The organism is Leptospira perolatii, assembly GCF_002811875.1.
GTDB lineage: Bacteria > Spirochaetota > Leptospiria > Leptospirales > Leptospiraceae > Leptospira_B > Leptospira_B perolatii.
The window spans coordinates 283,977-341,294 of record NZ_NPDZ01000003.1; the positions used below are offsets into that span (position 1 = coordinate 283,977).

At 42.4% G+C, this 57,318-nt stretch carries 59 protein-coding genes and 1 pseudogene (2 of these 60 running past the window's edge); 33 read left to right on the forward strand and 27 right to left on the reverse strand.

The window, feature by feature from the left end:
- The 3 genes from CH373_RS07460 to CH373_RS07475 form a co-directional block, all read right to left on the reverse strand.
- Positions 1-195 carry the 5' end (the start) of a hydroxymethylbilane synthase gene (locus CH373_RS07460; protein WP_100712757.1) on the reverse strand. 1,371 nt of this gene lie to the left of the window's left edge, so only the first 195 of its 1,566 coding nucleotides appear in the window; its start codon is at positions 193-195; its stop codon lies off the left edge, out of view.
- Positions 180-1,073, reverse strand: coding sequence for a glutamyl-tRNA reductase (locus tag CH373_RS07465; RefSeq protein ID WP_100712758.1), 894 nt, complete (start codon positions 1,071-1,073; stop codon positions 180-182). Before CH373_RS07465 ends, CH373_RS07460 begins: the two co-directional genes overlap by 16 nt.
- Positions 1,074-1,401: 328 nt before the next feature.
- The gene (locus CH373_RS07475) at positions 1,402-2,286 is read right to left on the reverse strand and encodes an HAD hydrolase family protein (protein WP_100712759.1); all 885 of its coding nucleotides are present in this window, start codon (positions 2,284-2,286) and stop codon (positions 1,402-1,404) included.
- Between the two features lie 63 nt (positions 2,287-2,349).
- Here CH373_RS07475 and CH373_RS07480 point away from each other — a divergent pair, with 63 nt between their 5' ends.
- On the forward strand, positions 2,350-3,171 hold the full coding sequence (locus tag CH373_RS07480) for a menaquinone biosynthesis family protein (protein ID WP_100712947.1): 822 nt from the start codon (positions 2,350-2,352) through the stop codon (positions 3,169-3,171).
- Between the two features lie 44 nt (positions 3,172-3,215).
- Here the strand turns inward: CH373_RS07480 and metF are convergent, their stop codons facing one another.
- The 5 genes from metF to CH373_RS07510 all read right to left on the reverse strand — a co-directional run bounded on the left by metF (position 3,216) and on the right by CH373_RS07510 (position 9,628).
- Positions 3,216-4,097, reverse strand: coding sequence for a methylenetetrahydrofolate reductase [NAD(P)H] (gene metF / locus CH373_RS07485; RefSeq protein WP_100712760.1), 882 nt, complete (start codon positions 4,095-4,097; stop codon positions 3,216-3,218).
- A 37-nt stretch (positions 4,098-4,134) separates the two neighbouring features.
- On the reverse strand, positions 4,135-6,642 hold the full coding sequence (locus tag CH373_RS07490; RefSeq protein ID WP_100712948.1) for a discoidin domain-containing protein: 2,508 nt from the start codon (positions 6,640-6,642) through the stop codon (positions 4,135-4,137).
- Positions 6,643-6,673: 31 nt separating this feature from the next.
- A complete protein-coding gene (locus tag CH373_RS07495) occupies positions 6,674-7,573 on the reverse strand; it encodes a helix-turn-helix domain-containing protein (protein ID WP_100712761.1) in 900 nt (299 codons plus the stop codon).
- A 470-nt stretch (positions 7,574-8,043) separates the two neighbouring features.
- Positions 8,044-8,892: a ParB/RepB/Spo0J family partition protein gene (locus CH373_RS07505; RefSeq protein ID WP_100712762.1), complete on the reverse strand. Its 849-nt coding sequence runs from the start codon at positions 8,890-8,892 to the stop codon at positions 8,044-8,046.
- On the reverse strand, positions 8,876-9,628 hold the full coding sequence (locus CH373_RS07510; protein WP_100712763.1) for a ParA family protein: 753 nt from the start codon (positions 9,626-9,628) through the stop codon (positions 8,876-8,878). Before CH373_RS07510 ends, CH373_RS07505 begins: the two co-directional genes overlap by 17 nt.
- A gap of 354 nt (positions 9,629-9,982) precedes the next feature.
- On the opposite strand from CH373_RS07510, the gene CH373_RS07515 reads away from it, so the two are divergent.
- The 7 genes and pseudogenes from CH373_RS07515 (at position 9,983) to CH373_RS07545 (ending at position 16,721) form a co-directional block, all read left to right on the forward strand.
- Positions 9,983-11,362 carry a helix-turn-helix domain-containing protein gene (locus tag CH373_RS07515; protein ID WP_100712949.1) on the forward strand — a complete coding sequence of 460 codons (1,380 nt, stop codon included), beginning with the start codon at positions 9,983-9,985 and terminating at the stop codon, positions 11,360-11,362.
- Positions 11,363-11,367: 5 nt separating this feature from the next.
- Positions 11,368-12,399: a hypothetical protein gene (locus tag CH373_RS07520; protein ID WP_100712764.1), complete on the forward strand. Its 1,032-nt coding sequence runs from the start codon at positions 11,368-11,370 to the stop codon at positions 12,397-12,399.
- Positions 12,400-12,493: 94 nt separating this feature from the next.
- On the forward strand, positions 12,494-13,483 hold the full coding sequence (locus CH373_RS07525; protein ID WP_125169895.1) for a hypothetical protein: 990 nt from the start codon (positions 12,494-12,496) through the stop codon (positions 13,481-13,483).
- Between the two features lie 12 nt (positions 13,484-13,495).
- Positions 13,496-13,780, forward strand: a pseudogene (locus CH373_RS07530) (hypothetical protein); the annotation flags it as partial.
- 719 nt (positions 13,781-14,499) lie between these two features.
- Complete coding sequence (locus tag CH373_RS18875) at positions 14,500-14,628, forward strand: hypothetical protein (protein WP_279305862.1); 129 nt, start codon at positions 14,500-14,502, stop codon at positions 14,626-14,628.
- 127 nt (positions 14,629-14,755) lie between these two features.
- Positions 14,756-14,971, forward strand: coding sequence for a hypothetical protein (locus tag CH373_RS07540; protein ID WP_100712767.1), 216 nt, complete (start codon positions 14,756-14,758; stop codon positions 14,969-14,971).
- Between the two features lie 298 nt (positions 14,972-15,269).
- Positions 15,270-16,721 carry an MBOAT family O-acyltransferase gene (locus CH373_RS07545; protein ID WP_100712768.1) on the forward strand — a complete coding sequence of 484 codons (1,452 nt, stop codon included), beginning with the start codon at positions 15,270-15,272 and terminating at the stop codon, positions 16,719-16,721.
- Here CH373_RS07545 and CH373_RS07550 read toward each other — a convergent pair.
- Positions 16,706-18,190, reverse strand: coding sequence for a hypothetical protein (locus CH373_RS07550; protein ID WP_100712950.1), 1,485 nt, complete (start codon positions 18,188-18,190; stop codon positions 16,706-16,708). The two genes, CH373_RS07545 and CH373_RS07550, sit on opposite strands and share 16 nt — an antisense overlap.
- Before the next feature lie 105 nt (positions 18,191-18,295).
- On the opposite strand from CH373_RS07550, the gene CH373_RS07555 reads away from it, so the two are divergent.
- The 4 genes from CH373_RS07555 (at position 18,296) to pyk (ending at position 24,511) form a co-directional block, all read left to right on the forward strand.
- Positions 18,296-19,897 (forward strand): hypothetical protein, encoded by a 1,602-nt coding sequence (locus tag CH373_RS07555; protein ID WP_100712769.1) that lies wholly within the window; start codon positions 18,296-18,298, stop codon positions 19,895-19,897.
- Between the two features lie 105 nt (positions 19,898-20,002).
- The gene (asd, locus tag CH373_RS07560; protein WP_100712770.1) at positions 20,003-21,049 is read left to right on the forward strand and encodes an aspartate-semialdehyde dehydrogenase; all 1,047 of its coding nucleotides are present in this window, start codon (positions 20,003-20,005) and stop codon (positions 21,047-21,049) included.
- Positions 21,050-21,064: 15 nt separating this feature from the next.
- On the forward strand, positions 21,065-23,026 hold the full coding sequence (locus CH373_RS07565; protein ID WP_100712771.1) for a cell envelope integrity TolA family protein: 1,962 nt from the start codon (positions 21,065-21,067) through the stop codon (positions 23,024-23,026).
- 39 nt (positions 23,027-23,065) lie between these two features.
- Positions 23,066-24,511, forward strand: a complete 1,446-nt coding sequence (gene pyk / locus CH373_RS07570; RefSeq protein ID WP_423789754.1) for a pyruvate kinase — start codon at positions 23,066-23,068, stop codon at positions 24,509-24,511.
- A 27-nt stretch (positions 24,512-24,538) separates the two neighbouring features.
- Here pyk and CH373_RS07575 read toward each other — a convergent pair whose 3' ends face one another.
- From CH373_RS07575 to CH373_RS07585, 3 genes are read right to left on the reverse strand one after another with little or no spacing between them, the layout of a single operon-like run.
- Positions 24,539-24,817, reverse strand: a complete 279-nt coding sequence (locus CH373_RS07575) for a hypothetical protein (RefSeq protein WP_100712772.1) — start codon at positions 24,815-24,817, stop codon at positions 24,539-24,541.
- An 11-nt stretch (positions 24,818-24,828) separates the two neighbouring features.
- Entirely contained in the window at positions 24,829-25,203 is a 375-nt protein-coding gene (locus CH373_RS18955; protein ID WP_100712773.1) for an LBF_4227 family protein, read from the reverse strand.
- 17 nt (positions 25,204-25,220) lie between these two features.
- Positions 25,221-25,496 (reverse strand): DUF883 family protein, encoded by a 276-nt coding sequence (locus CH373_RS07585; RefSeq protein WP_100712774.1) that lies wholly within the window; start codon positions 25,494-25,496, stop codon positions 25,221-25,223.
- A 226-nt stretch (positions 25,497-25,722) separates the two neighbouring features.
- Between CH373_RS07585 and CH373_RS07590 the strand changes: the two genes are divergently transcribed.
- Entirely contained in the window at positions 25,723-26,136 is a 414-nt protein-coding gene (locus tag CH373_RS07590; protein WP_100712775.1) for a TraB/GumN family protein, read from the forward strand.
- 28 nt (positions 26,137-26,164) lie between these two features.
- The gene (locus CH373_RS18960; protein ID WP_165778794.1) at positions 26,165-26,485 is read left to right on the forward strand and encodes a 4a-hydroxytetrahydrobiopterin dehydratase; all 321 of its coding nucleotides are present in this window, start codon (positions 26,165-26,167) and stop codon (positions 26,483-26,485) included.
- Positions 26,486-26,492: 7 nt separating this feature from the next.
- Here CH373_RS18960 and CH373_RS18965 read toward each other — a convergent pair whose 3' ends face one another.
- A complete protein-coding gene (locus tag CH373_RS18965) occupies positions 26,493-27,023 on the reverse strand; it encodes a DUF1564 family protein (RefSeq protein ID WP_100712777.1) in 531 nt (176 codons plus the stop codon).
- 83 nt (positions 27,024-27,106) lie between these two features.
- Positions 27,107-27,832, reverse strand: coding sequence for a response regulator transcription factor (locus CH373_RS07605; RefSeq protein ID WP_100712778.1), 726 nt, complete (start codon positions 27,830-27,832; stop codon positions 27,107-27,109).
- A 230-nt stretch (positions 27,833-28,062) separates the two neighbouring features.
- Here CH373_RS07605 and CH373_RS07610 point away from each other — a divergent pair, with 230 nt between their 5' ends.
- The gene (locus tag CH373_RS07610) at positions 28,063-28,500 is read left to right on the forward strand and encodes a DUF4279 domain-containing protein (RefSeq protein WP_100712779.1); all 438 of its coding nucleotides are present in this window, start codon (positions 28,063-28,065) and stop codon (positions 28,498-28,500) included.
- Here CH373_RS07610 and CH373_RS07615 read toward each other — a convergent pair.
- Positions 28,483-28,809, reverse strand: coding sequence for an STAS domain protein (locus tag CH373_RS07615; RefSeq protein ID WP_100712780.1), 327 nt, complete (start codon positions 28,807-28,809; stop codon positions 28,483-28,485). The two genes, CH373_RS07610 and CH373_RS07615, sit on opposite strands and share 18 nt — an antisense overlap.
- Before the next feature lie 72 nt (positions 28,810-28,881).
- Between CH373_RS07615 and epmA the strand changes: the two genes are divergently transcribed.
- The 3 genes from epmA (at position 28,882) to CH373_RS07630 (ending at position 33,446) form a co-directional block, all read left to right on the forward strand.
- Positions 28,882-29,826 (forward strand): EF-P lysine aminoacylase EpmA, encoded by a 945-nt coding sequence (gene epmA, locus CH373_RS07620; protein ID WP_100712781.1) that lies wholly within the window; start codon positions 28,882-28,884, stop codon positions 29,824-29,826.
- Between the two features lie 186 nt (positions 29,827-30,012).
- Complete coding sequence (locus CH373_RS07625) at positions 30,013-31,044, forward strand: OmpA family protein (RefSeq protein ID WP_100712782.1); 1,032 nt, start codon at positions 30,013-30,015, stop codon at positions 31,042-31,044.
- A 140-nt stretch (positions 31,045-31,184) separates the two neighbouring features.
- Positions 31,185-33,446 carry an aconitate hydratase gene (locus CH373_RS07630; protein ID WP_100712783.1) on the forward strand — a complete coding sequence of 754 codons (2,262 nt, stop codon included), beginning with the start codon at positions 31,185-31,187 and terminating at the stop codon, positions 33,444-33,446.
- Between the two features lie 53 nt (positions 33,447-33,499).
- On the opposite strand, the gene CH373_RS07635 is transcribed toward CH373_RS07630, so the two are convergent.
- The gene (locus CH373_RS07635) at positions 33,500-34,066 is read right to left on the reverse strand and encodes a lytic transglycosylase domain-containing protein (protein WP_100712784.1); all 567 of its coding nucleotides are present in this window, start codon (positions 34,064-34,066) and stop codon (positions 33,500-33,502) included.
- Positions 34,067-34,225: 159 nt separating this feature from the next.
- On the opposite strand from CH373_RS07635, the gene CH373_RS07640 reads away from it, so the two are divergent.
- The gene (locus tag CH373_RS07640; RefSeq protein ID WP_100712952.1) at positions 34,226-36,538 is read left to right on the forward strand and encodes a sensor histidine kinase; all 2,313 of its coding nucleotides are present in this window, start codon (positions 34,226-34,228) and stop codon (positions 36,536-36,538) included.
- On the forward strand, positions 36,535-37,200 hold the full coding sequence (locus CH373_RS07645; RefSeq protein WP_100712785.1) for an LIC_20245 family lipoprotein: 666 nt from the start codon (positions 36,535-36,537) through the stop codon (positions 37,198-37,200). The genes CH373_RS07640 and CH373_RS07645 overlap by 4 nt, the downstream gene beginning before the upstream one ends.
- Before the next feature lie 32 nt (positions 37,201-37,232).
- Here the strand turns inward: CH373_RS07645 and CH373_RS07650 are convergent, their stop codons facing one another.
- The 4 genes from CH373_RS07650 to alr are packed head-to-tail and all read right to left on the reverse strand — an operon-like array spanning position 37,233 to position 41,185.
- Positions 37,233-37,991 carry a hypothetical protein gene (locus CH373_RS07650; protein ID WP_100712786.1) on the reverse strand — a complete coding sequence of 253 codons (759 nt, stop codon included), beginning with the start codon at positions 37,989-37,991 and terminating at the stop codon, positions 37,233-37,235.
- The gene (locus CH373_RS07655; RefSeq protein WP_100712787.1) at positions 37,988-38,881 is read right to left on the reverse strand and encodes a hypothetical protein; all 894 of its coding nucleotides are present in this window, start codon (positions 38,879-38,881) and stop codon (positions 37,988-37,990) included. Before CH373_RS07655 ends, CH373_RS07650 begins: the two co-directional genes overlap by 4 nt.
- A 10-nt stretch (positions 38,882-38,891) precedes the next feature.
- Complete coding sequence (locus tag CH373_RS07660; RefSeq protein WP_100712788.1) at positions 38,892-40,031, reverse strand: 1-acyl-sn-glycerol-3-phosphate acyltransferase; 1,140 nt, start codon at positions 40,029-40,031, stop codon at positions 38,892-38,894.
- Positions 40,032-40,045: 14 nt separating this feature from the next.
- The gene (gene alr, locus CH373_RS07665; protein WP_165778799.1) at positions 40,046-41,185 is read right to left on the reverse strand and encodes an alanine racemase; all 1,140 of its coding nucleotides are present in this window, start codon (positions 41,183-41,185) and stop codon (positions 40,046-40,048) included.
- A 175-nt stretch (positions 41,186-41,360) separates the two neighbouring features.
- Between alr and CH373_RS07670 the strand changes: the two genes are divergently transcribed.
- Positions 41,361-41,855 (forward strand): DUF2505 family protein, encoded by a 495-nt coding sequence (locus CH373_RS07670; protein WP_100712790.1) that lies wholly within the window; start codon positions 41,361-41,363, stop codon positions 41,853-41,855.
- A gap of 9 nt (positions 41,856-41,864) precedes the next feature.
- On the opposite strand, the gene CH373_RS07675 is transcribed toward CH373_RS07670, so the two are convergent.
- Positions 41,865-42,365, reverse strand: coding sequence for a hypothetical protein (locus tag CH373_RS07675; RefSeq protein ID WP_100712791.1), 501 nt, complete (start codon positions 42,363-42,365; stop codon positions 41,865-41,867).
- Between the two features lie 185 nt (positions 42,366-42,550).
- Between CH373_RS07675 and speD the strand changes: the two genes are divergently transcribed.
- From speD to pyrF, 4 genes are all read left to right on the forward strand, one after another.
- Complete coding sequence (speD, locus tag CH373_RS07680) at positions 42,551-42,937, forward strand: adenosylmethionine decarboxylase (protein ID WP_165778795.1); 387 nt, start codon at positions 42,551-42,553, stop codon at positions 42,935-42,937.
- 114 nt (positions 42,938-43,051) lie between these two features.
- Positions 43,052-43,918 carry an S-adenosylmethionine decarboxylase gene (locus tag CH373_RS07685; protein WP_100712792.1) on the forward strand — a complete coding sequence of 289 codons (867 nt, stop codon included), beginning with the start codon at positions 43,052-43,054 and terminating at the stop codon, positions 43,916-43,918.
- 9 nt (positions 43,919-43,927) lie between these two features.
- On the forward strand, positions 43,928-44,770 hold the full coding sequence (speE, locus tag CH373_RS07690) for a polyamine aminopropyltransferase (protein ID WP_100712793.1): 843 nt from the start codon (positions 43,928-43,930) through the stop codon (positions 44,768-44,770).
- A 3-nt stretch (positions 44,771-44,773) separates the two neighbouring features.
- Positions 44,774-45,586 carry an orotidine-5'-phosphate decarboxylase gene (gene pyrF / locus CH373_RS07695; RefSeq protein ID WP_100712794.1) on the forward strand — a complete coding sequence of 271 codons (813 nt, stop codon included), beginning with the start codon at positions 44,774-44,776 and terminating at the stop codon, positions 45,584-45,586.
- Between the two features lie 177 nt (positions 45,587-45,763).
- Here the strand turns inward: pyrF and CH373_RS07700 are convergent, their stop codons facing one another.
- The gene (locus tag CH373_RS07700; RefSeq protein WP_100712795.1) at positions 45,764-46,534 is read right to left on the reverse strand and encodes a hypothetical protein; all 771 of its coding nucleotides are present in this window, start codon (positions 46,532-46,534) and stop codon (positions 45,764-45,766) included.
- 146 nt (positions 46,535-46,680) lie between these two features.
- On the opposite strand from CH373_RS07700, the gene CH373_RS07705 reads away from it, so the two are divergent.
- From CH373_RS07705 to CH373_RS07735, 7 genes are all read left to right on the forward strand, one after another.
- Positions 46,681-47,139, forward strand: coding sequence for a YqaA family protein (locus CH373_RS07705; RefSeq protein ID WP_207761442.1), 459 nt, complete (start codon positions 46,681-46,683; stop codon positions 47,137-47,139).
- A gap of 272 nt (positions 47,140-47,411) precedes the next feature.
- A complete protein-coding gene (locus CH373_RS07710) occupies positions 47,412-48,638 on the forward strand; it encodes an NAD(P)/FAD-dependent oxidoreductase (protein WP_243393306.1) in 1,227 nt (408 codons plus the stop codon).
- Complete coding sequence (locus tag CH373_RS07715; RefSeq protein ID WP_100712797.1) at positions 48,629-49,417, forward strand: DUF1365 domain-containing protein; 789 nt, start codon at positions 48,629-48,631, stop codon at positions 49,415-49,417. Before CH373_RS07710 ends, CH373_RS07715 begins: the two co-directional genes overlap by 10 nt.
- A 4-nt stretch (positions 49,418-49,421) precedes the next feature.
- Complete coding sequence (locus CH373_RS07720) at positions 49,422-50,708, forward strand: SAM-dependent methyltransferase (protein WP_100712798.1); 1,287 nt, start codon at positions 49,422-49,424, stop codon at positions 50,706-50,708.
- Between the two features lie 30 nt (positions 50,709-50,738).
- Positions 50,739-51,233, forward strand: a complete 495-nt coding sequence (locus CH373_RS07725) for a DUF2062 domain-containing protein (RefSeq protein WP_100712799.1) — start codon at positions 50,739-50,741, stop codon at positions 51,231-51,233.
- A gap of 29 nt (positions 51,234-51,262) precedes the next feature.
- Positions 51,263-52,057 carry a DUF1295 domain-containing protein gene (locus tag CH373_RS07730; protein ID WP_100712800.1) on the forward strand — a complete coding sequence of 265 codons (795 nt, stop codon included), beginning with the start codon at positions 51,263-51,265 and terminating at the stop codon, positions 52,055-52,057.
- A gap of 12 nt (positions 52,058-52,069) precedes the next feature.
- Entirely contained in the window at positions 52,070-53,107 is a 1,038-nt protein-coding gene (locus CH373_RS07735) for an SAM-dependent methyltransferase (RefSeq protein WP_100712801.1), read from the forward strand.
- 113 nt (positions 53,108-53,220) lie between these two features.
- Here CH373_RS07735 and CH373_RS07740 read toward each other — a convergent pair whose 3' ends face one another.
- On the reverse strand, positions 53,221-53,841 hold the full coding sequence (locus CH373_RS07740) for a TetR/AcrR family transcriptional regulator (protein ID WP_100712802.1): 621 nt from the start codon (positions 53,839-53,841) through the stop codon (positions 53,221-53,223).
- 90 nt (positions 53,842-53,931) lie between these two features.
- Here CH373_RS07740 and CH373_RS07745 point away from each other — a divergent pair, with 90 nt between their 5' ends.
- Positions 53,932-55,515, forward strand: coding sequence for a phytoene desaturase family protein (locus CH373_RS07745; RefSeq protein ID WP_100712803.1), 1,584 nt, complete (start codon positions 53,932-53,934; stop codon positions 55,513-55,515).
- Positions 55,516-55,535: 20 nt separating this feature from the next.
- Here CH373_RS07745 and CH373_RS07750 read toward each other — a convergent pair whose 3' ends face one another.
- From CH373_RS07750 to CH373_RS07765, 4 genes are all read right to left on the reverse strand, one after another.
- Positions 55,536-56,291 (reverse strand): hypothetical protein, encoded by a 756-nt coding sequence (locus CH373_RS07750; protein ID WP_100712804.1) that lies wholly within the window; start codon positions 56,289-56,291, stop codon positions 55,536-55,538.
- Positions 56,292-56,300: 9 nt separating this feature from the next.
- Complete coding sequence (locus tag CH373_RS07755) at positions 56,301-56,507, reverse strand: hypothetical protein (protein WP_100712805.1); 207 nt, start codon at positions 56,505-56,507, stop codon at positions 56,301-56,303.
- Between the two features lie 123 nt (positions 56,508-56,630).
- Entirely contained in the window at positions 56,631-57,161 is a 531-nt protein-coding gene (locus tag CH373_RS07760; RefSeq protein WP_100712806.1) for a hypothetical protein, read from the reverse strand.
- Positions 57,145-57,318, reverse strand: the final stretch of a protein-coding gene (locus CH373_RS07765; protein WP_100712807.1) for a KamA family radical SAM protein. 945 nt of this gene lie beyond the right edge of the window; the window shows 174 of its 1,119 coding nt (coding positions 946-1,119); the start codon falls outside the window, past its right edge; its stop codon occupies positions 57,145-57,147. The genes CH373_RS07760 and CH373_RS07765 overlap by 17 nt, the downstream gene beginning before the upstream one ends.

The following is a 57,318-nucleotide window of genomic DNA, read 5'->3' on the forward strand; positions in this document are numbered from 1 at the left end:
AAGGTCCTGAGTAAAAACTCCTCGAGTGCCCATTTTCCAAAGAGGAGTACTGAGATCTTGGTCTCCGCTGGCTTCTTTGAAAAAAAGGTCGATTTTCAAATCCGGGTGCGCCTTTAACAGCGCGTCTCGGACCAGAAGAGATTGCAGTTTTGCTAAAGTACTTTTTCTAGATCCAATTCTTAGAACGAAGGACAAGGTAGGTCTTCCCAACCGAATACAAATTGCCGCGGTTCATACTCGCGGTCTTCCAGTAATCTTTCTATCACGGAATTTAATTCCAGTTTTGTTTTATGAGTTCTTGCTTCGGTCTCTTTTAAAGAAGAAAGCATTTCCGCAAAGGAAATATATCGGACTCCCTCCGGCCAGGATTTCTCCAGGACCTCTTCTCTAAAATCCAAGACTAGACTACCGGGCTCTAAATATTTCATCCAATCCTCAAGATCGATCGGTGCTGCAATTACCCAAGCTTCCTGGGCAGGTTGCCAATCTGATAATAAAACTGCCTTGCAAGGATGAGCGTTTGAAAGTGAAAGCAATCGATTCGGATTTCTACCGACTAAATTCACGGTACGATCTGACTTTCTCAGCCAGGGTAGCATTTTCTCGGCGAGTTGACCTGTTCCAATCATGGAAACGGAGTGAGATTTTGGAAGGAACTCAGACAAATATTTGTGAGCCAGACCACCATAGGACTGCTCTCCTAAATTTTGCAAATACCCAGATCTCAATTCGCGTGAATCTTCGATCAGATTATCTCTTAACTTTGCGAGATATTCTCCAAATGCGGAGGAGGGGAGTTCTCCGTTCTTAAATCTTTCTTTGAACTGAGCTAAAACTTCCGTTTCTCCAAAAAGTTTAGAACGCAACCCGGAGACAATTTCCAAAAGAAGTCGATACGCTTCGAAACCAGTTCTTACTTCCCAAGAAGACGAGACAGAAATAAATTCTGGATGCAAACGAGAATCTGTCACCCAAATGGTCCGCATGCAAGTTTTCCATAAAAAAGCATCCGAGGAAAACAAGGCTTCTTTCTGGTTCGTTTCAGAATGATAGACTTTTAGCGTGGACCACATCTCTACCAAAGATCATACAGAAATCCCGGCTCGATTTGTCAAAATACTGTCAGAGCCTCTGGAAAATATTACTGTTGCCCTAACTGAGATCCAATTTCAAAATGGAAATATGACCTGGGACACGAACACACAAGATACCGTTGTATATTTGATCGTTGGAATTACGTGCCTCAGGCTTCTTTTCCCACTTGTGTCGAGCTTCTCGGATCTCTTCCGAAAAAATAGCGAGGAAGAAACCAAGTTTGGCTGTTACGACTCGGCTTGCGCCTCTTGCCAGACGGTTCCCCCCGTATCCAAAGAACGCCGCTCCGATGACCCTCGCAAGTTATTAAGGAAAACCTAATACCCCAAGTTCGAGCAGAGTCATCGCGATTCCGTCTTCGTCATTAGAGTAACGCGTATGATACTTGGAGTTTTCTTTTAACGATAAAATCGCATTTTTCATCGCAAACCCGAGTCCGCAGCCGGACAACATCTCCAAGTCGTTCTTCTCGTCTCCAAAAGATATCACACCTTCCGAATGGAGCATTTCGGATTCCAAGAAAGAGCAGATAGCAGACCACTTGGAAGCTCCTTTTTCCAAGACTTCCAAACAATACGAAACTCCCGGAATCATAGTAATCACGGTTCTGTATTCAATTGCCTCGGGTAACGCCAAAAGCGAAATTTCCAAATTCATTAATTCTTCTTTATCCAAGGACAGAAAACAAACTACCAAGGCCCGATCTGCACCGTGATCGTTACAGTCTCTCACCACTCTAGACCTGACCAAATCTCCGTTCGCATAATTATGAAACCTAGGATCGGTAATCGGAATCTCAGAAACAAAATCGATCCCTTCTTCAAAATAGTCCACATGCAGAATCGGAGTAAATCCGGCCCTCTTTGCTACTTCGGTCACTGCCGAAACCGCAGAGGAAGAAATATATACTTCTGAAATTCTAGCAGCATCCGGAGCAGACCGTAGAACCTGCCCGTTGTTTGAAACTACCAAAACTCTCCCCTTAAACTCAAGGGCGTAAGGAAGAGCACTGGAAAATCTCCTCCCAGTTGCAATGATCACATTTTTTCCCTGATCCATCGCTGATTGCAAGATGTAGTGATTTAAGGTCGAGATGGAAGCACGGGAATTCAAAAGCGTGCCGTCCAAATCTACAGCTATCGTATGTATTTTCTCTAAAAACCCGAACTCTTTTTCTGATGGGAATTTCATGTGCGACTACCCTACGATTATTTTTTTCGTTTCCAAGAACTTCCAGAAAGTTTTGCTGTAAGTATGGAATTAAGTTTAGCATATTCCCCCTGCCCAAACGACACTTTCATCTTCTACCATCTCATTTCGGGGAAAACAAATTCTGCCCTCAAGATTCGGGAAGAATTGTTTGATGTGGAAAACTTAAATCAATTTGCAAAAGAGGGGAGGTTCCATTCCACCAAGCTCTCCTTTGCGGCTTACTTCCACGTTGCAGATCGATACGCATTGTTGGACAGCGGCTCCGCCTTAGGCAGAAACTGTGGCCCACTAATTGTAAAACGAAAGGGAAATAAAGCGAATGCCCCAAAAGGGAAAAAAATTCTCGTACCTGGACTATGGACTACTGCAAACCTACTGTTGCATCTTTATCTTCAGGGAGACTATGAGCCAGTACCGATGCGATACGATTTAATTTTGGACCATGTCAAAAACGGTGAAGCAGATTTCGGGGTATTGATTCATGAAGAAAGATTTACCTACGAAAAAAGAGACATGGAAAAAGTAAGAGATCTAGGAGAATGGTGGGAAGAATACAGCGGAGCACCCATCCCCTTAGGATGCATAGCAGTGCGGAGAGATATAGAAGAATCTGTGCGCCAAGAATTGGATAGAGCTTTGAAGGAGAGTATTGACCTCGCCTTTAAAAACAGAGAGAGCACTTATCAATACATTTTCCAACATTCTCAAGATACTACAAAAGAAGTCGTTGATTCCCATATCAATCTCTATGTAAATCAATACACCAAATCCTTGGGCGAAGAGGGGAGAAAGGCAATTTCTCTGCTGTACAAAGAATCACTCCGAACAGGATTGGTTCCCCAAGGTAGAGAGCTATTCGTTTAACAAAAGCACTCCAAGCTTAGCGCGAAAGCACAATCAATTTGTAATCAACTATAGATCGACTGCAGCTGCTTTACAATATCGTAACTCGCGTGCGACTGATTCAAAGTATACAAGTGTATTCCCTGAGCTCCGTTGTCCAAAAGCTCTCTACATTGCCGCACACTAAACCGAACGCTTCTTTTATAAAATTCTGCAGGATTTTCCTTCACTTGTTCCAAGTCGACCAAAAACTCAGGCGGAAACTCGCAAGCCGCCATACTTCTAAATCTCTCGATCTGGCTAAAAGAGGTGATCGGCATGATTCCTGGAATCACAGGCACAGAGATTCCTTTTTGCCGAACCAAAGAAAGAAACGATTCAAACTTTTCATTCATAAAGAAAAGCTGTGTGACAAGGTAATCCGCACCGGAATCCACCTTTTTCTTTAGCATATCTACGTCTTCATCAAGGTCCGGAGCCTCCGGATGTTTTTCCGGATAACAGGCGCCTCCAATACAAAAATCGAAACCCTCTTTTTTGATAAACGAAATCAACTCGCTCGCATTTCCAAAACCGCCAGGAGTTTTTTGAAAAACACCTTCTCCTTTTGGAGGATCGCCGCGTAGCGCCATTAAATTCCGTATTCCGACAGATTCTATTTCCTGCAAAATTTCACGGATTTGGTCCTTATCCCCGCCAACGCAAGTGAAATGGGCAGCCGCAGAAAGTTTAAATTTGTTCGCAAGATCAGAAGTTAACCTGATCGTTTTATCTCTCGTAGAGCCCCCAGCGCCGTAAGTAACTGTAATATACCCCGGGCTAACAGCAGAAAGCTCCTCTACGGTTTCATAAAGTTTTTGCTCACCTTCCTCCGTTTTAGGAGGAAAGAACTCGAAAGAAAATACCGGCCCTTTCGCTTCGTTATATATATCTAGGATCTTTTTCATTTTTTCCTTATATTCAGAATTCCTACTTTTCTTTCGATCAATTGCAAGTCAGCAGCACTTGGATTTGTCCGCGACCATTTTTTTGCGTCCCCAAAGACTTGGCTACAAGTGCGCCAGGCTTCAGATTTTCTGCTGCCACTTTCACGGCGTGGCCGCTAGTCAGCCCGGAGATCAAGAGGTCTCCAGGTTGCACTGGATACGATTGCGCTTCTACATTTGCAGAAACTACCCCGGAGATCGCAACGAGCCAGAATCCATCCATTTGGCCTCTTTCTCCTAGTACCATTGCCGCCGATTTTACGGCAACGCCGATAATGTTTGTAGCTCCTGCTTGTTTTGACTTCCTGAGCTTTCCATCTTCGCTCATAGACAACCAGTCTCCTTCCGAAATCACATCAGAAGTATGTACCGGAAAAAACTTTGCGATGCAATCCTCTCCATTTCCAGAATGGAGATACACTGTGCCTATAAAATCGGAATCTCCTTCCGCAAGCAACGCCTTGCCAGAGCCGGTTTCATTTAAGGAAGGAATTCCTTTCCCGCTCGCGTATATTGCGTATCCGGATCTAGAATGGAACCACCCTCCGAATCCTCTTTTCGCTAAGCCAAGAACTCCGGCAGAATCGCGATCACCAGAAGAACTGTCTCCTCTTGCACCGAACTTTTCTCCGTAAGCTAGAACACCTACAAACTTTCCTGTTCCTACAATCCCGGAACCCTTATCGCTTTCGTTCTTGGCGTACACGATTCCGAAACTTTCTGGAGGAGGGGAAATATTCATGTAAGGAGCTTCAACTGATCCTTTCAAACGCAGGAACCCAGAATGGGAACTGAAATCATGATGCAAAGGCGCGTAATCGTGATTATGCGGCTTCGGATCTCTCGAATCCGAAAGTCTAGGGTCGTCAGAGGAAACTGCATGATTTGGAATAGATTTACCTTTTGGTGCCAAGGCCAAAATTCCAGGATACTCTGTTGTTCCGGCACGCAGTCTTTCATCGCTCCCTTGGACAACTACTCCTTCTTTAGATTCTCCTGATCTAGCCAATTGCACGATCCCGTAGCTCTGCGCAGTGGCGACTTTTAGTCGTTTATCATTTCCTTGCACTGCGCATTCCGCAGATTCTTCTCCATTAGAAGCAAAACGTAAGATTCCGGGAGCTTCTGTAGTTGCCCGTCTCAGCCTTGGATCATCCGAGGTAACCACTTTTCCAGGATTCGCCTCTCCAGGTGAAGCTAGCTGAACCAATCCGAATTTATGGGGGGAAGCATGTTTTAATCGGTCGTCGTTTCCCTGGACCGCAACTCCTTCTTTTGTTTCGCCGTTCTCTGCTAACTCCACAATCCCGGGGGAAGAAGTGCTGGCGTTTTTCAATCGGTCATCATTCCCCTGGACAACTCTATCTGCCCGATTTTCGCCATTCATCGCGAGCCTTGTCAGGCCATACGTAGTTTCGGTTGCATGCTTCAATCTACGATCGTTGGATTGAACGACTGCACCTTCTTTCTCCTCGCCATCCGATGCGAGTTCTACGATTCCTTTATATTCCGTACTGGAATCTCTCAGCCTTCTATCATTTGCCTGAACCGCGGCACCTTCAGAAGTTTCTCCGTCCACTGCTAATCGAACCAAGCCAGAACGTAGAACTGTAGCATATGGGAGAGGTGCGGCAGTAGGCTTGTGGGTCAAATCGCTCAGATACGGAGCTGCATATAGCTCGACCTCTGCGATTCTCGTGGAGTATTTTTCTTTTCCCTGGATTTTCCTAGGTCTAGCTACTAATTTTAAAAATCGAATATTTGCGGGCAAGAACCTCCACTGATACCAAACCCCGAGTTCAGATAAGAACTGATTCTCCTCGAGTAGTTGGTTCCAAGTCAGATCATCTTCGCTGTAGTAAACAGTAAACGTTTCCGGAAAATTTGCCGGTGAATCCTTAGGCGTTAAAAGTCTCAATTCGTTCACCCTGCCTATCGAGCCCAAGTCGACCAAAAAAAATTCTTCTTTCGGCTGCGAAGATTCTTGCGATGCCCAACCATAATCTGGGCGTTCATCTATCAAATTTTCTTTAACCCAAAAACGATCCCTTTCCGAGCTAACATCAATCTTTACGATCCCAGAAACACCAACTTCTAGAGCGCCGATGGCCACTTTGAATTTTGATCCATCCTTGACCGAGACCTTACTCACAAGCTTGAGAAATCTTGCTTGGACCAAAGAAAAATTCCATTGTCCGATTTTTCGATTCAATCGACTAAAGCCGGCCTCTTGCAAAATCGGCTCCCAAATTTTCCCGTCCAAAGAAATCTCGAATCGAAATGTATCTGGAAAAAATGAAGCAATGGATTCAGAAGAATGCAATCTGATCTGATTGAAACAAGAATCTTCTCCAAGAGAAAGAGTGAGAACCGAGACACCTGGTGCATCCAAGCTCTCCGAAAAACCAAGTAACTTTCCTTCCTTAAGGTCATACGTTCCCTTAGTCCGCACTTCTTTGATTTTAACCGGTTGTGGGTGGCTAATCCGAATGGATTCTTTATTCATAGAGTAGGTTAGTTCCTTCATTTCTCCGAAATTAGGCCTTGATTCGATTTTCCTCTGGCTTGGCAGAAAATATAACCAGTATCGATGGATAGATTTTGTCTGTGAAGTACTTTGTTACGATCATTCGAAGAGACTCTGGTAGGGGATCCAGCACAAACAAAGTGCGCCCATCCGGCTGCACTTGCAGTCTTTCCAAAATATCGACACTAGATTTAGATAATGACTCTCTGCACCACTCCAGGAACCCAAACCAAGAAGCGTCTTTTCCTCCCAAAGTACCAGTAGCCCTTTCGGCTCCCGGGTGCTCAAAATTGGGCCTGTCTGTCTTCGCCGCAGTCAAATTTCTGCAAATCCCTCGTATATAAAATAAATTTGCCTCTTGTCTTTGGGCTTTTGCGATCTCAATCGCCTCTGTCAAAATAGAAGTCCCAAATTCCTGGGACAGTAGGTCCAAAGATAACTTATTCTCTTTTGGCTTCTGAATAGGTTTTTGGTTCTGGGTATTATGGATAGTTATATTAATGTTGTTTGGGGCTCCTAATTGTCCCCCCTCGGGTGTCGCCTTTCCTACCTCTGGATGTTCCGTCGATCCACCCCTATGGTATCCAGCGGTATACCCCTGAGGTGGAATTTTGGAACCGGGGTAGTTGAAGCAAAAATAATACATAGAATTCTTGTGCCCGGTCCCTGGCACGACTTGAAGAAGACCTGCTTTGACTAGGTCTCTCTTTCCTTCTATGATCGATTTCTTTGTTTTAAATCCGGTTAGGCGGAGCAGCATTTCCGTGCTTGGCCAGACTGGCTTAAAGTTCTGGTCGCTAAATTTAAGCAGGACTAGATAAAGAGTCTTCGCGGCCGCAGATAACTGGGCCCAGAGCCCGGATTCTATAATGTCCGATACGAATTTTATGTATGGATAATGGTCGCCCATAGCTCGGATCCTTTTGCTTCCCGGATAGCAAACCAATTAATTTTAAGCAAAAAATCCGAAGGTAGTTGACATTATCTGACATAAGGTTACTTATGTCTCATCCAACAACATTCCTTCGGGAAGGTCCGGCCCCTGGAATCACCAGGGGAGTTTTTTTCTTTGCCGGACTTACGCATGGAGAACCCTTTTCTCGCCGGGAAGAGAAAATAAGTACTACATTTCCGTTTAGAATATTATGTCACATCGTAGCCAAGTTTCCGTGGCTGTCAATCTCATTGGTCTCTTTCTCGCCCGTCCCAGTAAAAATCTTTTACTAAGTACCCGCTAGTCATGTTTCTCGGGGCTGTTATAAATAAAAATTGATGATTCTCTTAATGTTCATTGTTAAACGAATTAAGAAAATATAAATTATCTCTTAAGAGCGATGGGTAGCGCTGAGGTCTCCCCGCTCATCTCGAGATGTATGCTGCCTATTTACCGAATTTCTTCCCGATTTCTTTTCGGACTAATTTATATATTTCTTGGAGAAGGTCCTCGTTGTCTGAATGGATCTGGATGATAGATCCTTTTTTCGAAATTTTATAGCCTAGGTTGGGGGAGGTCGCATTCGCACTCTTGGGATTTGACTTTAAAGGGAGACCAGGATTTACGAAAGGAAGTTCCTCCGTCTTGTTGAAGGACTTGGCATCTTTTACGGTTTTTAGCTCGCCTGAAAGAAATCTGTCTAAGAATTCTTTGAATGTTCCTTTTTTGGAAGCAGAAGCAGCTTGGACCAGTAGATTTTTCGAGTCCATGCCTGCGTCTCTACAGGACCGGATCTCGTCTTTTGGCATCGCCGCGATTCCTAAAATTTCGGTCATATAGCTTCTGCTTTTTCCAAACAAGTTTCCTAGCTCTTGGTCGGTATAAGAAAACGTCGTTTTCAAATGAGACATCGCTTCGACCTCTTCGTAGGGAGAAAGGTTTTCCCTCTGCAGGTTTTCAATGATTGCCAAGCGGAACGTTTCTTTCTCGTCCTTATCCAGGATTTTGCATTCGATTTCTTGCCACTTCAGGGAAGTTGCTGCGTGAAATCTTCTTTCTCCTGCGATGATTGTATAGTGTTCGTCTTCGGTTTGTTTGGTGACTAAAATCGGCTGAAGGAGTCCGTCTTTCTCCAGGCTTTGTGCGAGCTCTTCTATTCCTTTCTTTCTTTCTTGTCTGGGTTGATTTTCCGAAGGACGGATTTTCTCCATCCGTATCTTCCTAACGGTGCCTTCTAATCGTTCTGCTTGAAAGACATCTGCAAGTGTTCCTAAGCGTTTACTTTTGGAGCTCATGTAAAAATTCCTCTATAAAGCCTTCGTATTCTTGGGCCTGCCTACTAGATTTGTTGTAATCGTAAACAGACTTCTTAGCCAAGTGGGATTCTCCTACGGCAACGCCATCTGAGATGCTATTTTCAAAAATCCTAAAGTACTTTGTCAGCACGGGTACGATTGTTTTTGTAAGGAGGGTTTGTGGCTTGAGCTGGGTTACCAATGCTCCTAGTATTTCTAGGGATGGGTTGATTCTCTTTTTGATGCTGCTTATCGTTTGTTGCAATCCCAGAATTCCATCCACTGAGAATTTCTCAGCTTGCAAAGGAATGATTACATAATTAGAGGCTACTAAGGCATTGATTGTAAATATCGAAAGACTTGGTGGGCAATCGATCACACAAAAATCAAAATCCTTTTCGAGGTCCATAATCGCATCACGTAAAATATAAGGCGCCTCTACATTTGCTGCAGCAGTCTCTGCTTCTGCCAAAGTCAATCGAGAAGGAGCAATAATTAGATTGTTCACATGGGTAGGGACCATGATGTCTTTTACTTTTGCTTTCGTTTGAAAGATATTGTACATCGATTTTTCGATAGCTTCGGGGTTCAGAAAAATTCCGGTAGAATTTGCCTGTGGATCTATGTCGATGAGCAGAGTTCTTTTTCCTCTGCGGGCAAGACCCCAAGCCAGATTTAATGAGGTGGTAGTCTTTCCTTCGCCACCTTTTTGGTTTGCAATGGATACAATAATCATGCTAATCCCTTCTATTCAATTGTCGGATGTCCGACATATCATCCTTTACTCCGGGTAAATCCCCTTTCACCTTGCGCCCAAAAATTTCGAAAAAAAGACAGTGAGATTTTCTCGGGACGCTTTCGCATTCGCGAATATGGTTTTGATTTTGTGCCAGGCTTTAGTAGTCATTCAGAAGAATGCTGAAGCGACTTCAACCAATTCTCTAAAAACCCAAAAATTATGTGGCAAACCGGAACAGTGGGCTTGAAAACAATCCGCCTCTTTGGATGCAGAGACCGCATAGCCTGTGGAGCTGTAAGCATGTCGGATGTCCGACATGAACGAGGGTCGTACGGGTACATGGTTGACAGAATGCTTAATTTTAAACATTTTCCCAAAATGGATTCCTCGGCAAAGGAGCTTTTTTTTGGAAAACCTTCGGTAGAAGATTTGCGCTACCTTTTGCCATTGGCCTTGCCGGATCTGATTCGTTCTATGGGCGCCGGACCAGGTTTGGTCACTCTGGCGTCCTTGTCAGAAATCGATGTGCTTGAAGAAGTCGCGTCTTGGGGTTATGAAGAGGAAGGTTTTTTTTATCCATTTCTTGCCAAGGGCTCGCTTGTCAGGACTCAACTGGAAACTTCAGACGCTCCTTTCTTTTTTTCTGACGAAGCGCCCGAATCAGTCACATTTTATAAAAGAGAATCTGTAGGTTGCCTACTTTGTCCAATTCAATCTAGTAATGGATTGGCTGGCTTCATCCTCCTGGAGATTTCTATGCCTCCGGCAGATTTTCAATTGATTCAACTTGGGTTATTTTGCCAAAAATTATCCAGTATTCTTGAGCCGGTCTACCCTAAGGCAAAGCCTATTCTTTCGGCTGCCTCAGCTACTCGGGGCAAAAAGATTTTGGATCTGGGCGAAGTTCTATTTTCTCTCATTCAAGATCCAAATGGAAATATTTCTAAATTTGAGAAAGACGGCGTGCTGGCAATAGTTGGTCCGAGAGCGTCCGGAAAAAAGGCGATCGCAAAATGGATTCATCGGTCTCAGTTGCCCGGAAAGGGCGTACTTGTTCTGAGTACAATTCCGGAAGGCTCGGCCAAAATTGAACGATCTCTGAAGGAGTGGGGGGGTATGACTCCCGGAGGCACTTTGATCTTTGATCATATCAGCGATTTTTCTTTGGTCCAACAAAGAGCTATTTATGAATTTGTTATTAGCCAAAAAGAGAGATCGAAAGTAATTCTGCTTCAAAATTCAGAGCAGGTTTTTCGGGAGGAATTTCCCCTTTTTAAAAGTCTCTTGGATATGTGCTCGTTGAGTCTACCGACTTGGCAACAGCTCACTTTTCTTAAAAAGCAGGAACTGATTGTTTGCCTTTTTGGAGAAGTAAAAGAGGCATTAGGAAGAAGGGATTTGATTCTAGTGGAAAAAGCGATTCAACAGATTTCAGATCAGAAAATCCTATCGAACCTGGAAGAAGTAAGAAACTCAATCGAGGCAGCAGTTCTGTTGGCGTCGGGGAGTGAAATTAGTGAACTGGAAATGAAGTCTAGCGAGTTGCAAAAAGGCCTCTCCTTGCCGGAGCCGGAGGACTTAGATCTACGGAAAGCAGTGGAAGCTGTAGAAAGACAAAAGATCCTTTTGGCTCATAAGCTTTTCGGGGGGAATCAAATTCGCATGGCTAAGGCCTTGCAAATCTCCAGAGGTTCGTTACAATACAAGCTCAGAAATTTTGGTATAGGGTAACTACATTGGAACTCGACTCCTTGTACGAAGAGAGAAAAACGCCGGGTGGATTTCTCGTAAAAGTCAGGTTAGCGAAAATGACATACGTAGTCTTTTCGCCAAAGGGCCCTGAGGTTCCGAAGGGTTCAAAAAATCAATCGATTGTAGTGCCTGTACCAAAAGTTGCATTCTTGGGGGGAGAATTTGACCTGTCCCACTTTAGATTAGGCGAACTGAGTTTTGTGAATGTTCGTCAGGGCAAATTAGTAATTCCTTATCAGCATAGCCATTCCGGAAACGAGGTTCGGACTGTTTTTTTGAGCAGCGGCAGCGAATGCGACATTCTTCCGGTCATTGTTCACCACCACCTCGGGATCGATGATTTCTTGAAGTCTAAAGAAACCGGGGAAGAAGTCGCCTATTTGATTTTAGATGAAATGTTCCCTAGGCAAGACCTAGTCTCCTTGAAGATTCGTTTTCCTTCTCTGAATATGCTGATTATTAAGAGAAAGGTTGCGCAAAAAATTGAGCCCGATTCTGGCGTTCCGGTTTTGAAGGAAGAATTAGAAAAATCACTTAGGGAAGATTCGAGCGTAGTCGATTTCAACAAGGTCAGAGCTACAGACCTGATTGAAAAAGGGAATTTGAATATGCATTCAATGAATCCGGTTTTTCTTGCTCGGGTTCATCTCAGAAAAATGGAAATAGAAAAAGTCAAACAGCTGCTTTTTGACTTCCATTTGAAGCCCGAAGAAGTTGTTTTCATCCGTACTTTCTTAGATGTTATGATTCGGAACGAATTTAACAAAGAAGAGCTAAAATCCTGGACGAATAAATTAAGAATTCTTGATGAAGGGTTTCGTCTGGCAGGACTCATTCTGGAGATGAAAGAAAGTGAATTCGAGGCAGAGTTAGACAAAGGATTTTCTAAGGAAACTTCCAGCATGGTGTATGCTCTTTTGGAAAAAGAACAAGAGAGGGCGGGAGAAAAAGAGCAGGAAATCATCCTGTGGGAATGGAAACTAAGAGTGAAAAGGCTCTTTCGAAAAACCGCCTAAATCCTAGAAAAACTGCAAAAAAAGCTTCCTTTTTTGGGAAAAACAGCTAATTTACCCCTAATTAGCGATGAAATCTCGTAGCGGACATAAGAATTTGGCACGATTGTTGCTTATCTGGGCCTGCCTCAGTGCCCCTGTCCTTGGTGCGAGTGAATTACTGGACCGAAGGTCCGAAGTTCAATTTCTTCCCTCCGTTGTTGCTGGGATCAAAGCAGGTAATAATTTTAATTCTGAATCTTTGGAAAAAATTCATCAACAAGAAGTGGAGTCGGTTCTCGCGAAAGAACAGATTTCCGCTTTAAATTCAGAAGCTAATTCTATCTACTCGGAAAGTCTTGAGGACTTGCTGAGGGATTCGCGGCCACAAAAGGCTGAAAAAAAGTTCCTCAGTAAAGATACAAATTCCTTCTCTAAAGAAAAGGTGGAAGAAATTTCGAAGAAAATTGTTCTCCCGATTTTCCTTTCTGAAAGTAGGGAAGAGATTTGTTCTAGGTCTTCCGATTTTTCTGTAAGATTCTCTCAATCCGTTCTCTTCGTCTTTAATTTGTCTCAAGGTCCAAGCCGGATTTCGGTCGACCGACTTAGTGAGATCAATCCATCGACTTCGAGTCTTCTTTCTGCCGGTGTGGCGGGAGCTATTTTTGTAGGTCCTTCCAAAATTGGAACCCTAAATGACTCAGCTTCTCATAGTATCTCCCGGCATTTTCCGGAGAAAAGATTTGTACTGGTTCCAACCTATCGAATCACCAAAAACAATCGGGAAATTACAACAGTTGCGCATTCGGTGGAAAGGGGTCCGTTCTCTGGGTTGTTGTCCGGCCCCTGGAGCCAAGGGGTGTCTGCCGCGGCTAGGGACTGGGGAACGGGGATTTGGGAAGGCATGCTTTCCAGGGACCGGTCTGCTCTCACGCTCAAAAAGGATGCGAACGCAGTTCTTTTCTATCTGAGTAGAGAGATTGCGAACAAAGTGGAAACTACAACTCTTCCTGAAGGCAATGCTGTGGCCATAACAGAGAGGTTCGCAGCGCTTATTCCTGGAGCCTTTTTAAATCTTAGAAATTCTTGTGATTTCTACCTCCTTTGAAATCTTGAACAAATGGCTGTAAAAGTGAAGCGTACGTCGTTTCAAAAATTGCTCAATGCAATGAAGAAACTGACCTTAGAGGTCAATGATTACGAAATCTGCCGTAGACTCGAAACTCTTATGGCGACGAGCAAGGAGGATTTGAATCAGTCCGTTGTCCGCGCTCTGCTAGAAAATCCACAAGACTTTGATCCGAAATCAGTGCCCGAGCCATTCGCCCAGTACGTTAGGCATTTTCTGTACATGGTAAAAAGAAATAAGAAACAAGGGCTAGATATTAATTTCGAATCTGGAGTCCTCGCTAAGGGCCACAAACCCGGATCTAGTCCTCGCAAAGTTGCCCTAAAAGCAAAAAAGGCTTAAAAGCACATTTCCGCCCTGTGCGCCATACAGGAGGAAATGTCTGCCCAGAAAACGAATCCCTCCTGTTGCTAAGTATCCAACCATCGGCATTTAAGAAAGAGAGTCGGCACTACTAGCCGTAGAACCGGCTTCTCGCGACGCGATTGCGGCACTTATCGATTCGCCCAAAATTGAGCAGTAAGGGCGGGCCTAAGCGCCTTTCCCGATTTCTCCACAGCGCAAGAAAAGGGCAGATATGGCGTCTGCCGGGCCTTTCGGAGGGCCTAAATTCAGCATGTTTTCGCGGTTTTCGGATAAAAAGCAGGGGAGGTCCGGATGTCCCGTAGCCGGGAATAGGCGGAAATTCCGGTACAAATAGAGGTAGAACCGGTTGACAGGCTATTTCAAGCAAGCCAGGTTCCGCCCAATTTTAATCACAATCAGAGAGAATTCGGGCGCGTTTAGGAAAAAAGAATGCATCTTATTCCGGGGTGGGCAGAAGCCTCCGCCCATATCCGGGCGAAAAGTGGAAGGGGAAAGAGAAGTGCCGAAAAAAGCTAAGCTTCCTCGCGATCTCGAATATCTGCGCAAACCTTCGAGCGGGTTCGGTAATGCAAAAACAAATGAAATACGGCCATCAAAAGGCAGGAAAAGTCCGGGGGAAAAGAAACTGCATGAGGAAAGAGCTCCATCTGGCCGAATCCAGGACGGTTAGGCAGCAGGAAGAAAAATTGATGGTTTCGATGATTTTGGTGCAAGAAAACGAACCGAAAAACAGATACAGGCCTTCTGGATGGTTTTAGGCTTGGGGTTTCTGCAAAAAAAGACCAAATTTCTGTCGTTATGTCATGTGTAGGCTTATTTCCTCCGCATGTAAGGCTGGCATCTTTCTGCTTGATCGTATGGCCTTCTGCACGATGATAATCCGAAATGGCAGAAGTAATCAAGCTGAGAGTTAAATGCCACGCCTGCTCAAATTTAATCGAAGGTTCGGCTAAGTATGGGAGCGGGCATTACGTGCCGGAAGGCGTAGACTTTGATTTTATAGCAATCGGGAAAGTAGATACACCTAAAGGCAGAAGAGTGAAGGCCGAGATCGTTGCGATTTGCCCGAATTGCGGAGTAAAATGCAAATGGACGATTTAAAAGGGCCTTTGGAATGTATCACGAGTGATTAAAATTAATCAGTAATTCAAATTATGCTTAAAATTATGCAGGACTACGAATTGAATTACTTGATAGGTTGATTAAAATTGGACATTTTTGAAATGAAATCGCAGTGATTTAAGCATTTGATTAGAAATAGGCTTAATTTATTCTAACATTTGAATATTTGGATTAAAAATAATCCGAAATTTAAGAATTTAGACTGAATTTACCCTACGAGAAAGAAAATTGAAGTCAAGTGTTCGGGACAAGTTAAAAATATCTTAGTGAACTCGGAATGAATTTTACTACGCCCTTATATTTTCTGTTTTTCGTAACTTTATTCCTTTTTCGCTGGATTCTTCCTGCATTCTCTTTTTTTCCAAGGTGGATTCCATTCCCATTTTTGCTGATCGGAAGTTACTATTTTTATTTGTCTTGGGATCCCAGATTTGGGCTCTTAATTTTTGGAACTACGCTCCTGGATTATTCCGTAGGCAGGGGAATGGAAAAAGTCGGAGAAGGAAGGCTCCGGAAATTTCTGCTTTCGATATCACTGGTCGGGAATCTTTGCGTATTAGGCTTTTTTAAATATTTTCATTTCTTTGTGGATTCTGGAATTGCCGTGTTTTCGGCATTTGGGTGGAGTATTTCTCCACCTCTGTTAAGGGTAATTCTTCCGGTGGGGATTTCCTTTTATACATTTCAGTCATTGAGTTATACTATTGATGTTTACCGCAGGCAGATCGAGGCAGAGAGAAGTTTTTGGAAGTATGCTCTCTTTCTATCCTTTTTTCCTCAGTTAGTTGCGGGACCTATCGTTGCTGCTAGGGAGTTCCTTCCTCAGTTAAAAAATTGGGTGCAATGGCGGGAGATGGATATTCGAAGCGGAATCGTCCTGATCCTAATCGGCACTTGGAAGAAGGCAGTTCTGGCGGATAATATTTCGATTCTTTCCGACACCCTGTATGATTATCCTCATTTGGTTTCTAGTCTATTTGCTTGGCTCGGATCCATCAGTTATGCTTTGCAAATTTATTTCGATTTTAGCGGCTATTCTGATATCGCGATCGGATCTGCAATCTTGCTTGGTTTTCGGTTGCCGGAAAATTTCCGTATGCCTTACCTCTCAGGTAGTTTTTCAGAGTTCTGGAGAAGGTGGCACATTTCGCTTTCTTCCTGGCTCCGTGATTATCTTTACATTCCCTTGGGCGGGAATCGACACGGAGAATCTAGGACCTACTTCAATCTGATCGTGACAATGGTGCTCGGTGGACTGTGGCATGGTGCGAGTTGGAATTTTGTAGCCTGGGGTTCAGCTCATGGACTGCTTTTGGGAATAGAGAGGGCCTTTCGGAGCTTTGATTTTTTTTCGAGGGATATGTTCCGAATTTTCCGAAGGCTGTTTAAAGGTTTTTATCAGTTATTCGTTCTGACTAGTATCGTACTCATTTGGGTTTTCTTTCGTTCGCCTGATTGGGCCACTACCTGGGTGGTCTTTGGCAAACTGATTGGAACAAAACCGGAAGGCTTTGATCCGAACACTTTGCAGATTAGAATCTTTTCGCTTTGCTTTTTACTTTTTATTTTTGCGACTTGGATTGGCCATAAAGAAGAAGCAAAAGGAAGCTTTAAGGCTTGGTACGAAAATCTTTCTGTCTGGAGTTTTAGTGTTTTAGCGAGCGCAGGTGGTATTCTGGCAGTACTATTGTCCGCAAAAACAAAACCGTTTCTCTACTTTGTTTTTTGAAAAGGTCGGACTAGCAATTCTCTAATTTTTTGATTCGGTTCATAGATCCATAAAGACTTTTCCGAATTTTGGCATTTTACGATTTTCGTTGGATGTCCATAAAACGAGACAATTCTGGATTCCCCGAGACCATCAGGTAGAACTGCAATAGGTCCTTCTGGAGGAAAAATGTACCATTCTTTATTCGAAATTGTGTGAGATCCTTGCAAAGTCGAATAGTCCACGTGGAGAGCGCGTATTTCCTCTTTTGAGTAGACTAAGATCCTTTTGGCTCTCCAAAAATCCGCTATGACAAAAACAAAATGCTCATCCTTGACCAATTCATCCACGCACTCAGCTTCCCAGGGTTTGACATTTTCCTTGAATTGCCAGGATCCACTCGGAGTTGGACTCAAGAAGGAATATAAAAATAAAGCAGTTATAAATACGGAAATTACAGTATTCCGAAAAATCTTTTGGCTAAGCCTTTCTTTTGTCCTCGATGACATTAGGCTGATTCCTAGAGCAGGAGTGATCAAAAACGCAGGTGCAGAATATCTAAGGCTGTATTCATCTATATAAAGGCCGACCAGAGGCGGACAAATCACGAGTAAGATTTGAAAAAAGCCTGCAAATGCGAAACCAGTGCCTTCCGCCTTACTTCTTGAAAGAGCCCAAAAACCGGTGAAAAGAGAGAGCAAGATAAAAATTCCGGGCAACTGTCCTTCGCCAATCCAGCGTGATAGATCGCCCAACCATTTGGAAAAAGAGAGAACAGGTGAAATTCTTCCGGGAGCTTCGATGAACAAAAAAGAACGAAGCGCCATATAGGTCCCAAAGCTGATTGCTCCGGTTAGAAAAAACCGAATGGAGAACTGAGGAAATAATGTCCCGATCCTTCCATACCGCGCAATCCAGGCGAGTCCAGCTGGTAAGAAAAGTTCCAAAAAAAGGATTCGGTCGGAAATCGCGGTTAGCACTAACACTGGAAGGAACACATACCTGGGAAGTTTCTCGCGAAATAAATAAGGCCAGGCCCAAAGAGATATTAGGAAGGCGCTAGTGTGCATTGTAGGTAGAAGAATCAAATAGAGTGCGAAAAATTTTTCTCCCAAAAGTAACACAAAAGTTCCGGTGAGCAAAGAGAGCGAATAGCTAAACTCGGGAGGGAGTTCGGGTTCTAAGGTTCTTAAAAATCTACCTAGAACCCAAACGAAGAGCAAAGATTGAAAAATCGCGAAACAGATCAACGCCCAGAAGTAGCTAGGCGTAAAAGTTCCAAAAAGATAAACCAGGATCAAATCTGGGAAAAAATAAGGAGAAGGAGTAAGAGACCACCCTCTAAATGAGCCGCCGTCTCGAAGTACATCCGTAAGCAATGCGGGAAGATACAGAACATCCGAATTCCAAAAAATTTCCAAAGGAAAGTGAAATAAAGCCCATCCCAGTGAAATCAAAAAAACAAAACTGGAAACCCAAATCCAGAGCACACAGGAATTTTGGAGGAAGCTCTTCAGGGGTAAAGTAGAAAAAGAAGAAACTATTTCTGGACAATCTCCTTTCCTGGATGATTCTGGAGGAAGGATAGTCATAGAATGAGGTTTCAGAAATTCGTTTCACGGACTGCGTACTTTCGAAATTCCAGTATGGCCCTTTTGCTTTTGAGCTTCGCCCTCCTATTTTCTGCAGACATTCTAATTTTCAGGGTAGCGATTTGGAAGGTTCCAAACGAATCACCATGGAGCTCGAATCATTTTTACAATTTTCTTTACGAGTATTTTACGATTTTGCAAAAACCAAAAGTTAGGCCCAGGGTTCTCTTGGTCGGCTCTAGTATTGCGCATTATTCATTGGACCGTGAGGACCTTCGAGAGGAGATTCTGAAAAAGTCGGGAAAAGAAGTTGATTTGGAATTTTTGTCTTATGCGGGCATGACTCCTCTGGATGCTTTTTTGGTAAGAAAAGAGATTCTCAAACTAAAACCAGACCTAGTCCTTTTCCCGATAAACTTTATAGACTGGAGATTGCATCGCGCATATGTGCTGCAACCAACCGGAAAAAATGAGACTATTCTGGATCGGGAACTTTTGCTGGACGCTTTGGACTATGTAGAAGCTCCACAGGCTCGTTATATATTTCCTTGGGAAACAGTTTTAGAATTTTGGAATGTCTTAGGAGCTGAAAAGACTGCAGAGTATATCGTAGCGAGCGCGTTTGGATTCTATAGATATAAGGACATTTATTGGAAAAATTTGAGTTCCTTGTACGAGCACAGGTTTGGTCGTGATACAAGTTATCACGGTTATAATGGAGAGCAAATTCCGGAAAGGGTAACTTCTTTGGGTTGGACAGGAAAAGTCTTCTCGTTCTATCCGAAAAAGTACATGGGACAAAAGGGATTTTATATACAGGTAGTTCCAGAAATTCTAAAGGACGGAATTCTCACGATTGAGCTGAAGAACTCTAAAGGAATTTCTCAAGTATTCGAGTTTCAATCACCAGGTTGGAAGAACATTATTTTGAAAGACGAATTTTATAGAAATTCTGTCCAGGAGGAAGCTGAGATTTCTGAGAAGGTAGAAAAGTGGCCTTTGGTTACTGCGACTCTTTCCAGCACCTGGGTCCCTTTCTATGCGAGTGAAGAGAACAAAGACTGGAACTATGACCTAATGGGTGTTAGATTACAACAGACTTTCGGTTCTGTTCCTCCTAGATCCGGTATGCAGTATACTAGGGAGGAAAGAAGTGAGGATCTTCGGTACATCAACATGGGAGACCGAGAATACGAATCGTATTTTCACTTTCGATTGCTCTCTGAACCAGAAAAAAGACCGGGCATCGGTTATTTGAGAGTCTTAGCAGATTCTAAAAAGCGAATTTCCAAAGAGAAATTCAAACCTGTGCTTCATTTCAAGTACATGGACTTGTTTCTTAAATATCTTAGGTCGAATCAAATTCCCGTAATTTTAATAAACAATCCGGAGAATCCGGTGTCCCTTTCCTGGTATGTGAATTCGGAATGGTACAGATCCCACCTGGATTATTTAGGTCAGATTTCCGGTAACGGAGTTTTATTTTTGGATTGGAAGGATGCGCTGCGGCCCCAGGATTTTAGCGACTACCATCATTTCACTTTTCCCGGAATGCGGAAAATGAATGAGAAGTACGCTGGCGAAATTCTGAAATTTGTAGAATGACACCTTCTACAGTAGGAAAAAGATAGAAAAAAAACGAAAATCGCGGGATCTTTGGCTCTTTTACAGGCCTAACAAAAAGAGTACCGCGGAAAAGACGAAAGATATATGAGCAAAGTAAATGTAGCGGTATTAGGAGCAACCGGTTCCGTCGGTCAAAGGTTCATTCAAATTTTAGAAAATCATCCCTATTTTCAAGTCACTCATCTTTGTGCCTCTGAAAACAGCGCAGGTAAAACATACGGGGAAGTTATGAAATCCCGTTGGAAAGTATCTGCAGATATTCCTAAATACGCTCGCGACATAACAATTACTACTCCGACACCTAAGAATACACCGGGTGTTCGCTTAGCATTTTCGGGCTTGGACGCTAGTATCGCAGGAGAAGTCGAGACTGCCTATGCACAGGCAGGGGTTCACATTATTTCGAATTCCAAAAATCATAGAATGGATCCGGTAGTTCCGCTTCTTTCTGCTGAGGTGAATTCTGAGCATTTGTCTGTTCTGAACTCTCAAAGTACTCCGGGAAAAATTGTAACCAATTCCAATTGCACAATCATGGGCGTTACACTTTCATTTAAGCCATTGCATGAAAAATTCGGAATCGAATCTGCTATGCTTTTTTCCATGCAAGCGGTTTCTGGGGCTGGTTATCCCGGTGTTCCTAGTATGGATATTCTCGGAAATATAGTCCCATTCATAGGTGGAGAAGAGGAAAAGGCAGAGGAAGAACCTCTGAAATGCCTCGGAAAAGTTGAAAACGGAAAGATTGTGCACGCAGAGATTAAGATTTCAGCTCATTGCAATCGTGTTCCAGTTTTTGACGGACATACAGTTTGTGTTTCCGTCAAACTCAAAAAGAAAGCTAGTCGAGAAGATATTCTGCAAGCCTGGGCTTCCTTTAAAGGGGAGCCTCAAGACCTTGGCTTGCCTTTAGCGCCAAATCCGCCGATTATTTATCGGGAAGAACAGGATCGTCCCCAGCCAAGATTGGATCTAGATACTGGAAAAGGGATGAGTACTGTGATCGGACGCTTAAGACCGGATTCTCTTTTGGATTGGAAATATGTAGTTTTAAGCCATAATACTGTAAGAGGTGCCGCAGGTGCTGCGGTGCTGAATGCGGAATTAATGTATAAGAAAAATCTACTATAAGATAGAGGATGCTTCATGTTGGATCCCAATTCCCCGGAATTAAAAGTCGCGGATTACAATTCAACGCTTCAGTTAACGCAAGCCTTAGAGGCTCGTGGGGATTTTCAATACAAAGGTATCTACAAGTTAGTACTCATAATAGGGGATTGGACAGAAAAGTACGTAGCAAATAAGATTTTACCTGGTGTAGAGCAACTTTCTAGAGAATTAACGCTGGATAAAGCTAGGGTAGCAGCTTATTTGAAGGAGATCACTTCCCGCCAAAATCCTCCACTTGTTAAGAAGATCTGCCTACTCGATTACGATCCCGTAGGAGAGTCTAGTGACGGGCGAATTACTTCCTTTTTGCGCTTGATTACAGTCTTTGCAAGACCCTCCCAAGCGGATGGTACTTCTAGTCATAGGTACGTAGAAGGTGTAAACCAAACTTCTTTTAGTTCTATCCAAAGGTGGATGAAGGAGAAACGACAGTTTCCCGGAAACGAAAGATTTCAAAAATGGATCTTTGACTGTATCGACGCCAATAAATTGAGCGAGACTTATGCCTCGGCGGAAATCGGAAATTTATTCCAGGATCCTTTCGATTTAACTCCCGGATTAAAGCAGACGACCATCAATATCCACTTAAAGCCCGTACTCAAAAAACTCGTTGATAATAAACTGCTGCACTTTTTCAGAAATGAAAATGCTCTTAGCCCTGGAAATCGATCCGTATTTTACTATAACGTACACGAGGAGATTATCTCCCGACTAGCCGCTTATAAGAGATATTTAAAAGAGAAAATAGTTCCCGAACTGCAAAGAATTGGAGTACTGGGAAATTTTTCGGCATCGGATCTTGAAAACACCAGATCGATTGCGACCCAAGCTCTCCCGTTCTTAAGTCCTGCCTACGGAGATCAGAAGACTGCAGTCGAGGAGCTCCTCGGTTTAATTCATTTTGAAGAGGAAGAAAAAGAGAAGAAGGAAAAAGAAGAAAAGAAGGCGAAGCTTTCGGAACTTTTAGAGTACGTTAAATCTGCAAATCGTTTGGTAGATCTGAATTACCTTCGTTTTAGAGGGGAGCCTATAGACGATGACATTAGAGTTTTATTGATTAACAATGATTCTATTTTGCATGCTGAATATGCTGATAAAAAAAATCTGTATCACTTTGTTCTGCATAAGGAGTCAGTGGCTAGCGCGATCGAAAACGCCAAGAAGGTTTTGAGTTCAACCGGCAACGATAGCGAAATCAGGATTTTGGCCAAGATGAATATCCGGGATATTCTGGATTCTCAAGAAGCCTCGACTCAGTTTGATAAAATCGAACAAAATTCACTTTTTAAATATCTGCCTTTTCTGACCCGTTTCTGGAGATCTCTTTTTGGAAATGTTGTGGTCCATAAGTTTGAGGCAGATGAAATTCGCGCAAGAATCTCGGTCGAACAGAATAAAAAGGTAACAGAGGCAAAGACAAAGGTCGCGCAAGAAGAGAAGCAGAAAATCGTAGAAAAAAGGGTCAAGGAAAGGGAAGCCGCTGAAACAACTAAGGCAAAGATCGCTGCTTCGGAAGCTGATGCGATCGCTAGTGCGACAAAATCTGCAGAGGCAGCTAGCGAGGAGCAGCACCGTAAGAAAATGCTAGAGGCGGTTCTGGATATTTTGGATGGTGCTTGGTCAAGGGGTGAATATCCGGATCGAAACTATCTCTTGGAAGCTTTAGGCGCAGATTCGGACGAAAATACTCTCTTAGCCTTTCTTAAAAGGAATGCAAAAAAGGAAATCCATTCCTTTATGGTAAGAAACCAAGAGGAAAAATACAGTTTCCCGATTTTAGTAACGCGTAGGTACCTTAAAAAATACGGGAGATCTCTCCAGGAAAAAGCTAATAAAATTGTCGATGAACAAAAGGGCACCGACATGCCCGAGCAGGAAAAATTCGATTTTTATATTTCACTGGAAGACTTCCTGAATCGTACTCTCCCTAAAATTTAGTTACTACTTCCGGGCAAAAGGAATTTTGTCCAATTAGATATGTCTCTACCTCCATTGAAAAACGAATTAGTCAACTTTCGTAAGACCAAGATCATTTGCACAATAGGTCCTGCCACGGCGGATAAGAAAATGATTCAGGCTTTGGCAGAAGCGGGGATGAATATTGCTCGTTTGAACATGTCCCATGGTAGTCATGAGTTTCATCGCTCCGTGATCCGTTCGATTAAATCTTTGAACAAAGATGTCCTAAAGCATCCAATAGCTATTTTATTGGATACCCAGGGCCCTGAAATTCGGACAGGGGATCTTCAAGTGGATCATCTGGACCTAAAGGTGGGGGAATCTTTTACGTTCCATATCATTCCTGGGGTGGAGTCGGAAGAACAATCTGTTTTTGTAAATTACAAAGACATTGTAAGCGATCTGAAAATCGGAGATAGGGTCACGGTAGACAATGGATTGATCAATCTGATTGTAGAAGAAATTCAGGAAACCGCGCTGAAATGTAAGGTAGTAGACGGTGGAAAGTTAGGGTCTAGAAAACATATCAATCTTCCTGGGATACGGGTGAATTTGCCTTCCATTACGCAAAAAGACCACAAGGACATTCTTTTTGGTCTTGAAGAGGATGTAGACTTTATCGCACTTTCGTTCGTTCGTTCCGTAGAGGATATCCTGCAACTTCGTCAGATCATTGAAGAGCATAACGGGCATTCGGCGATTATCGCTAAAATTGAAGATCAGGATGCTGTAAGGAATATGGTCGATATTATCGAAGCAGCGGATGGTGTCATGGTTGCTCGTGGAGATTTAGGAGTAGAGGTTCCGATTGAAGAACTGCCGATTATTCAGAGGGCAATCATAAAGGAATCTGCAATACGCGGTAAACGCGTCATTGTTGCGACCCACCTACTTGAATCCATGATCAACAACCCATCTCCGACAAGAGCGGAGGTGACAGATGTTGCGAATGCGGTTTACGAAGAAGCGGATGCGATCATGCTTTCCGGCGAGACAGCTGCGGGCAAATTTCCGGTCAGGTGCGTGGAAATGTTGAGTAAAATCGCGCAGCGGGTGGAGGACACTCCAGGGGTGGGGTACGTTTTGGATAGAGTTCCTTCCAATAAGAAGGAGGAGATGGCAAAGTCGGCTGCATTGCTTGCAGATTCTATTAAATCTCCGGCTATTATTGTGATTACGCGCAGAGGAACGACGGCCCTGAATGTCGCTTCTTTTCACCCGAAGGTGCCTCTGATTTATGCTTTCACGAATATGACCACGGTCAGACGGAAGCTATGGTTAACTAGAGGGATTATCCCGTATAGAATCGATTTTTCCAGAGATCCTGAGAAGACTATCAAACTTGCAATTGAGACCCTGAAAGCTAGTGGGAGGATTTCCGAAGGAAATCAGGTTGTCATTTTGTCGGATATTATTGCCGGAGAGGAAAGGGTGGAGACAATTCAAATTCGAGAGGTGAGGTGAAAGGGACGGTGTTCCTTCCAATCCTCTTCATTCCTCCGGTTTCTCCAATCCGGCAGCAGATTCGATAAACTTGAGTAACCATTCTTTTCCACCGAATTGTTCAAAAGCGTCTATAAGCATGCTCGTGTAATTTACTGAAGATTGAAGGCGTTCAAATTCGAGTCTTACTTTAAGCTTCTTTACGTGGATAAAAAGTTTAAGCTCCTTTAGACTCATATCTTTGGGATCAATTCCGGCAAAGTCATCATCACCGGCAAAAGGATTCAATTGGAATCCCGCATTTTCCTTTTGATTACGATCTGGCATAGAACGAGACTTCAGTCTCTACTCCTAACCAAAGATCCGATTATGGAAAATAAAATAAGTGAAATACCTAAACAAACTCCCCCGGTTCCTAACGCCGCTAAAAGCGGATCGCCAGAGAAATACTTTTGGAAAAAGAGAAATAGGCCTCCTATAAAAAAAAGGACTGAAAAACTTAGAAAGAACAGCCCAATCCGAAAAAGGATATAGACTTGGATTCCCAGTTTAACTTTTTCTTGAATGGTTTTTTGGAGGTACAGAAGAAGAGTTTCGAAGTAATCAAAGATCGATTCAACGAGTGATAGAAGGTGTTCCTTTAGAGAAAAACCTTCATGGTCTGACGACTCGTCTTTTAAATCTTCCTGAATTTTTTTTTTCTTAACAGTCAATGATGATTCTTTCCCAGTTATTTCCTTCTGATCAACATCCCAATCAGAATTCCAATCCCTACTCCAACTCCTAGGCCTATTAAGGTGGCCTTTTGGGGATTTTCCTTAATATACACTCCGGTTTGATCTATAATTTGCTTCGCTTTTTCACTGGTTTCACCAGTAACTTTTTTAAGTTTTTCCTTTAGGTCTGATACATGTTCGAGATATTCGTCTCTGGCTTTGCCGGTAATTTTCTTAGCCTTATCTTTTAGTGATTCTATTTCTTCACTGATACTTTCAACCTTAGACATGAATGTCCTCCCAGGACTTTTATGCTTGGAACGAAACCTTTTTTCAAGAACTTTACCGCGCAAATTTTCGCTGGCTTGCAATTTAATAAATTTGGTTATAATGACTGGAGTAAATAAGTCGCAATATCGGGTCCTACCAGTTAAATGGTTATTGTGAGACCCCAGTTGCGGAGTTCCTTCCCGTCGTCACGATTGGTGGTCCAAATAGGAACAGCGAGAGGTTAGCATGAATATATTTTCAAAAATTGCCAAAATTCGCAGAACGCAGCGGGAGAGAATTTATAATCGTGCCTATAGACAGGCTCTTAAGCACTTGAAACGGGAATTTAAGGCAGAGCGAGAAAGGCATCTTCAGGCGGAAAAAGAATTGGAGAAATATTACCGAAAAGATGTGGATATGGAGGCAAAGAAAACAAGAAAGAAGATCCAAGAGTTAGAGAATTATAAATTACTTCTGGAAAGGAAAGAGATGGAAATTGAAACAAAATTAGCTTTCCTTAACGAACAATTACAAAAAATCGAAGAACTGAAAGCCCGAATGGATGGCGCAGTGAATTTAATGGCACGTGCTGGCTCTCTTTCGAATGGAGCTATTGATGATGCCGAAAAGATAAAGCAATCGCTAAAAAAAGTCCTGTAATAGGGTGCGAAAAGCCATCGAATTATCCGTGGAAAAAGTTTTTAAAGTATCTATAGAGGAAGCCAGGAAGGAACTCCCGATAGGGTGGGCAATTCTTGCTAATTTGGAAAATATTTCCTACATTAAAAGGCATTTCGATTTCAATAGTTATTTAGACGGAGTAAATTTCGTAACCGAAGTGGCGAAAGTTGCTGAAGGTATGAACCATCATCCTGACATCACAATTAGATTCAGGAAAGTTGATATAGAAATATTTACTCATTCGCACAAAGGGCTGACAAACCTCGACGTTAGTTTTGCGATTCAGATTGAAAATTTATACATTTCCTTTAACAAATCAAATTTTTAAAGAGACTTTAATCATTACCTATAAGTGCCGACGCTCTTTTACTTTTTGAGAGAGTAAGAAGTTCACGGATAAGTATTTCTCTTTCTAAATCAATTAGAATGAATAGTTTCGCCCACGTAATTTGTTTTTGATCCCTTGATTTGGGTTTGCTTGAATTTTCAAATAAATAGGAGAACAAGTAACATATCGAGACTCCTTGAGCCTGTGCAATGGAGCGAAGCACAGACCAATCTTTTGGATCAGGTCTAAAATTCATTTTAATATACTTGGAGGATTGGTCGGTCTGCTTTTGAAAATTTTGATATTTAGTATTATGAGAAGAAATGTTCAATCTCCTGCGCGCGAGAGTCTTGATAGAGGACTCTCTTAACATTGATTTCAAGATTTTGGAAACTTTTCTTTTTTCTATTCTTAAGATTAAGCGTCGAGGAATTAAAAGTGTGCAAACCGGATTGCGTGAATTCGAAAGCTTGGAGTATTCAAAATTACTTGTCAGAGAGTGATGGGTTTTTGTGTATCCTTTACCAGCATATAACATGCAGTACTCAGTTATTGAATTTGCACGATTCCATTAATTTTTTCTATACAGAAAAAGTAATATAGATGCGGAGTTCCCTCCAATTAATCAGGAATAACTATGTTCTCGAAATTATCCGTGAAGCGATATCCTATTCCCCAGATCGTCTCTATCCATTCAGGCTGAGCGGAATTTTTTTCTAGTTTTGAACGAATCCGCTTGATATGCGAATCAATCATTCTTTCGAAACCGTCCCATTCCATGCCCCAAACTGCTTCTAAGATCATCTCGCGGGAAAAAACTTTTCCTGGGGAAGAGGCCATCAGCTGAAGAATATCAAACTCCTTCCTAGAAATGTTAATTACTTGGTCTCTTAAGGTAACCCTTCTCCGGATGGGATCAATCTTTAACGCACCTCGAATGATTTCTCCACCGCTTCCAATATTAGGTTTGATGCCTGCTTTTTTGTCCCATCTGCGAAAAAAAACATCTACTCGCGTCTTTAGCTCTCTGACGGAAAAAGGTTTCGTAATGTAATCGTCTGCACCGAGTTCCAAGCCCATGATTCGATCTATCTCTTCATTTCTAGCGGTAACTATAAAAATAGGTGTGTTTTCGTCTGTTTTTCGAACAGTTCTACAAACATCCATTCCATCTATATCTGGAAGTGATAGATCCAGTATTAGTAAATCAGGATGGTTTGCCTTATAAAATTTTAGTCCCTCCTCGCCCGACGTTTGAATAGTGGTTTTATAATGGGCTGAATCTAGAGACTTACGAATTAAATTTCCGATATCGGGATCGTCTTCGATTACCAGAATATTCTTCATAACAACCTCAGGGAGAATTTGATGAAAAAAATGACTCAATTACAACATATAATTCAAGTTAAAAATGATTCAAAGAAAAAACCGTATCAAACTGTATTTAATTAAAAATAATAGTGTTCTGGCAATTTTCAATTTTGAAAATCCAATTTCAGATGATTTTAATAAGCGAATAAATCTAAATTATCGCTTTTTAAGGCCGTGAATTGATTTTTACTAGTATTGCAAAAGGCATGAACATAAATAAATCTTTAGCAAGGTCCTGGGCTTTGATCGCAATTTCGGAGCCCGGACTAGATGTGAATTCAATAACCCGAGAGCTAGGTATCGAGCCTGATTTTGCTCTTGCAAAGGATACTTTAGCAATTTCGGGGGAGAAGATCAGTACGCCTCTTTGGCAAATTCACTCGAAGAAGGAGGCCTTTAGCCCTTTGGAAGATCATGTTTGGGAGTTAATTTCTAGAATTGCACCGAACAGGAAGGAATTCCAAAAGATTTGCCAAAAACATAAAGTAATACTCTACTGTTCTATAGAGTTCAACGACGGAAATAAAGACGAGGTATCGTTGAGTCCGAAAACTCTGCTGTTGTTAGGCGATCTAGGTGTAAATCTTTGTTTCCAGGGCTGGAAATTACCGGAAGAAAGAAGAAGGTTAGACGACCAACACTAATTCAGAAAGGTGAAATCTTTCCAAATAGGTCTGTACTGAGATTTTTGGCTTTGCGAAGATTAAGACTCTTTTTTTTTCCCTTAGGTCGAGACCAAATTTTAACAATCTAACTAAAACGACTAGCGAGATACTCTCAACAGAATTGAATTCAATTTTTATGTGACGATTGGATTCATAAAAGACCATTGCTAGAATCGACTGGAGCTCATCCATCTGCTCATTATCGATTCTTCTCGAAAGGGGCTCGATTTCCGTAACTTTATCTTTTTTTCTTATTTCGAAAAAACTGAATCTGCGAACTTGTTCCAAAATAGGGAGTTCCTTCCAATAAGCTTTCTTAGTTCCCGCTTAGCCGTAAAATAAACTAATTATGACCCATTAATGAATCTTCATTCTAAAGAAACAATAATATATCGATCGAAATTTCTCAATGCTGTTCGTAAATACTTTTGTTCAAAAGGGTTTTTAGAAATTGATACTCCTGCTTTAAAAAAGATTCCGAGCATGGAGCCCCATCTTAATCCGTTTGAGGTATCATCGCCCTCAGGAAACGAATCGGGATATTTAATTAGTTCTCCGGAATATTCGTTAAAAATTACACTATCTGCAGGTATAGAGAAAGTGTACGAAATAGCTCATACTTTTCGTTCAGGTGAACTTGGGAGTAAGGTTCATACCGCGGAATTTCTGATGCTCGAATTTTACGAATGCGACGCGGATTTGAGCAAAATGATGAACCGTACGGAAGATCTTATTAGATCAGTAGCAAAGGAACTCGATATTCTTTTAGATAAAAGACCTTTTTCGCGCAAGCCTGTGAAGGATCTCTTAAAAGAGTATGCAAACTGCACTTGGGATCGAGAAGACTTGGAGAGGCGGATTGTAGAGCAAAAATTATCCAGTATCCCACTTAGCGAACTATTATACGAAGATTGTTTTTACCTTGTTTTTCTAAACCTAGTAGAGCCTTCGTTACAGAAAGAATATCAATTTATTTACGATTATCCACCGGAGATGGCTGCCTTAGCAAGAATTGAAAATGGAGTCGCAAAGCGCTTTGAAATGTATTTCGGAAATCTGGAAATTTGCAATGCTTTCGATGAGTTACAGGATCCGAGAGAGCAGCGTATTAGATTTGAACATGAACAAAGAATCAGGCAGACTCTTGGAAAGAAAATTTTCCCTATTGATATGATGTTTTTGGAAGCTTTGGAAAGAGGAATTCCGAATTGCTCTGGGAATGCTCTTGGACTGGACCGGTTGTTTTTGACTCTATTAGGCGAAGATTCCCTTTCCCAGGTCAGCCCTTACTGGAAACAATTGTGAATGAAACTTTCAAGCTGGTAAGCCAATTTTTTGCGCACTCTGCTTCGGCCATTATTCGTTTCCAGCTTAAAAACTTTGGTTGCGCGGAATCTCTGTCATATTACGTTTTGGGCGGATATTATCTGGTTGGTCCTCAGAAAGCTTTTCACAGATTGTTAACGAGAACCGAGTTGACGGGTAGGGAGCATGGCCAAAAAGCAAAGCTATTATGTGACCATTAAGGGTCGTAAATATGACCGAAGTCTTATTCAAATTGCAGATTCGGCAGTCTCTGGTAAAAAAGACGGCCGAATTTCAGTCGCAGATGCCAAGAAGCTCCTTGCAGCTGCAAAAGATAAAGGCCTCTATACTGAAATTGAAAAGCAAACCATCGAGTACATTCAGAAAAATTATCAATTTACAAAAAAATCTGATGAATGGCTGCGAGAGGAGTTAAGCAAGATAGAGCCCGAGGAATCTCAGGAGGTAGTTCCTTCCACCACCGAACCTCCCGAGTCCGGAAAAAATCAAGAATCAACCTCATACTACAGGAACTACATTCCCACCCCGTCAGCCGGTAAAATTGAAAAGAAGAACGGCCTGCCAATTTTGATCCTTTCTTTTTCGATACTTCTAATCATCGGACTTGGAGTTTACTTTTCATTCAAATCCTCAGGAACTAATTCGAGTAAGAAGAGAATCGCAGAAAATAGAACCGAGGAGAGCGAGAAAAAACTCAACTCGTCAGAAAAGCTAGGGCAAAGTAAAGGAAGCGAGAATCGAAGTGCAAAAGAACTAGATGATCAGTCACGTCCTAGTTCTGAGAAAGGGTTTTTAGGTTTCTTTTCCGGAAAATCTGAACCGGCTAATTTAACCGGAGCGGACGAAGAGCTGCGCAAAGATATCGAGGGTTCGATTGTAAAATTTGAAAAAAATAGCATCCAGATGCATTCAGAATCCCGAAAAGTTTTGAATCAGCTCACACGATTGCTTAAAAGACATCCGAATCTTAAAGCCATTTTGGTGGGGCATGCCTCTGACGAGGGTAAAGAGGAAGCCAATTTTCGCATATCGCAACTCAGAGCGGAAATGGTTCGAGATTATCTCGTGGGAAATGGCCTTTCTTCGGATCGTTTCATTCTTGAAGCCAAAGGTAATAGGGAGCCGAAAAGTGCCCGTCTGCCAAACACGCAAAACCGAGAAATGAACCGCAGAGTTGAGATTACAGTGGTTCAGTAATATTACCAGCCCATTAACATCATTCCTGAATTTTAAAATGTGGCATTATTTTACGATTGGGGAAAATTAACCTTTCATTTGAAAAATCCTATACAAAGTGCCTAGTTCTCCGAACGATGAAATCATAACCGGAGAATAAGATGGCCTTTGATATAGATATGATTCGTGCCCGGTATGCAAAAATCGGGAATCTAGTAGATAAAGCTAGAGAGGTGGTAGGAAGACCTCTCACACTTACAGAAAAAATTTTGTATTCTCACCTTTGGGAAGGTGAACCTAAAAAACCGAACGAGAGAGGAAAGTCGTACGTCGATTTTGCTCCGGACAGAGTAGCGATGCAAGATGCGACAGCTCAAATGGCATTGCTTCAGTTTATGTCGGCCGGAAGAAGTAAGGTAGCAGTTCCTTCCACAGTTCACTGCGACCACCTCATCACAGCCAAAGAAGGCTCAAAAGAAGATCTAGTTCACGCCGCATCAGAAAATAAGGAAGTATACGATTTCTTATCATCGGTATCAAACAAATATGGGATTGGATTCTGGAAACCGGGAGCTGGCATTATTCATCAAGTTGTCTTAGAAAACTACGCTTTCCCTGGCGGAATGATGATTGGGACAGATTCGCATACGGTGAATGCAGGCGGTCTGGGCATGATTGCTATTGGTGTCGGCGGTGCGGACGCTTGCGATGTAATGGCAGGTCTAGCGTGGGAACTCCGTTGGCCGAAGCTGATCGGTGTAAAGTTGACTGGAAAGTTGAACGGTTGGACTTCTCCAAAAGATGTAATTCTAAAAGTTGCAGGCATCTTAACCGTAAAAGGTGGAACCGGAGCGATTGTGGAGTACTTTGGAGAAGGCGCTGACTCCTTGTCCTGCACTGGTAAAGGGACTATTTGCAATATGGGTGCCGAAATTGGAGCAACTACTTCCACATTCGGATACGATGCTTCCATGGAGAGATATCTTCGTTCTACAGGAAGGTCTGATATTGCTGACTTAGCGAATCAGGTAAAAAAATATCTGAATGCCGATCCTGAAGTGTACGCTCAACCAGAAAAATACTTTGATCAAGTGATAGAGATAAACTTATCCGAATTAGAGCCTCATTTAAATGGTCCCTTTACACCGGATCTCGCTACTCCAGTCTCCAAAATGAAAGAAGAGGCGCTCAAAAACGGATGGCCTACAAAAGTTGAAGTAGGTCTCATCGGATCTTGTACGAATTCCTCGTACGAAGATATTTCGAGAGCGGCTTCACTTGCAAAGCAAGCTGCTGAAAAAGGACTAAAGCCTAAGGCAGAATTTACAATTACTCCAGGATCTGAACTTGTTCGCTTTACTATCGAAAGAGATGGTTACATTAAAACTTTCGAAAAAATTGGCGCGAAAGTTTTTGCAAACGCATGCGGTCCCTGCATAGGAATGTGGTCAAGGGTAGGTGCAGATCGGAAAGAAAAAAACACGATCGTTCACTCCTTTAATAGAAATTTTCAATCCCGAAACGATGGAAATCCAAATACGTATGCATTCGTAGCCTCTCCTGAACTAGTCACTGCTTTAGCGATTGCAGGAGATCTCACATTTGATCCGAATAGAGACAAACTTGTGAATGATAAGGGAGAAAGTGTTAAGCTAGACCCTCCGAACGGTGATGAATTACCACAAAGAGGATTTGATGTAAAGGATGCCGGTTATCAAGCTCCAGCAAGTGACGGTTCCGGTGTTCAAGTAATTGTCAATCCAACTTCTACTCGTTTGCAATTGCTTAAACCTTTCTTAAAATGGGAAGGAACTGACCTAAAAGGATTGAAGCTGCTGATTAAGGCAAAAGGGAAGTGCACGACAGATCATATTTCGATGGCAGGTCCCTGGCTAAAGTATCGCGGTCACTTGGACAATATCTCTAATAATTTATTGATTGGTGCGACAAATTCTTTTAACGGAAAAATAAATTCCGTCAAAAATCAGCTGACCTCTGCTTATGAAGAAGTTCCGGTTGTGCAAAGGCAATACAAAGCCAAGGGAATTGGTTCTATCGTAGTGGGTGATGAAAATTATGGAGAAGGTTCTTCGAGGGAACATGCCGCCATGGAACCTAGGCACTTGGGAGTCCGCGCGGTCCTTGTAAAATCCTTTGCCCGTATTCATGAGACCAACTTAAAAAAGCAAGGAATGCTTGCCCTTACGTTTGCGGATAAAGCTGATTATGATAAAATTCTAGAAGACGATGCCATCGACATCGTTGGCCTAGCAAATTTTAAAGAAGGTCAGTCTTTGACTCTTGCTTTACACCACTCGAACGGTTCAACAGAGGAAATTAAAGTAAATCATACTTATAATCCTCAGCAAATCGAGTGGTTCAAAGCGGGAAGTGCCTTGAACTTAATTGGCGATTCAAAGTAACGATGAGACTGGATGTAGTTCCTTCCAAAAACTAGAACTGCATCCAGTTTGACCTAGCCGCCCTTCCAATATCGATTCACTTTTTGAACGTAATCTTTGGTTTCCCGGAAAGGAGGGACTCCTTTATATTTTTCCACTGCTCCCGGACCTGCATTGTAAGCCGCAAGACCGAGATTTGTGTCGCCAAATCTCTTAACTAAATCTCCGAGAAACTTGGTTCCGGCGGAGATATTTTCCTCCGGATCGAATGGATCCTCTACTCCTAATAAATCTGCGGTCTTGGGCATGAGCTGCATATAACCCATGGCTCCTTTCTCGGAAACAGCGTTCCGTTTAAAGTTTGATTCTGCGCGAATTACGGAGCTCACTAGATCTGGATCCAGTCCATTCTTTAGAGATTGCTCAGATATTAGCTCGGAGAGCTCCCTGGGTGCTAGTTCTCCCCGCGCGTCCCTAGCGTTTCCCCGGGAATTCAGTAAATCAGAGAAGGAAATAGACTCAGCTCGTGGCGGAGTTCCTTCCAACTGCCCAGACTTCCCGCCCATCCGCTCGGAGAGGCTACGTATCTCCTCGATTCTAGAAATCAAAGTTCGAAATGAATCTAAGTCTGAAAGTTTCATTGCATTTCCTCTTCGGGGTCAATATTGCCGAAAATTTAAAGGGGCATTATTATGTCTCTCGGTATTCTTAAAAAAATTCTAAAGTCTTTTTTCCATCTTCCGCCATTCTCAGAAAAGGGTTTCTTGAAAAAAGGATCGGGTTGAAAGAGGATGGGAGCCGTGATTGAAATCGAAATCGTCACAACTCCTAGATTGACTGCCTTCCCGATCTTTCTTGCATTTAGCAGAGGATATTTTGAAGAGGAAGGTGTTAAAGTCCGTGTGCGTGTATTAAAAAGTTATGATGGTGTACTCGCACACCTAAGGGAAGGACGAGCAGAAGGTGGAGAGATTCCGTTTACGGCTTGGCTTGACCAACGGTTGCGCAAGACCGCTCCTCACTGGGCATTTCATAGAGCATCAATATTGTCCTCTTTAGTCCATGGATTCTATTCCGCTTCCTATATGGAAGCGGAAGCAATCCGAGATTCTTACGCCAATTTTTTGCCTATACTTCACCCTTTATCATTGGATCGGTTTGTTGCTGAAGAATTTTTTCGATCAGAAAATTATCACAGGCGAAAACCCGTACCTCTTCTTGTTACACGACCCACTCTACTCGTGCATGAATTCATTCGCGCAGAATGTATGGGCGTGGCGGCCTCTCTGCAAGAAGTTCCTTTTTTTGGTGAAAAGGGATATTGTCTAACTGTCGAGAACGAAATTCCTCCTTACTATTTGCCCACCAATCTCCTCATCTTTACAGGAAAGTTTATATCTAAGTTTCCGGACGCAGCGAATCGGGTTTCAAAGGCTTTGAATCGAGCGATGGAAGGTCTGATAAGTGGAGAAACCTATGAAGGGGATTCCTATAGTTCCGATTGGGTCGGCCCCTGTCCTTGGGATCCTGAAATGTTGGATGGCTTTTATCGGCGCCCGCAATCTGAGTTGGAGAAAATTCTGTGTACTAAGCCATCCAGAGAGGACGTAAGCTATATCGCAAAAATTTACAAAGATACAATGAGGGTTGATGACCCAAATGTTTCAGTAATTCTACGCGATTTAATAAACGAAGTCATCGGAGATCCTTTTCCTGATTTCAAAGTTCGCGCTCCTTCAAGAAAGAGTACTTTATTGCGCGGTGATTTTATGATTCCGCAGCAGGAACGCGCCTTTTGGCAAAGAGGAGAACCTAAAAGTCCGCTTCGAAATCTTGTGGCAGACTTGAAGGAACTCACTCTAGGTATTCTTTCAGGTAAAAGGGAATCGTTTTTAGAAGCCCAGGTTTCAATTAGCCCAGTTCACTTTATTCAGACTTCAGTAAACGCAATCTTGGGTTATCTAAATCAAGAAATCAGAGACTTGGAGGAAAAGAATAAGCGGCTTTCTGAAGACAATTATCTTCTCGAAACTAGATTAGATATCAGTGATTTAAAAAGACAAACTACAGAAGAAAGATATCGCTACATGTTTGAATTCGCCACAGACGCGATGATCATCGCGAATGCAGATACTCGAATGATCGTAGACGCGAATCGCAAATTTAGAGAAGTCTCCGGATACCAAGGGTCAGAAGTAAAAAATCTAAGGCTCGCTAGAATCCTACCGGATATATTAGAGGGTGGTGAGCTCCGTCCCCCCGGTAGCAGCAAAGATCAGAACATGGCGTTTCTTCCCGAGGCGACTTTAATATTGAAGGATGGAACTAGATTTTCGGTCGGGTTAAGTGTTACCGGTTTTAGCGCGGAAACAAAACGATTTTATCAGATTCAGGTCAGCGATACTGCACTAAAATTAGAATCGGAGAGAATTAAGCACGAGTTTATATCAAATATTTCTCATGAACTCCGCTCTCCTATGACGAATATACAAGGATATTTCGACCTTCTGACATCAGATCTTCTGGAAGGAATGGACCAGGAGCAAAGGGGGATGGCGGACGTGGTTCGCAAAAATATCAGAAGACTGAATTCTCTGATCGAAAACTTGCTTCAGCTAGAAAAGAAGGAAACCCAAACCTCCGAAGAAATGGAAGAAGTATTTGATCCTTCCGTTGTGGTAGAAGAAGTCCTTCATATTAACTCTCCTCCGGCAGCAGATCATGGCATCGAAATTATTTCGAATCTTCCAAAAGGACTGAAGTTCAAAGGAGTACGATTCGAATTCTCTCAAATCGTCACTAACTTGTTTGTGAACGCGCTAAAGTATACTGAAAAGGGTAGTGTAACCGTAACTCTCAGGAAACTTCATGACGGTAAGTTTGAATTGCGGGTGACGGACACCGGAGTTGGAATCGATCCGAAATATAAGGAACTGATTTTCGAAAGATTTTTCCGAATCCCTGATCAAAGAAATCGAACGGTTGGCGGAACTGGCCTTGGTCTTTCCATTACTCGATCGTTAGTGGAAAAAATGGGCGGAGAACTTCAAGTGGAACCGAATCAAAAAGGTGGAAGTATATTTAGGGTCATATTAAACTTGTATTTGGGATGAACAAAAGATATCTAATCTACGGAATTTTAGCCTTTTTAGCAATAGTACTCATTTACTTATTTCTTCCTACGGATGAGATCAATGAGTCTAGTTCCGTATTGCAAGGTGGGCTTTCTGAGGGGAACGTCGCTAGACGCGAAGAATCGATTTTCGAGAGCCAGAATGGATTTTTAGATTTTTCAGGCTCTGCAGAAGAAGGCTCATCACAATCAGAATCTTCCACTAGCGATTCGTCGAACAAAACAGAACAGAAGTCCTATTGGGACAAACTTTCTCCCGCGGAAAAGACAAAGCTCTACGAACAGATGTATGAAAGATTCAAACCTCTGGCCGAAAAATTTCCGAATAACAAATTGATTCCTCGGAAACTTTCCCAAGAGGAAACAGATAAGAGAAAGGAAGAAGAAGATCACTACTATCAAATCCAGGGAGATCTTTTAGAGCGCCGAGAAGTTTCCAAAGACGATATGTCTTACTATCTGGATACGAAGTTAAAAAAATCTGACGATATGTTGGAAGTACTAAGATACGGATTCGAGCAAATTGAAAAAATCAAACCAAATACCCCGGGTGCGAGCGAATACATAAATCTCATGAAAGAGAGATTGGAAAGCATCGAAAAAGGAAGAGAAGAGGTTTTAGAAGCGAAGAAGAAACTTTAGACAGTTTACTTCAATTTTTAGAAGCTGAGAAGTTATTTTCTGTGGTGGGATCTTTTCAGCTTGGATCTGGTTTTCATTTTTTTCTTGGGAACTGACTTCTTTACCATTGGCAATTTCATGTGAGAAAGGGTGGCCGCTAACTCGAGCAGTTCCTCTAATCCCAAGAGCTCAAGTAAAGAAAGTGTATTCTGAAAGCTTAATTTATCTAACAAGACTAAAGCGTTTTTGGTTCCGAATGACTTTAGTAATTTAGGAATTTCCTTCACACCTCTTTTTTGGATCCATTCAGCGCATTCCTGAGGAGTTAGCGCTTTTGCCAAAGGAACAAAATCCTTGACCAAGATCGAATTTGCCAAAGCCAGAAAATGGTCCAAGCCTACTGCATCCAAATAAGTAATGGACTCGTTGGCTCCAAGACCTTTTAGAATTTCAACAATCTGAATTCTTCCGATGGATTCGATGATTCTCCGAATCGAAACTGCGGGCACAGCTTGGGACAATCGATTGAGGTCTTCGAGTTGCAAATGTTTTACGAAGAATACTAGATCACTCGGATCAGATTCTTGTATGAGCTCCACTAAGGTCGGTTCCGGAATGGACTGAATCAAGGAAACGATTTCCTTTTCGGTAAGGTGTTGGCTCAAGTATAGTAACTTTTTGTGATCTACTTTTTCGGATATGGAGAACAGAGCTTCATATCCTAAATTTCTAAATAACTGGAACGACTTTTGGGGACCAAGTTTATCTAGGTATTCTAATGCATTTTGGATTGTAGAAATAACTTTCTTCAATCTAGAATATCTCCTAGAATTTCCATTACAAGTCCGGTGAGCGGCTTCTTCTTATGGATTTGTCGGATATTGAAGGAAGCGTCATCTACTACTTTTCCGATCCATAGCTGCAGTTCAGGTTCCGAAAGCCCGATAAATTCTCTCAGTGACTCTTTTCTATATTGTTTCAAAAGAGTGTCTCTCGCAGCACTATAGGCGGTTTTGAAAACTGTTTGTATTTTAGGATCCGAAGCGATCGCTCTTCGAAGCCTGTCCGATTTTGGTCCGAGTGCTGATGCTTCCATTCTGCCCCATTCACCAAATCCAGTCTTAAAGAGAATCTTGAGTGTGTTCCTGAGAATGGACTGCACTTCTGCTGCGCCGGATCCCATCGCCACAAAGTCCGCAATCCTTTCGGTGAACCCAGGTAGTAGAAAAGTTAAGAATTGTGCGATTTGCTTTTCCAAACCGGCAGCTTGAAAGACGGAATGCAAAGGATTGATCTTTTTATGAAACTCTAGAAGAACTTTTCCGAGTCCATCCGAAAGGATATCCTGCACTTCCGGTTGATTCAAAATTCCCAATATCAATCCCCTAGAAGGAGCAGCTTGGGCGCCCGCGATAAATTCGAGCAAAGCATCCTGAGTTTCTTCGGATAAGAATTCTTCTACTCTGGTATATGGAAAGGCCTGATCGAAAGGGAAATCCTCAATGAGATGAGAGAGTTTGTCCTCAGGAATTCTCGCTAAGCCTATGGCGGAAGGAGTCAGTTGCACTTCTTCCGGCAACAGCTCCTCCAAGGTCGCCTGAAATATGTAGTTTAGGCTTTTGGTTAGACTTTTTTCGAGCTTTCCTGAGTCTTCCAACCAGGAGATAACTCTGCTTTTACGAGAACGAGGCCAGAAGCGCACTGTCTTTCCTTTAAACTGCCTGTATCGAAGACCAAATCGAATCTAATTTCTCGAAATGATAGGTTAGTTGATTCTTATGATACAACAGAATATTCTTCTTTTTTAAATTATGAGTATCTTTATGAGAATGAAATAATTTTTCCAAGAAAATTATTTCTTCCCCTTCCACTTTTAAGAAGCCGGCCTCAGAGGCTTTTTTCAGAAAGGTTTCGTAGGCAAGAGATATTCCGCTCCCGAGCAGCTTTTTAGAAATATAGATTTCAGGATGAAGCGTATTCACTTTTTCTGCCACTGACTTCAATAGACCGAATATCCTTTCCTTTTTCTCTTTCGTTTTTCCTTCTAGTTTGAATAAAATGTAGGAAGCTAGATTTCCAACGGTGACTGTGTAATTGCTGCCCAGTTTTTCTCGAACGATTCCCGCGACTTCGTCGGTGTTTGCTTCGGAAGAGATCGGAAACAAGGAACCATACCCGATTTGTAGTTCCAGTTTCTTACTGGAAAGATAATCATAAGTGAAAGTAAAAGAAGTAAAATGCAGGTCCTTAAACTTTGATCGAAGAAAGTAGACTCCTTTTTTGATCTGATTCAGATAACCGTCCTGGTTATAAGTTCCTTCCGGAAACAAAAACAGATTCTTTCCCTGAGAAACTTTTTCCGCTAATGTGCTCCACTCTTGATCCACAAGATTTCTCAGTTCTCCGGACTTGACCAACTCTCTCGTATTGTCTCGAAAAGGTCGTTTGATTGGAAAGCATCCGATATATCCCATAAATCTCGGAATTAGATGCATTGAGTCTATCAACTTAAATAGAAGTTTTAGAATTCCCTTGGCTCTAAATTCCTTTTGCAGGAAATTTTTCTGAAGGATATCCTCTCTTGCTGGAATCGCGAATTTGATTTTCGGTGTTATGTGTTTGTATACTGCTGCTAAAGCAGGAATATCTCCTTCCCAAACATGGTTTCCCATCAAAACGGTTGGATACGGAGAATCTAATTTTCCGTCTTTGGAACGATTCGGAAAATGCTCCTCAAAGGAGTCAAACATGAACCCTCTAGCTTTGAACACCAAATCAATCATGAAATCGTAGGTTCTTGTGCTCATCACAAGTTTTACCGGCTCTTCTTTTTTAGCGACCGTTGAATCCATCCTGAATATCCTTTCTAGTCCACAACATATTTGGGAACAGACTCGCTGATCCTAGTAGTGACTTCATAATTAATCGTGTATGCCCAGTTTGCGTGATCGTCCGCAGTCACTTCCTCTTCCCCATCTTTGCCGATGATGGTAACTGTATCTCCCACCGATATTCCAGGAATATGAGTCACATCCAGCATGGTCATATTCATACAGATTCGACCTACGATTTTGGCGCGCTTTCCACGAATTAACATGGAACCGTTATTGGATAATTTACGATCCAGCCCCTCGTAATACCCAACAGGAATCACGGCGATCTTTGTCTGAGCGCTGGTCTGAAATGTGGAGCCGTAACCTACAAAAGAGTCTGCATGTAGATTTCTGATATGTACTACCTTGGCTTTCCAACTCATGACCGGTTCCAACTGAAAGTCAGTCTTTCCTGTTAAGTGCAACGACAGTCTTGTCTGGAGACTCGGCCAAAGTCCGTAGAGTGAAATTCCAATTCGAACTAAATCGTAATGTGCGTCCGGAAAGAGCATAGTCGATGCCGAGGCGCATGCGTGCTTGACTAGTTTAGAAAACCCTTTTGCTTCTAATGTCTGAACTGCCTTTTTAAACTGATCTAATTGCAATTTTGAATATTTTTGCTCAATGACATCTTCCGTGCTAGCAAAATGTGTTGCTATTCCATCCACAAACAGCTTTTCGCTTATCAATTCGTTTAATATTTGCTCTAGCTCTGAGTTAGAAGATCCTAAGCGGCCCATTCCGGTATCCACTTTTAGATGAATCTGGGGTCTAGGCTTACAGGAATCCAAGGCTCTGACACTTTCGGGCCTAGAGACGATTACCCAAAAATTCGAGTCTGAGAATTCCTTGGTTCTGGACTGGATCTCCGGAGTTTCCCCCATAATGAGAATTTTACTCTCCGGGAATCTGGATCTCAACAGCTTTGCTTCTTCGATGGAGTTCACACCGAATAAATCTGCTCCTGCTTTGAAAGCAAGCTCAGCCATCTCCATGAATCCATGACCGTATGCGTTTGATTTGATGACTGCAGTAAGTAATGTAGTGGGCTTCAGTAGGTCGCGGAAATTTTTTAAGTTAGAAGCAACCGCGCGGGAAGAGAGTTCAATCCAGGTTCTGTGGTTCAAGGAAATTGTCCTGATTCTCGTCCGTTTCTCGGGCCTAGTATGTAATTCTCCCCGAATCTTCCCATAGTTTTTTCCAAATCGGAACTCGAAAAAAAAGGGTTTTCCCTATTGGGAATTGCCCGAAGAATTGCCCGGGACACCGCGCGCTCAAAGGCCGGTAAATCAATCCCTGGATGATCGGATGAAGCAATACAAAGTAGTTCAAACCTTTCCGGTCCCTCTGCAAGATCTATTGAAAGCAAGGGAAGACCGCTACAAATACCTGGATCAGTTTCCTGAATTAAAAAACGTAGAGCTCTTGGAAGAGAGAAAAGATGGAAACCAGGTGTTTCAAAAAAGAAAGGTGAAACTTGCAGAATCCCTGCCAAAAGTAGTCGCTGCCGTACTTTCCGATCCGTCTCTTTTAGAAAATTCCGTATTCGATCTATCTACAAATACGCACGAGTTTACGATCGCTCCTCCGGGAAACGACTCGATTGTTACGATCAAAGGGAAATCAATTTATAAAAGCTTAGGCCCGAATGAATCCGAGAGAAGCTATGACGTACAAGTAACCTCCGGAGTTTTTTTGATGGGTTCTGTCATCGAAACAGTCATTGAAGAAATACACAGACACTCTTTGGAAAAGGATAAGAACTCGATTTCGGAGTTCTTGAAAAAGTACCAAGCGAGCTAAGGAGCAATTTCACTCCGGGGCTTTCAGATTCTCCGGTTTTGTTCCCCAAGACTTCAATTTATCTAAGAGGGTTTCTTCAGGGAGGCCCTCTCCGATGTAGATTAGTTCCTCGTTTAGGTTCCAAGCTCCCCAGACCGGAATTCCTCCTTTTAGCGCGCCTAGCCTTGCAGCGAAGCGATCATCCTGTAGCAGTTCCTCGTACTCTGGATTCTCTTCTTGAATCCTAAGAAAGACCCAGTCTGACTTTGCGAGATTGGTTAACTTGTCACTTACGGACTTGCAGAGCGTACAGTTTTTGGGTTCTATCAGCAGGAGTACACCTTTTGCATTAGAGGACTCTGCTTCTCTAAGAGCGGCTTGTCTCGTATTCAGATCGCTCTCTTGTAAATTTTTTCTGGCTGAGAAGAGAAAGTAAAACAGTACGAACGTACTTAAAATTCCGCAAAAGATCCCAAAAATGCCCAAAAGTATTCGCTTTCGCAAACGAGTGATCTCGGAAATTTGTTTCATGCATTCAGAAATTGCTCCGATGGAAGTTAGTAAAGCAGTTGTAACCTGTTCGGAGTTTGCATCGTCAGAAAAAAGCACTGAATAAAAAATAAAATAAATTTACGTAGAGAGTTGACAAAAAAAGATAGTCAAACGCATGCTCGGTTTCTAAACCAAAGCACAAATTCGGAGGTGTCAGGCAGTAGATGAACGCACTGGGTAAGCACGTGATCGCAGAGTTTTATGAGTGTGATCGCGAGACCATCAACAACCATGAATTGGTAGAAGATATTATGTTGAAGGCCGTCGACCTTTCCGGCGCCACCACGGTTAAATCAGTGTTTCACAGATTTAGTCCTTATGGCGTGAGTGGAGTGGTTGTAGTAAGCGAATCCCATTTCGCGATCCACACCTGGCCCGAGTATGGTTACTGCGCAATAGATGTCTTCACCTGTGGAGACCTCATAGATAACCAGGCAGCTCTGGAATATCTCAAGGAACGCTTCGGTGCTCAAAGCATCTCCGTAGTGGAAATGAAGCGCGGTTTGTTGAAATTAGGCGTAGACCTACCACACAAGCCAGTTGGGAATTAAGGTTCTAACCTCCGGCGAGACCGGAAACAATCCCCATATCGATAAAGCAGCATTCCCTTCACCCGGAGGGATTCTGAACTCTTTATTTATTTACCACGAGGAGAGGTTTGGACTATGAGCCTGGGTACAAAAGATACATTAAAAGTTGTTAATCGTTTTTCTTATTTAAAGAATTCGCTAGAGATTGGAACTACTGCTTCCGGTGAACCCTTTGTCTTTACAAAGGCAAAAATTCCGGCAGGAGAGGTAGTCGCTGTTTGGGGCGGAAAAGCAGTTCACAAAAGTGAGTTAGCTGGCCTTTCTGGACTGGCTGCGCCTCATCGAGTCAATGGAGACTTTTATCTGGTTTCTCCATTGCACGACGATGGAATCGATTCCGTGCACTATATTCGCCAGAGCGGGGAGCCTAACTGCGGTTTCCAGGGAGATATTACTCTCTTAGCTCTGAGAGATATAGAGGCTGGAGAAGAGATTTCTTATCACCCGGCAATGAAGAATCCTGAGCTCGCTTGGGCTCGTTCTGAAGAGGCTGAGATCGTTCGTAAGAGATTCAACGGTTCCTTCCCAACCTACATTCAATCTAAAATAGACTCAGACTCTGAGCTGAAAGTTTATGAGCCGTTCAAGGATGGAGCTTGGGGATTACTGACTTCTATTGATTTAGAAGGCTGCAATCCGGACTTAATCAGAGATGCAGATGCAATCAAGAGATATGTGCTCGAACTTTGCGATCTGATCGAAATGAAACGCTTCGGTGAAACCGTTGTGGTTCACTTTGGAGAAGATGAAAGGGTCGCTGGTTATTCTATGTTCCAGCTGATCGAAACTTCTTGTATATCTGCTCACTTTGCAAACGAGACGAATACTTCTTATATCGATATCTTCTCTTGCAAGGGGTACGATCCAAAAGTAGCCGCTGAGTTTACGAAGCAGTTCTTCCAAGGCGGAGCAATGCGCCTGACCGTTACCAACCGTTTCTAAGGGGCAAATTTGGAACTTTGGCTGGATGAAGCGCTCGAATTACCGAACGGTAGAGCGCTGAAAATAAAAGTGAAGGAGTTCCTACATACTCGTAGGACTCCATTCCAAAAAATAGACGTATTCGAATCTCAGGGGTTCGGTCGTATGTTCACTCTGGATGGAGTGGTCATGATGACCGAGGCAGATGAGTTCGCTTATCATGAAATGATCGCTCACGTTCCTTTGATGAGCCACCCGAATCCAGAGAAAGTGCTGGTGATCGGAGGAGGCGACGGAGGAACAGTTCGCGAAGTATTGAAGCATCCTTCCGTAAAAGAAGTGCACCTCTGCGAAATCGATAAGGGAGTAGTGGATGTTTGTTATGACTACTTTCCGGATATTGCAAATGCGATGAAGGACCCTCGGGTCAAACACGCATACGAAGACGGTGCAAAGTATGTGCAGGACTATAAAGAATACTTCGATGTGATTTGTGTGGATTCTTCCGATCCGGTTGGTCCTGCCGAAGTCTTATTCAAAAGGCCTTTCTATGAGACAATGGCCGCTTCCTTGAAAAAGGGAGGAATCTGTACGACACAGGCAGAAAGTTTTTATTATCACGGAAAAGTAATCAAAGAATTGTTCGGATTCATTCCTCAAGTATTCGATCATTGCGGTTATTATTTTACTGTGGTTCCGACGTATCCTTCCGGAATCATCGGATTTACTTACTGCTCAAAAGGGCCGGATCCTTACAAAGTGGAACCGGATCCAAAACGAGTTCCAAAAGGACTGAAATATTATTCTGCAGAAATGCATAAGGCAGCATTCGTGCTCCCTCCTTTCGCGCAGGAATACATCGTCCGAAAGTAAGCCTTGGACTTTTATTCCAAGTTCATTCAGAGGAGGGAAAAATACGGTTCCCTCCTTTGTGTGGGAATCGATCCAGATTCTGCTAAACTCCCTTCCTCTCTCCAAAAGACTCCAGATAGACTCTATGTTTTCTCAAAAGAAATTGTGGATGCGACCGCAGAATTCGCAGTTGCGTTCAAACCAAATATTGCGTTCTTCGAGGCTTTCGGTGGAGAGGGAATCCTACAGTTCGAGAAACTCATTCGCCATATCAAACTGAATTATCCAGACATACCAATTGTTGCAGACGCAAAAAGGGGAGACCTGGATAACACTGCAAAGCAATACGCAAAGTATTTTTTTCAGGAGTTGGAAGTAGATTCTCTCACTTTATCTCCTTATATGGGATCGGACACGATTCGTCCTTTTACTGAGTACGACTCTAAGATGGTGTTTCTTCTTTGCCTTACATCCAATCCGGATTCCGCTGAATTGCAGAGAAAGACTTTTTCAGAAACAGGCAGAACTCTATATAGAGAAGTCGCTGCAATGAGTGAAAAATTTTCTAAAAGGAATGTAGGTTTGGTTGTAGGAGCTACTCACCCGGGAGAAATTTCCGAAATCAGACAAGCACATCCAGATCGAGTACTCTTGATTCCTGGCTATGGTGCTCAAGGTGCTTCCTTGGAAGAAGTTCTCAAAGTTTGCGGAAAAGATTCTCTTGTGAATTCCTCTCGCAGCATCATCTTTTCTTCTTCCGGTTCTGATTTTGCTCAGGCGGCTCATAACTCCGCAAAAGCAGTCTCCGCGCAAATGAAGAATCTTCTCCGATTTTAACTTGAGGTAAGTTGGAAATGGAAATTGCTTCTTTGTACTTCACTTAGGAATCTGTGAAAACGAGAATCAGAGTAGATTCTCGTTTTCTGTTTACCGACAGCGACTTTTACAAGATTGCCTTTGCAGTTTCCAATCTTAGTCTCTGCGCATCTCGCGCTACTGCTAGTTGCATTCTTTTTATAAGTACAACCCGAAGCCAAAGATTCCTAACTTGTCTATAAGCGGACTGGAAATTTCTCCTTGTTCTTTGGTCTTAATTACGGATTGTTCCGCTTCGGCAAAAATAAAGCCACCGCCCATGTTTAATCTGAGCCCTGCTTTTGCATACGCTCTTGCAGCTAAACAGTCACCTGAACAAGTACCAATTCCGACTCCTAATCCGATATACGGGTCTAGAATTTTCCGAGGAGAAAAATGGAAAGTCGGTCCAAAATCCAGAAAGGACATAGATGGAGTAAGTCTGATCGCATTTGGTGAGGAAAGCGCATTGTGCAGTAAGAATGTAGTGAGATCTGGATTTCCACCTGGTGCCACACTTTGTTGGTAGAGCACCGGAATTAATTTGTCAAAATCCGCTTGTTGCTTTATCAACTGATAGCTTGCTCCTGACATTCCGAATTGGAATCCAATATTTCCAGGCAAATATTCCGCCGAAAATCTATAGTGACGAGATGGACCTTGGAATTCCGTCTTTTCGCCGCTATTCAAGTACAGCAAATTCAGTAAATTTGAATTGGCGGGTGAAGCGGGAGATGCATACAAATAGGGGATAAGGGATGCGCTAGAATTTGTGGACTTTGGTCTATAAGTGCCTTCTCCAGCGCCGAATCCATATTGGATGGACCAATTGCTGGTTTCGACATTGCCGGATGACCGTTCTTGCGCGTGAATGAATTGGGAGGTCATTAGTAATCCTGAGAGAATTACCGCGATGTATTTTGGTATCATTTTACACCTTCTCTGTGTTAGTTGATCGATATATTAACATTAGATAATATTATCATTTGTTAATTTGATCCTATTGGCTTCTATGAGCCATCGGATTGTTGAAAGACTATATATTTGCGAAAAGAAAAACAGACACTTTTTGGGAAATTAAATTGGATTTAAATTTGTTAGAAATTATTAGCAAAGTGAACCTTGAATACGGAAATTGGGGTCTGCTTTTTCTTTCCTTTGCGGGAGCTACCTTACTTCCTTTTAGCTCCGAGGTCGCTCTAGTGTTTGCTATTTGGATGGGGACACCTAGGGATGAGGCTCTTCTGTTTGCGTCGATCGGAAACTGTTCCGCTTGTTTAGTAAATTATTATATAGGATATTGGTTTAGGGGTAAAGTTGAGTCCAAGATTGCAACTTCCAAGATCTACTCCGTCTGGGTCTCGAAAATGGAAGTTTACGGGTATCCTGTTTTGGGATTATCTTTTCTTCCGATCATCGGAGATCCGATCACGGTAATATCCGGTTTTTTTAGACAAAAGTTGATTGTATTTGTCCTGATTGTGTTTACACTTCGGATTCTCCGTTACGTAGCGCTCGCCTATGGTTTGGGCTAATCTAACGGATAAGAATGCTTTCAGGGTTACAAAATAAAGTTTACGATTTCTTAAAAATCGTCCTTAATTTTTTTCGCAAGTAGGACCCCTCAGAGCGTCTATATACAATTACATTCTTTAAGCGGAAAGAGCACTTGAAAAAGACGACGAATACAGCGAAGCGTTTGGTTTCTAAGAGTTCTAAAAAAGAAATCGCTTCTGCAATCAAACACAATCATAAGGCCCGAGGTCACAGACAAAGAATTGCGATCGTAGGAGGCGGGATCGCCGGGATGGGCTGTGCCCACTTTCTAAAAGATGAATATGAAATCCAGGTATTCGAAAAAAGCAATTATGTAGGAGGTCATACGAATACTGTCTATGTAGAGGAGAACGGAAAGAAAATACCCATTGATACCGGATTTATCGTCTTCAATCACGAGACCTATCCAAATCTAAAGAAACTTTTCGAGGATTTAGGAGTTTCTACCAAGAAAACCAGCATGTCTTTTAGCGTGCAACATGTTCCGGAGGGCTTGGAATATTGCGGCTCTGGATTGGACGGATTGTTTGCACAGAGAAGAAATCTTCTAAATCCGAAATTTCTCAGATTATTGTGGAATATCAATCGGTTCAATAAAGAAGCGCCTTCTATATTGCAGGATCCGACCTTCGAAAGTTATAGCTTGGAAAGATACATTCGCGCAGCAAATTATCATCCTGATTTATTACAATATTATCTTATTCCAATGAGTTCGGCGGTTTGGTCCACGCCGCAAGACTTGATGTTGCAATTTCCTGCATATTCCTTGGTAAGGTTTTTTCTAAACCATGGATTCCTTGGTCTAAACACGCAACACCAATGGTACACAGTTGTGAACGGATCCATAGAATATGTGAAACTTCTAACTGCTTCTCTGCGAAGCCATTTCCATACGAATACGGAGGTGACGAGCGTGGAAAAGCTGGGACCGAGCAAGGTAAAGTTATTTTATAAACAGGGAAAACCCGAGGTATTCGACAAAGTCGTACTTGCGGGTCACGCAGATCAAAGTCTGAAGATATTGAAGAATGCGGATTCTCGGCAAAGGCGGTTACTTTCTCAATTCAAATACCAGAGAAACAAGGCTACATTGCATACTGACGCCTCAGTAATGCCGAAGACAAAGAACACATGGTCTTCTTGGAACTATCGTATGGATCGAATCGACGGCGTGATCCGACCTCATATAATCTATTGGATGAATTGTCTGCAACAGGTTTCAAAAAAACAGGACTATTTCGTTTCGATAGACGATCCGGGTTTGATCGACCCTAAAAAGATTTTGAAAGAAATCGATTATACTCATCCGCTTTTTCATGTCGGGTCCTTGCAGGCACAGCATAGTTTACCAGAGCTAAATGCAAACGGACCGATTTACTTTTGCGGGAGTTATTTCAGATACGGATTTCACGAAGACGCATTATGGTCTGCCAGGATTTTGTCGGAAGCAATTTTACAGAGAAGCGTATGGAAATAAGATCTTCCATCGTAGAAGCCAAAGTTATGCACGATCGGAAGAAGCCGAAGCGAAATCGATTTCGTTACGGTATCTTTACATTTCAGATGGACTTGGACGATCTATCTTCTTTGAACTCAAAGTTTAGGCTATTGGGAAGAAATAGGGCTCGAATCTTCTCATTTTATGATTCGGACCACCTTGGTTCAAATCAGAAGGATATAAAAGAGAATATTACAGAATACTTAAGAATGAAAGGAGTCAAGGAGGAAATCCGAAAGATACTTCTGGTCACAAATTTGCGAGTATTTGGCTACGTTTTTAATCCGGTTTCGTTTTATTTTGCTTATGATGCAAAAGAGAATCCGATTTGCGCAGTCGCAGAAGTGCAAAACACTTTTGGCGAACTAAAGCCGTATTTTTTCGGAAAGGAAGATTACTCGGACGAAACTTTTAGAAAAGTAGAGGCGAAACACTTTTATGTTTCTCCGTTCATTGCCTTGGATTCTGAATTCGATTTTAGATTATCTCCTCCGAAAAGAGATCGGCTCAATCTGAGAATAGACGCGATTGAAAGCGGAGAAAAAGTTTTGGTAACGACCTACTCAGGTACTTACAAAAAACTCACGGACCTCGCTTTGCTCTGGATGCTTTGTAAATATCCATTCGTTACCTTGAAGGTAATTTTTCTGATCCATTGGCAAGCAATGAAGCTTTACTTACATAAGATCCCATTTATCAGGAAACAGGAAAGATTACATTTACAAAAAGGAGTACAGCTTGGAAAGGATCACCGATAGGACAATGAAAACCGCTCATGAAAGCTTGGAATTTTCCTCTGTAAATTCTGGGGAAAATTATAGATTCTATAAGAATATTTTTTTCAAAGTGCTATCCAATCTAAAGAGAGGCTCTTTGCGAATTCTATCTTCGAATGGAGGCCAATGTTATTTAGGAAATCCTGAATTGCCAGATGACCCTGAGTTCCATCGAGCGATGATACAAATCAAGGATCCGGCTTTTTTCAAAAAAGTGGCACTCCAAGGTGATATAGGATTTGCGGAATCTTACATAAACGGGGATTGGGATACGGACGATATCCGATCCGTAATCTGTTGGTTTTTACTCAATCTGGAAGGAACACCTTCCGTGAGTGGCTCGAGCAAGAATTTTCTTCATTTAACACTGATGAATCTAGGAAGTAGAATGGCGCATGTTTTCCGAAAAAATTCTTTGAAGGGAAGCAGACGAAACATAGTGGTCCATTATGATTTGGGGAATGATTTCTATTCTAAGTTTCTCGATCACACAATGACATATTCGTGTGCGTATTTTTCGGATAAGAATGCGTCATTGGAAGAAGCACAACTTTCAAAGATAGAGAACCTTTGCAAAAAACTGAGATTAAAGGAAACCGATCATGTCTTAGAGATCGGAACCGGCTGGGCGGGCTTTTCCACTTTTGCGGCGTCGAAATACGGATGTAAGGTGACAACCTATACGATTTCAGAAGAACAATACAAGTTCGCTTTGGAGAAAATTGAGTCTTTGCAATTGCAAGATAAGGTTACGGTAAAATTGGAAGATTACCGCAAAGTAAAGGGTGTTTATGACAAGATTGTAACAGTAGAAATGCTGGAAGCAGTAGGTGAGCAGTATTTTGAGGACTTCTTTTCTATGTGCAATCGGGTCCTAAAAAAGGACGGGCTCATGGCTCACCAGATTATCACCTGTCCTGATTCTAGATACGAATCCTTTAGAAAGGGGGTCGATTTTATTCAGAAGCATATTTTTCCAGGTTCTCTGATTCCGTCCTTGGAGCGGATCAATCGTGCGATCAATCGAACCAGCGATATGTTTTTGCACGAATTAGAGGATATCGGGCGATTTTATGACAGAACTCTTACCTCCTGGTTGCAAAAATTCGAGAGCAATCTTGCTTCTATCCGGTCTATGGGTTTCGACGAATCTTTTATTCGAAAGTGGAAATATTATTTTTCCTATTGCGCTGCCGCTTTTTATATGAGGAATATTAGTGTTGTGCAGGTGGTCTATACTAGACCCAACAATCTAAATTTATCAAAAGAATGAGAGGTTCCATTGAACCTGACATCCGAGCAAATGAATAAAGTGTTAGAGGAAGAGAAATCTTCGAAATCCAGATTTGGAAAGATTAAAGAAGTAATTCTCAAGGAATTGAAAACCGGAACTGCTCCGGAAAAAATCGCTTTGAGTTTGACCTTGGGCGCGGCCATCGGAGTTTTTCCGCTGATAGGCACGACAATGGCTTTGACAGCATTGTTAGGTTTTCTTCTTCGATTGAATCCAATATCTATCCAACTCGCGAATTACGCAGTCTACCCGTTCCAGGTATTACTTTTGATTCCGTTTCTACAGCTGGGTGCAAGCATCACTGGAGCTGAATTGAATCTAGAATGGGCCTACCGTTTTGTAGAAGGAGATCCTTCGCTTCTTTGGCAAGGACTTTCGGTTTCGGCGATGTACGCAGTGTTAGGCTGGGGGAGCTTAGTTCCGATTTTGGGGATAGTTTCGTATATTGCGATCTTGCCCGCGGTTCGCAAAATCGACAAAATGCTAAAGGTCAAAAAGAAATAATTTCAAAATTGAAAAATTAAGGAATTTGCATGTACGAAAAAGCACTGTTTTTGCTTTTTGTAGCTTACGTCGTCGTATTTTCTCTTATGACGATTCTCTGGCTTATAGGTAAATTGATCCACAACTACTCGATTGTGGATGTAGGTTGGGGCCTGAGTATTTCCACTGCCGTCATAATCTATTTCATCCTCGGTGATGGATTCTCGGTGCGAAAAGGAGTTTTTGCATTCATGGCCTGTCTTTGGGGATGGCGACTTTCCTATTTTATTTTTACTACTAGAGTGCTGACGGGCCATGAAGATTCAAGGTACGCAGCTTTCAGAAACGAGTACGGGGAAAAGGTTGATCGGAAATTCTTCACGAATGTATTTCAGTTCCAAGGTGCTTTGGCTGTCATTCTGAGTGTACCTTTTCTTTTTCCGGCTTTGAATCCGGATGTGAATTTTTTGACCTTGGAGATTATTTCCTTGGCGATCTTCTTTGTAGGATTATTAGGGGAATCGGTTGCCGATTTTCAATTAGCAGAATTTAAATTAGATGGGGATAATAAAGGGAAAGTTTGCGATATCGGCTGGTGGAGATACAGTAGGCATCCAAACTATTTTTTTGAGTGGGTGATATGGATCTCGTTCGGAATATTCTCGCTTGCTTCTCCTTGGGGTTGGATCGGACTTTTATCACCTCTATTGATGTTGATTCTTTTGACCAAGATCTCTGGAATTCCGTTAAACGAACTCGGACAACTGAAATCCAAAGGGAAAGCTTATGAAGAATATAGAAGGCGAACTAGCTCCTTTGTGCCTCTTCCACGCAGAAAATCATAAGGTTGGCCTAAGATGAATTTACTCTATACTTTGCTGGAAAAGGACATTTTTCCAGATGAATGGATTCGCTGGAAAATTCGCAGTTTATTGAAAATGCGTCTTCGTCATGAAAACAAAGGCTCCTTAGAAGAGAATCAAAAGCATCTGATCGAGTACATTCGTTTTTTGAAAAACTCACCGATCGCTACTCATACAATTGATGCAAACGAACAACACTACGAAGTTCCCGCAGAATTCTTTCAGCTCGTGATGGGAAAGTATATGAAGTATAGTTCAGGATATTGGCCAGATCCGAAGATAGGATTGGACGAATCGGAAAGACTGATGCTTCAGCTTTACTGTGATCGTGCAAGACTCGAAGACGGAATGACCGTATTGGATCTAGGATGCGGCTGGGGGTCCTTGACTTTATTTATCGCGGAACATTATCCGAAGTGTAAAATCACTGCAGTTTCTAATTCCAAGAGCCAAAAACAGTTCATAGACTCCGAAGTAAAGAAAAGGAAACTCAAAAACGTTCAATCGATCACAGCGGATGTGAATACTTTTCGGTCCAATCTAAAATTCGATCGGATTCTATCCGTGGAAATGCTCGAACATATGAGAAATTATGAAGCCTTGTTCGAGAAGCTTTCTGGAATGCTAAAGCCTAAAGGTCTTTTTTTTGCACATGTTTTTACTCATCACAAATACGCGTATTCTTTCGAAGTCGAGGATGAGACAGACTGGATGGCACAGCATTTCTTTTTCGGAGGCCAAATGCCTTCTCATCAGTTACTGCTGTATTTTCAAAAAGATTTACTATTAGAAAACCAGTGGATCATCAACGGGATGAATTATGCGAGAACGTCCGAAGCATGGCTTTCTAATTTTCATGCAAACAAGTCAAAGATACTCGAGATCTTTGCTCGGACCTATGGAGAGGATCAAAAGAAAAAGTGGTTCGTCTATTGGAAAGTATTCTTTATGGCCTGCGCCGAACTTTGGAAGTTCAATCAAGGAGAAGAATGGATCATTTCGCACTATCTATTCCGCAAAAGTAAGCCTTAGTCGAATTCGCTTATCCTATCTGTCGCAGCTCTCTTGGAATACGGGTTTAGCCTTAAAGCAGAATTTAGAGTCGAAGCAAACTTGAATTAGATTTTAGTAATCTACCTTCAGGATTACGACTTCATTCCATTATATAGATAGTGGATCAGATCCTTCGTAATCTTTCTCGCTTTCTTTAAATCGACGGATCGAAACATCACCTGTTTTCCAGACAGCAGTACGGCGATTCCATGCACCATCGTCCAAGCAGACATCGCAGATAATCTGACATCGTCGGTTTTGATGATCCCTGCGTCCTTACAAGACTGGATAATCTCTACAATGATTTGAAAAGACTCATCTTCGGTCCTGACTAAAGATTCGTAGTTCAAATGGCTTTCGATTTGGTTTCCGTACATAACCCTGAATAAATCTGGAAATTCCAAAGCGAACTCCACATAAGAAACACCGGATTCCCGGAAGAGCAGAAGCGGATTCTTGGCGTACTTCGCCTGAAGACTCCTTTGTCGATCCGCGAGCATTCTGAATCCCTCTTCGGCGATATCGGCATATAAGGATTCCAAATCCGGATAGTGCCTATACGGCGCGGATTGGCTGACCCCGGCTAAATTCGCTACCTTTCTGAGGCTGATTCCCTTGTATCCTTCATCTTTTAGGATCTGCAAGGAAGCGTCCAAAAGCGCTTTTTTTAAGTCCCCGTGGTGATAAGAAACTTTATCTAAACGATTTTTCATGTTGACAGTTATTACAATGTTTACGATGATCACATTAATCGCGACCAATGTGATCGATGTTAACATTAGGTTGAATAGCGGAGACTGTCAATGGAAAATAAGGAATCGCAAAATCAATACGACGTAATTTTTATAGGATCCGGAATGGGTAGTCTTACGACTGCGAGCTTATTGCGTCAATTTGCCGACAAAAAGGTTCTTATTCTAGAAAAGCATTTTACACCGGGTGGGTTTACTCACGAGTTCCAGAGAAAGCAAGGCAAGTTCCATTGGGATGTAGGAATCCATTATGTCGGCGATATGCAAGAAGGCGGATTGTGCAGGATACTCTCCGATAAGATCACCCGTAAAAATTTGAAATGGAATCGTATGCCGGAGCCTTTTGAAAGATTGATGTTTCCTTCTGGAAACTTCGACATCTATGGCGATCCAACTAAGTTCCAGGCAGACCTGATCGCCCGATTCCCGGAAGAGAAAGATGCGATCGAAAAATACATGAAAGATATTCGAAAGGCTTCCGCTCTATTCGGAAAGTCTCTTATGCTCAAGCAAACTCCACCGCCTCTGGATTCGTTTACGAATTTATTAGAAGATAAATCTCTCGTTACCTTAAAGGATTATTTGGACGCAAGTTTTAAGGATGAAAGGTTGAAGGGAATTCTCGCGGCGCAATGGGGAGATCACGGACTTCCTCCTTCGAAAGTTGCATTTGCGATGCACGCTTCTTTGGTGCAGCATTATGTAAACGGTGGATATTATCCAGTCGGTGGAGCAGGTAAAATTTTCGATTCGGTCGAATCGATCATCAAAGAAAACGGAGGAGACGTACTATCCTCTACGGAAGTTAAGGAAATTCTAATTAAAGACGGAAAAGCAATCGGTGTTAGAACCAAAGGACTCAGAGGCGAAATGCTGGAGCGTGATTTTTTTGCTCCAGCTATCGTTTCCTGCGCAGGAGCTTATTTAACTTATCTGAAATTGATTCCGGATTCGTATCCGATTCCTTTCCGACAGGCTCTCAAAAATTTCTATGAAAGAGAAAGGATGACTACGAGCATCTGCCTTTATTTGGGTTTGAAAGAGAGTCCCGCAAAGTTCGGTTTCAAAGGAGAAAACTATTGGATTTTCTCTTCTTCGGACCATGATCAAAATTTTTCGGGAAGAAACAATTGGATCAAGGAATCGGGAGATATACCGAATCTGTACATTTCGTTTCCTAGTTTGAAAAATCCGGAAGCCAAAAATCATACTGCGGACGTAATCTCTTTTACCGACTACGAAAATTTCGCGGAGTGGAAAGAACACCCTTGGAAGAAAAGGGGAGAAGATTATAAAACCTTAAAGGACCAGATTACGGAGCGTATGCTTTCTACACTCGAATCTAGATTTCCGGGATTCAGAAACATAGTCGAATATGCTGAGTTATCTACTCCGATCACAAACGAGCACTTTACTTCTCATCCGGACGGAGCGATCTATGGGCTCGCCTGTGTTCCTGAGCGCTACCAAAAAGAGAAGTCGCCTTGGTTTGATGTGCGCACTCCGATCCAAGGGTTATTCCTGACGGGAGCAGATGCAGGCTCTCCGGGAATTGCGGGAGCAATGATGGCAGGATTGGCTACTGCGACCGCGATCGTCGGCGATAACAGATTGTTAAAAGAACTGAGGAACTAACTCTTTGCGCGCTTATGGCTCTAATAGTTCAGTTTCAGGATCCGGACTTCTTTATCATCGAATCTGAGAGTTTCTTTGATTTGATGAAATCTTTCTGAGGAGAAAGGGGAATTTGGAATTCTGAGTTCCCATTTTAACTTTAAGATTTCTTCATATAATTCCAAAAGTTCCGCGATGTTCCCTTTTAGCTCTTTCGAGTAGAGTGCGCGGAACATAGGTCCGATTCTAGAAGGGATATCAGAGTTTACGATTTCTGGGATACTCAAATCGTCAATATATCGGAACATCCAGTTTTGAAGGTATAAGGCTAAAAGCCTTTCCATTCGTAGAACATCCTCTTTAGTATTTCGAGGTACAATTCCTTTAAAGAAACGATATCTTTTTCTCAGATACTTTACTGCTGCGGCGGAGTCTGGAGTCTCTAATTTGTATTTATCCCACTCTTCCTTGATGATCGGAAAATACTCGGAGCCGAAATATGGTTCGCCGATTTCGCAAATCTGAACTGCAGCAGGGTCAAAACTTCTCATTCTTTGGCGGAAGCTATCCCAATCTCCGGAAATCAAGTTCACTGGACCTTGGGCTTGCAAAGGCTCGAGTGCTTGGTTGATTTCCCGGATAAAATTACTTTTCAACTGGTCCGAAGGATCGGCTAAAAGAAAGAAATTAAAGTCTGAACTATCATTGAAATCTCCTCTTTGCCTTGAGCCGTAAAAGATCAGCTCAAAAGGCTTTAGAGAAGATACTGTGGAGAGGCTTTCCTTAATTCTTTCCATACGATTCTCTTATTCGAAGAACAATCTCATCCTAGATAAGTTTTCCAGAATTGCTTGATAGGCGCGATCCCTATCTTCCGCATCTTGGAAGGGTAAGGATTTAATGTGGTTAAAATCGTGATAAATGATCTCGATTGAGTTCGAGGCCGTATTCTTTTTTATGGAGGAGATATAGTCCAAGTTTATGACTTCGGTATCCCCCAATTTCAACCACATTGCGATCCATCTCCAGGGTCAGTTTCCCCGTGCGGGATAGGGTAGTGCCCCGTACGCAAACGGTCAAGAAATAACGCAAAGAACCGAGCCAATCTGAAACGCAGGGAATCGCGGGAATTTTTTTTAGAAAGCCTTAATTCCTCGGCTTACAAATTCGTGAAATTCTCGGCCTAATTCTTTTGTACTATGACCTTTGCGACTTTCCAGTTTGGTCTCGAATACGAAGATAAAATTCTCCCTTTGCCATTCCCAGCGAATATAACACTGTTCTGTATTCCCCTTGCACCCCGAAAATACGGTGGCTCTAGAATCTGCCGGCATAGGAAAATATTGGTATTCTCGAGAGAGTAGCTTGGATTGCTCCTCGATCGAAACCAAATGATCGAAGTCGTTTTGGTTGTCTTCGGTATAGGAAGAAGCTCGAAATCTTTCAAAGCTGGATTGGGTGTCCGAAACCTTACAGTCGTAATATAAACCTCTGGCAAAAATCCGACCCGAGTCTAGGAGGACTGCGTTTCCCTTTGTCAGATAGACCACATCATAGTTCAGTCTGAGCATGGATGGATTTTCGGGAATTACAGCTTGGTTATTCTGCTGGGAACTCTTGCATCCGAATATTATGAAGAACAAAAATACTTTATATGCCGATTTCATACAAATCCCCATTAAAATTCTTGAATACATAGGAATTTTGTGTGGCTTCTTCGAGGTAATCGGTAGGTAAAGGAACCTTTCCTCCTCCTCCGGTCAAGTCTACAACGTACAAAGGCATGCTCAAGCCGCTGATCCTGCCCCTGAGAGCTTTCATCAA

Bases quoted from the DNA above. Each gene is read 5' to 3' on its own strand.
- speD (WP_165778795.1), top strand. From the start codon at position 42,551: ATGAACGCACTGGGTAAGCACGTGATCGCAGAGTTTTATGAGTGTGAT.
- CH373_RS07675 (WP_100712791.1), bottom strand. From the start codon at position 42,365: ATGAAACAAATTTCCGAGATCACTCGTTTGCGAAAGCGAATACTTTTG.
- CH373_RS07585 (WP_100712774.1), bottom strand. From the start codon at position 25,496: ATGTCTAAGGTTGAAAGTATCAGTGAAGAAATAGAATCACTAAAAGAT.
- CH373_RS07540 (WP_100712767.1), top strand. From the start codon at position 14,756: ATGGCAGAAGTAATCAAGCTGAGAGTTAAATGCCACGCCTGCTCAAAT.
- CH373_RS07700 (WP_100712795.1), bottom strand. From the start codon at position 46,534: ATGATACCAAAATACATCGCGGTAATTCTCTCAGGATTACTAATGACC.
- CH373_RS07625 (WP_100712782.1), top strand. From the start codon at position 30,013: ATGGCCAAAAAGCAAAGCTATTATGTGACCATTAAGGGTCGTAAATAT.
- CH373_RS07515 (WP_100712949.1), top strand. From the start codon at position 9,983: ATGCTTAATTTTAAACATTTTCCCAAAATGGATTCCTCGGCAAAGGAG.
- CH373_RS07545 (WP_100712768.1), top strand. From the start codon at position 15,270: ATGAATTTTACTACGCCCTTATATTTTCTGTTTTTCGTAACTTTATTC.
- epmA (WP_100712781.1), top strand. From the start codon at position 28,882: ATGAATCTTCATTCTAAAGAAACAATAATATATCGATCGAAATTTCTC.
- CH373_RS07630 (WP_100712783.1), top strand. From the start codon at position 31,185: ATGGCCTTTGATATAGATATGATTCGTGCCCGGTATGCAAAAATCGGG.
- CH373_RS07605 (WP_100712778.1), bottom strand. From the start codon at position 27,832: ATGAAGAATATTCTGGTAATCGAAGACGATCCCGATATCGGAAATTTA.
- CH373_RS07755 (WP_100712805.1), bottom strand. From the start codon at position 56,507: ATGTGGTTGAAATTGGGGGATACCGAAGTCATAAACTTGGACTATATC.
- CH373_RS07685 (WP_100712792.1), top strand. From the start codon at position 43,052: ATGAGCCTGGGTACAAAAGATACATTAAAAGTTGTTAATCGTTTTTCT.
- CH373_RS07495 (WP_100712761.1), bottom strand. From the start codon at position 7,573: ATGGGCGACCATTATCCATACATAAAATTCGTATCGGACATTATAGAA.
- CH373_RS07730 (WP_100712800.1), top strand. From the start codon at position 51,263: ATGTACGAAAAAGCACTGTTTTTGCTTTTTGTAGCTTACGTCGTCGTA.
- pyk (WP_423789754.1), top strand. From the start codon at position 23,066: ATGTCTCTACCTCCATTGAAAAACGAATTAGTCAACTTTCGTAAGACC.
- CH373_RS07565 (WP_100712771.1), top strand. From the start codon at position 21,065: ATGTTGGATCCCAATTCCCCGGAATTAAAAGTCGCGGATTACAATTCA.
- CH373_RS07745 (WP_100712803.1), top strand. From the start codon at position 53,932: ATGGAAAATAAGGAATCGCAAAATCAATACGACGTAATTTTTATAGGA.
- asd (WP_100712770.1), top strand. From the start codon at position 20,003: ATGAGCAAAGTAAATGTAGCGGTATTAGGAGCAACCGGTTCCGTCGGT.
- CH373_RS07740 (WP_100712802.1), bottom strand. From the start codon at position 53,841: ATGAAAAATCGTTTAGATAAAGTTTCTTATCACCACGGGGACTTAAAA.
- CH373_RS07735 (WP_100712801.1), top strand. From the start codon at position 52,070: ATGAATTTACTCTATACTTTGCTGGAAAAGGACATTTTTCCAGATGAA.
- CH373_RS07660 (WP_100712788.1), bottom strand. From the start codon at position 40,031: ATGGATTCAACGGTCGCTAAAAAAGAAGAGCCGGTAAAACTTGTGATG.
- CH373_RS07465 (WP_100712758.1), bottom strand. From the start codon at position 1,073: ATGTGGTCCACGCTAAAAGTCTATCATTCTGAAACGAACCAGAAAGAA.
- CH373_RS07750 (WP_100712804.1), bottom strand. From the start codon at position 56,291: ATGGAAAGAATTAAGGAAAGCCTCTCCACAGTATCTTCTCTAAAGCCT.
- CH373_RS07590 (WP_100712775.1), top strand. From the start codon at position 25,723: ATGAATATATTTTCAAAAATTGCCAAAATTCGCAGAACGCAGCGGGAG.
- CH373_RS18875 (WP_279305862.1), top strand. From the start codon at position 14,500: ATGAGGAAAGAGCTCCATCTGGCCGAATCCAGGACGGTTAGGCAGCAG.
- CH373_RS18965 (WP_100712777.1), bottom strand. From the start codon at position 27,023: ATGTTATATGCTGGTAAAGGATACACAAAAACCCATCACTCTCTGACA.
- CH373_RS07710 (WP_243393306.1), top strand. From the start codon at position 47,412: ATGGGCTGTGCCCACTTTCTAAAAGATGAATATGAAATCCAGGTATTC.
- CH373_RS07510 (WP_100712763.1), bottom strand. From the start codon at position 9,628: ATGATTATTGTATCCATTGCAAACCAAAAAGGTGGCGAAGGAAAGACT.
- metF (WP_100712760.1), bottom strand. From the start codon at position 4,097: ATGAAAAAGATCCTAGATATATATAACGAAGCGAAAGGGCCGGTATTT.
- CH373_RS07480 (WP_100712947.1), top strand. From the start codon at position 2,350: ATGGAATTAAGTTTAGCATATTCCCCCTGCCCAAACGACACTTTCATC.
- CH373_RS07610 (WP_100712779.1), top strand. From the start codon at position 28,063: ATGAACATAAATAAATCTTTAGCAAGGTCCTGGGCTTTGATCGCAATT.
- CH373_RS07670 (WP_100712790.1), top strand. From the start codon at position 41,361: ATGAAGCAATACAAAGTAGTTCAAACCTTTCCGGTCCCTCTGCAAGAT.
- CH373_RS07475 (WP_100712759.1), bottom strand. From the start codon at position 2,286: ATGAAATTCCCATCAGAAAAAGAGTTCGGGTTTTTAGAGAAAATACAT.
- CH373_RS07505 (WP_100712762.1), bottom strand. From the start codon at position 8,892: ATGAGCTCCAAAAGTAAACGCTTAGGAACACTTGCAGATGTCTTTCAA.
- CH373_RS07635 (WP_100712784.1), bottom strand. From the start codon at position 34,066: ATGAAACTTTCAGACTTAGATTCATTTCGAACTTTGATTTCTAGAATC.
- CH373_RS07490 (WP_100712948.1), bottom strand. From the start codon at position 6,642: ATGAATAAAGAATCCATTCGGATTAGCCACCCACAACCGGTTAAAATC.
- CH373_RS07645 (WP_100712785.1), top strand. From the start codon at position 36,535: ATGAACAAAAGATATCTAATCTACGGAATTTTAGCCTTTTTAGCAATA.
- CH373_RS07555 (WP_100712769.1), top strand. From the start codon at position 18,296: ATGAGGTTTCAGAAATTCGTTTCACGGACTGCGTACTTTCGAAATTCC.
- CH373_RS07725 (WP_100712799.1), top strand. From the start codon at position 50,739: ATGAATAAAGTGTTAGAGGAAGAGAAATCTTCGAAATCCAGATTTGGA.
- CH373_RS07575 (WP_100712772.1), bottom strand. From the start codon at position 24,817: ATGCCAGATCGTAATCAAAAGGAAAATGCGGGATTCCAATTGAATCCT.
- CH373_RS07715 (WP_100712797.1), top strand. From the start codon at position 48,629: ATGGAAATAAGATCTTCCATCGTAGAAGCCAAAGTTATGCACGATCGG.
- CH373_RS07720 (WP_100712798.1), top strand. From the start codon at position 49,422: ATGAAAACCGCTCATGAAAGCTTGGAATTTTCCTCTGTAAATTCTGGG.
- CH373_RS07760 (WP_100712806.1), bottom strand. From the start codon at position 57,161: ATGAAATCGGCATATAAAGTATTTTTGTTCTTCATAATATTCGGATGC.